Origin of the sequence: Chryseobacterium shigense, assembly GCF_900156575.1 — a bacterium.
Taxonomy (GTDB): Bacteria; Bacteroidota; Bacteroidia; order Flavobacteriales; family Weeksellaceae; genus Chryseobacterium; species Chryseobacterium shigense.
This window is the reverse complement of record NZ_FTNY01000003.1, coordinates 747,191-804,861: the sequence shown is the minus strand read 5'-3', so window position 1 is coordinate 804,861 and position 57,671 is coordinate 747,191. Positions and strand designations below refer to the sequence as shown.

General features: G+C 36.9%; 57 protein-coding genes and 1 pseudogene (2 of these 58 running past the window's edge). 28 read left to right on the top strand and 30 right to left on the bottom strand.

Annotation, left to right across the window (positions count from 1 at the left end; all coding sequences use genetic code 11):
• From lepA to BW964_RS13165, 5 genes are all read right to left on the bottom strand, one after another.
• Positions 1-115 carry the 5' portion of a translation elongation factor 4 gene (lepA, locus tag BW964_RS13185; protein ID WP_076507799.1) on the bottom strand. 1,682 nt of this gene lie to the left of the window's left edge, so the window shows 115 of its 1,797 coding nt (coding positions 1-115); its start codon is at positions 113-115; the stop codon falls past the left edge of the window.
• Positions 116-194: 79 nt separating this feature from the next.
• Positions 195-1,211, bottom strand: coding sequence for a hypothetical protein (locus BW964_RS13180; RefSeq protein WP_123911963.1), 1,017 nt, complete (start codon positions 1,209-1,211; stop codon positions 195-197).
• 99 nt (positions 1,212-1,310) lie between these two features.
• Positions 1,311-1,832: a hypothetical protein gene (locus BW964_RS13175; RefSeq protein WP_076507796.1), complete on the bottom strand. Its 522-nt coding sequence runs from the start codon at positions 1,830-1,832 to the stop codon at positions 1,311-1,313.
• 5 nt (positions 1,833-1,837) lie between these two features.
• Positions 1,838-2,371 carry a hypothetical protein gene (locus BW964_RS13170; protein ID WP_076507794.1) on the bottom strand — a complete coding sequence of 178 codons (534 nt, stop codon included), beginning with the start codon at positions 2,369-2,371 and terminating at the stop codon, positions 1,838-1,840.
• A gap of 18 nt (positions 2,372-2,389) precedes the next feature.
• Positions 2,390-2,941: an RNA polymerase sigma factor gene (locus BW964_RS13165; protein WP_076507792.1), complete on the bottom strand. Its 552-nt coding sequence runs from the start codon at positions 2,939-2,941 to the stop codon at positions 2,390-2,392.
• A 557-nt stretch (positions 2,942-3,498) separates the two neighbouring features.
• Between BW964_RS13165 and BW964_RS13160 the strand changes: the two genes are divergently transcribed.
• The 4 genes from BW964_RS13160 (at position 3,499) to porW (ending at position 7,973) form a co-directional block, all read left to right on the top strand.
• The gene (locus tag BW964_RS13160) at positions 3,499-4,248 is read left to right on the top strand and encodes a Rossmann-like and DUF2520 domain-containing protein (protein WP_076507791.1); all 750 of its coding nucleotides are present in this window, start codon (positions 3,499-3,501) and stop codon (positions 4,246-4,248) included.
• Positions 4,238-4,756, top strand: coding sequence for a KdsC family phosphatase (locus BW964_RS13155; RefSeq protein WP_076507789.1), 519 nt, complete (start codon positions 4,238-4,240; stop codon positions 4,754-4,756). Before BW964_RS13160 ends, BW964_RS13155 begins: the two co-directional genes overlap by 11 nt.
• A 9-nt stretch (positions 4,757-4,765) precedes the next feature.
• Positions 4,766-5,320: a Maf family protein gene (locus BW964_RS13150; RefSeq protein ID WP_076507788.1), complete on the top strand. Its 555-nt coding sequence runs from the start codon at positions 4,766-4,768 to the stop codon at positions 5,318-5,320.
• 85 nt (positions 5,321-5,405) lie between these two features.
• Complete coding sequence (porW, locus tag BW964_RS13145; protein ID WP_084175843.1) at positions 5,406-7,973, top strand: type IX secretion system periplasmic lipoprotein PorW/SprE; 2,568 nt, start codon at positions 5,406-5,408, stop codon at positions 7,971-7,973.
• A 25-nt stretch (positions 7,974-7,998) separates the two neighbouring features.
• On the opposite strand, the gene tsaB is transcribed toward porW, so the two are convergent.
• The 11 genes and pseudogenes from tsaB to rpiB form a co-directional block, all read right to left on the bottom strand.
• A complete protein-coding gene (gene tsaB, locus BW964_RS13140; protein ID WP_076507786.1) occupies positions 7,999-8,679 on the bottom strand; it encodes a tRNA (adenosine(37)-N6)-threonylcarbamoyltransferase complex dimerization subunit type 1 TsaB in 681 nt (226 codons plus the stop codon).
• Between the two features lie 67 nt (positions 8,680-8,746).
• Positions 8,747-9,187 carry a nuclear transport factor 2 family protein gene (locus BW964_RS13135; RefSeq protein WP_076507784.1) on the bottom strand — a complete coding sequence of 147 codons (441 nt, stop codon included), beginning with the start codon at positions 9,185-9,187 and terminating at the stop codon, positions 8,747-8,749.
• Position 9,188: 1 nt separating this feature from the next.
• Complete coding sequence (locus BW964_RS13130) at positions 9,189-9,938, bottom strand: SDR family NAD(P)-dependent oxidoreductase (protein ID WP_076507783.1); 750 nt, start codon at positions 9,936-9,938, stop codon at positions 9,189-9,191.
• Between the two features lie 84 nt (positions 9,939-10,022).
• The gene (locus BW964_RS13125) at positions 10,023-10,850 is read right to left on the bottom strand and encodes a hypothetical protein (RefSeq protein ID WP_076507781.1); all 828 of its coding nucleotides are present in this window, start codon (positions 10,848-10,850) and stop codon (positions 10,023-10,025) included.
• Positions 10,850-11,221, bottom strand: coding sequence for a YraN family protein (locus tag BW964_RS13120; RefSeq protein WP_076507780.1), 372 nt, complete (start codon positions 11,219-11,221; stop codon positions 10,850-10,852). Before BW964_RS13120 ends, BW964_RS13125 begins: the two co-directional genes overlap by 1 nt.
• A complete protein-coding gene (locus tag BW964_RS13115; RefSeq protein ID WP_076507778.1) occupies positions 11,221-11,646 on the bottom strand; it encodes a hypothetical protein in 426 nt (141 codons plus the stop codon). Before BW964_RS13115 ends, BW964_RS13120 begins: the two co-directional genes overlap by 1 nt.
• 14 nt (positions 11,647-11,660) lie before the next feature.
• A complete protein-coding gene (locus tag BW964_RS13110) occupies positions 11,661-12,590 on the bottom strand; it encodes a S66 peptidase family protein (RefSeq protein ID WP_076507777.1) in 930 nt (309 codons plus the stop codon).
• Positions 12,587-13,273: a LysE family translocator gene (locus BW964_RS13105; protein WP_076507775.1), complete on the bottom strand. Its 687-nt coding sequence runs from the start codon at positions 13,271-13,273 to the stop codon at positions 12,587-12,589. Before BW964_RS13105 ends, BW964_RS13110 begins: the two co-directional genes overlap by 4 nt.
• Positions 13,274-13,338: 65 nt before the next feature.
• Complete coding sequence (rnr, locus tag BW964_RS13100) at positions 13,339-15,492, bottom strand: ribonuclease R (RefSeq protein ID WP_076507773.1); 2,154 nt, start codon at positions 15,490-15,492, stop codon at positions 13,339-13,341.
• Between the two features lie 753 nt (positions 15,493-16,245).
• Positions 16,246-16,572: pseudogene (locus BW964_RS22735) on the bottom strand (thrombospondin type 3 repeat-containing protein); the annotation flags it as partial.
• A 373-nt stretch (positions 16,573-16,945) separates the two neighbouring features.
• The gene (rpiB, locus tag BW964_RS13090) at positions 16,946-17,380 is read right to left on the bottom strand and encodes a ribose 5-phosphate isomerase B (RefSeq protein ID WP_076507772.1); all 435 of its coding nucleotides are present in this window, start codon (positions 17,378-17,380) and stop codon (positions 16,946-16,948) included.
• 553 nt (positions 17,381-17,933) lie between these two features.
• Here rpiB and BW964_RS13085 point away from each other — a divergent pair.
• The 4 genes from BW964_RS13085 (at position 17,934) to BW964_RS13070 (ending at position 21,110) form a co-directional block, all read left to right on the top strand.
• Positions 17,934-19,124, top strand: a complete 1,191-nt coding sequence (locus BW964_RS13085; protein WP_076507770.1) for a phosphoglycerate kinase — start codon at positions 17,934-17,936, stop codon at positions 19,122-19,124.
• A 201-nt stretch (positions 19,125-19,325) separates the two neighbouring features.
• Positions 19,326-20,015 (top strand): TIGR04255 family protein, encoded by a 690-nt coding sequence (locus tag BW964_RS13080; RefSeq protein WP_076507768.1) that lies wholly within the window; start codon positions 19,326-19,328, stop codon positions 20,013-20,015.
• A complete protein-coding gene (locus BW964_RS13075) occupies positions 20,015-20,518 on the top strand; it encodes a hypothetical protein (protein WP_076507767.1) in 504 nt (167 codons plus the stop codon). The genes BW964_RS13080 and BW964_RS13075 overlap by 1 nt, the downstream gene beginning before the upstream one ends.
• Positions 20,505-21,110 carry a hypothetical protein gene (locus BW964_RS13070; RefSeq protein ID WP_076507765.1) on the top strand — a complete coding sequence of 202 codons (606 nt, stop codon included), beginning with the start codon at positions 20,505-20,507 and terminating at the stop codon, positions 21,108-21,110. Before BW964_RS13075 ends, BW964_RS13070 begins: the two co-directional genes overlap by 14 nt.
• Positions 21,111-21,402: 292 nt before the next feature.
• Here the strand turns inward: BW964_RS13070 and BW964_RS13065 are convergent, their stop codons facing one another.
• The 6 genes from BW964_RS13065 to BW964_RS13040 form a co-directional block, all read right to left on the bottom strand.
• A complete protein-coding gene (locus tag BW964_RS13065) occupies positions 21,403-22,224 on the bottom strand; it encodes a class I SAM-dependent methyltransferase (protein WP_076507764.1) in 822 nt (273 codons plus the stop codon).
• Between the two features lie 115 nt (positions 22,225-22,339).
• Entirely contained in the window at positions 22,340-24,202 is a 1,863-nt protein-coding gene (mnmG, locus tag BW964_RS13060; protein ID WP_076507762.1) for a tRNA uridine-5-carboxymethylaminomethyl(34) synthesis enzyme MnmG, read from the bottom strand.
• 147 nt (positions 24,203-24,349) lie between these two features.
• Positions 24,350-24,772, bottom strand: a complete 423-nt coding sequence (gene ybeY / locus BW964_RS13055) for an rRNA maturation RNase YbeY (protein ID WP_076507761.1) — start codon at positions 24,770-24,772, stop codon at positions 24,350-24,352.
• 4 nt (positions 24,773-24,776) lie between these two features.
• Entirely contained in the window at positions 24,777-26,933 is a 2,157-nt protein-coding gene (locus BW964_RS13050; protein ID WP_076507759.1) for a patatin-like phospholipase family protein, read from the bottom strand.
• Positions 26,934-26,935: 2 nt separating this feature from the next.
• On the bottom strand, positions 26,936-29,383 hold the full coding sequence (locus BW964_RS13045; RefSeq protein ID WP_076507757.1) for a bifunctional UDP-N-acetylmuramoyl-tripeptide:D-alanyl-D-alanine ligase/alanine racemase: 2,448 nt from the start codon (positions 29,381-29,383) through the stop codon (positions 26,936-26,938).
• A gap of 295 nt (positions 29,384-29,678) precedes the next feature.
• Positions 29,679-30,269 (bottom strand): thymidine kinase, encoded by a 591-nt coding sequence (locus BW964_RS13040; protein ID WP_076507756.1) that lies wholly within the window; start codon positions 30,267-30,269, stop codon positions 29,679-29,681.
• 61 nt (positions 30,270-30,330) lie between these two features.
• On the opposite strand from BW964_RS13040, the gene BW964_RS13035 reads away from it, so the two are divergent.
• The 4 genes from BW964_RS13035 (at position 30,331) to fabG (ending at position 34,938) form a co-directional block, all read left to right on the top strand.
• A complete protein-coding gene (locus BW964_RS13035; RefSeq protein ID WP_076507754.1) occupies positions 30,331-31,830 on the top strand; it encodes a hypothetical protein in 1,500 nt (499 codons plus the stop codon).
• Positions 31,831-31,832: 2 nt separating this feature from the next.
• Positions 31,833-32,507: a 16S rRNA (cytidine(1402)-2'-O)-methyltransferase gene (gene rsmI / locus BW964_RS13030; RefSeq protein WP_076507753.1), complete on the top strand. Its 675-nt coding sequence runs from the start codon at positions 31,833-31,835 to the stop codon at positions 32,505-32,507.
• Between the two features lie 5 nt (positions 32,508-32,512).
• Positions 32,513-34,021, top strand: a complete 1,509-nt coding sequence (locus tag BW964_RS13025; protein WP_123911960.1) for a WG repeat-containing protein — start codon at positions 32,513-32,515, stop codon at positions 34,019-34,021.
• A gap of 173 nt (positions 34,022-34,194) precedes the next feature.
• Positions 34,195-34,938, top strand: coding sequence for a 3-oxoacyl-[acyl-carrier-protein] reductase (gene fabG, locus BW964_RS13020; protein ID WP_034724743.1), 744 nt, complete (start codon positions 34,195-34,197; stop codon positions 34,936-34,938).
• 99 nt (positions 34,939-35,037) lie between these two features.
• On the opposite strand, the gene BW964_RS13015 is transcribed toward fabG, so the two are convergent.
• From BW964_RS13015 to surE, 3 genes are all read right to left on the bottom strand, one after another.
• Positions 35,038-36,078, bottom strand: a complete 1,041-nt coding sequence (locus BW964_RS13015) for a GMP reductase (RefSeq protein WP_076507750.1) — start codon at positions 36,076-36,078, stop codon at positions 35,038-35,040.
• A 228-nt stretch (positions 36,079-36,306) separates the two neighbouring features.
• Entirely contained in the window at positions 36,307-36,972 is a 666-nt protein-coding gene (locus tag BW964_RS13010; protein ID WP_076507749.1) for a GNAT family N-acetyltransferase, read from the bottom strand.
• The gene (surE, locus tag BW964_RS13005) at positions 36,972-37,742 is read right to left on the bottom strand and encodes a 5'/3'-nucleotidase SurE (RefSeq protein ID WP_076507748.1); all 771 of its coding nucleotides are present in this window, start codon (positions 37,740-37,742) and stop codon (positions 36,972-36,974) included. Before surE ends, BW964_RS13010 begins: the two co-directional genes overlap by 1 nt.
• Before the next feature lie 499 nt (positions 37,743-38,241).
• Between surE and BW964_RS13000 the strand changes: the two genes are divergently transcribed.
• From BW964_RS13000 to BW964_RS12990, 3 genes are all read left to right on the top strand, one after another.
• Positions 38,242-40,371 carry a carboxy terminal-processing peptidase gene (locus BW964_RS13000; RefSeq protein ID WP_076507747.1) on the top strand — a complete coding sequence of 710 codons (2,130 nt, stop codon included), beginning with the start codon at positions 38,242-38,244 and terminating at the stop codon, positions 40,369-40,371.
• Between the two features lie 117 nt (positions 40,372-40,488).
• Positions 40,489-40,815, top strand: a complete 327-nt coding sequence (locus BW964_RS12995) for a type II toxin-antitoxin system RelE/ParE family toxin (RefSeq protein ID WP_076507746.1) — start codon at positions 40,489-40,491, stop codon at positions 40,813-40,815.
• Between the two features lie 2 nt (positions 40,816-40,817).
• Entirely contained in the window at positions 40,818-41,150 is a 333-nt protein-coding gene (locus tag BW964_RS12990; protein ID WP_185117119.1) for a helix-turn-helix domain-containing protein, read from the top strand.
• A gap of 71 nt (positions 41,151-41,221) precedes the next feature.
• Here the strand turns inward: BW964_RS12990 and BW964_RS12985 are convergent, their stop codons facing one another.
• Positions 41,222-41,725: a superoxide dismutase family protein gene (locus BW964_RS12985; protein ID WP_076507745.1), complete on the bottom strand. Its 504-nt coding sequence runs from the start codon at positions 41,723-41,725 to the stop codon at positions 41,222-41,224.
• A 152-nt stretch (positions 41,726-41,877) separates the two neighbouring features.
• Between BW964_RS12985 and BW964_RS12980 the strand changes: the two genes are divergently transcribed.
• From BW964_RS12980 to BW964_RS12940, 9 genes are all read left to right on the top strand, one after another.
• Positions 41,878-42,780 (top strand): AraC family transcriptional regulator, encoded by a 903-nt coding sequence (locus tag BW964_RS12980; RefSeq protein ID WP_076507744.1) that lies wholly within the window; start codon positions 41,878-41,880, stop codon positions 42,778-42,780.
• A gap of 92 nt (positions 42,781-42,872) precedes the next feature.
• Positions 42,873-45,116 (top strand): TonB-dependent receptor, encoded by a 2,244-nt coding sequence (locus tag BW964_RS12975; protein WP_076507742.1) that lies wholly within the window; start codon positions 42,873-42,875, stop codon positions 45,114-45,116.
• Positions 45,117-45,192: 76 nt separating this feature from the next.
• A complete protein-coding gene (locus BW964_RS12970) occupies positions 45,193-45,843 on the top strand; it encodes a hypothetical protein (RefSeq protein WP_076507741.1) in 651 nt (216 codons plus the stop codon).
• A 130-nt stretch (positions 45,844-45,973) separates the two neighbouring features.
• Positions 45,974-47,305 carry a 2TM domain-containing protein gene (locus BW964_RS12965; RefSeq protein WP_076507739.1) on the top strand — a complete coding sequence of 444 codons (1,332 nt, stop codon included), beginning with the start codon at positions 45,974-45,976 and terminating at the stop codon, positions 47,303-47,305.
• Positions 47,292-47,594 (top strand): 2TM domain-containing protein, encoded by a 303-nt coding sequence (locus BW964_RS12960; RefSeq protein WP_076507738.1) that lies wholly within the window; start codon positions 47,292-47,294, stop codon positions 47,592-47,594. Before BW964_RS12965 ends, BW964_RS12960 begins: the two co-directional genes overlap by 14 nt.
• Positions 47,595-47,654: 60 nt before the next feature.
• Positions 47,655-48,224 carry a methyltransferase family protein gene (locus tag BW964_RS12955; protein WP_076507736.1) on the top strand — a complete coding sequence of 190 codons (570 nt, stop codon included), beginning with the start codon at positions 47,655-47,657 and terminating at the stop codon, positions 48,222-48,224.
• A gap of 300 nt (positions 48,225-48,524) precedes the next feature.
• A complete protein-coding gene (locus BW964_RS12950; protein WP_076507735.1) occupies positions 48,525-48,821 on the top strand; it encodes a 2TM domain-containing protein in 297 nt (98 codons plus the stop codon).
• Positions 48,822-48,845: 24 nt separating this feature from the next.
• Positions 48,846-49,121 (top strand): 2TM domain-containing protein, encoded by a 276-nt coding sequence (locus BW964_RS12945; RefSeq protein ID WP_076507733.1) that lies wholly within the window; start codon positions 48,846-48,848, stop codon positions 49,119-49,121.
• A gap of 55 nt (positions 49,122-49,176) precedes the next feature.
• The gene (locus BW964_RS12940; RefSeq protein ID WP_084175841.1) at positions 49,177-49,920 is read left to right on the top strand and encodes a LytR/AlgR family response regulator transcription factor; all 744 of its coding nucleotides are present in this window, start codon (positions 49,177-49,179) and stop codon (positions 49,918-49,920) included.
• A 245-nt stretch (positions 49,921-50,165) separates the two neighbouring features.
• Here the strand turns inward: BW964_RS12940 and BW964_RS12935 are convergent, their stop codons facing one another.
• Entirely contained in the window at positions 50,166-51,062 is an 897-nt protein-coding gene (locus tag BW964_RS12935; RefSeq protein ID WP_076507732.1) for a hypothetical protein, read from the bottom strand.
• A 114-nt stretch (positions 51,063-51,176) separates the two neighbouring features.
• On the opposite strand from BW964_RS12935, the gene BW964_RS12930 reads away from it, so the two are divergent.
• On the top strand, positions 51,177-51,905 hold the full coding sequence (locus tag BW964_RS12930; RefSeq protein ID WP_076507730.1) for a glycine-rich domain-containing protein: 729 nt from the start codon (positions 51,177-51,179) through the stop codon (positions 51,903-51,905).
• 11 nt (positions 51,906-51,916) lie between these two features.
• Positions 51,917-52,267: a hypothetical protein gene (locus BW964_RS12925; RefSeq protein WP_076507729.1), complete on the top strand. Its 351-nt coding sequence runs from the start codon at positions 51,917-51,919 to the stop codon at positions 52,265-52,267.
• A gap of 72 nt (positions 52,268-52,339) precedes the next feature.
• Here the strand turns inward: BW964_RS12925 and BW964_RS12920 are convergent, their stop codons facing one another.
• Together BW964_RS12920 and mnmA are read right to left on the bottom strand one after the other, a co-directional pair.
• Entirely contained in the window at positions 52,340-52,546 is a 207-nt protein-coding gene (locus BW964_RS12920; RefSeq protein WP_076507727.1) for a hypothetical protein, read from the bottom strand.
• 79 nt (positions 52,547-52,625) lie between these two features.
• Entirely contained in the window at positions 52,626-53,813 is a 1,188-nt protein-coding gene (mnmA, locus tag BW964_RS12915; protein ID WP_076507725.1) for a tRNA 2-thiouridine(34) synthase MnmA, read from the bottom strand.
• Between the two features lie 361 nt (positions 53,814-54,174).
• Here mnmA and BW964_RS12905 point away from each other — a divergent pair, with 361 nt between their 5' ends.
• On the top strand, positions 54,175-54,774 hold the full coding sequence (locus BW964_RS12905; protein WP_076507722.1) for a hypothetical protein: 600 nt from the start codon (positions 54,175-54,177) through the stop codon (positions 54,772-54,774).
• Between the two features lie 42 nt (positions 54,775-54,816).
• On the top strand, positions 54,817-55,344 hold the full coding sequence (locus BW964_RS12900; protein ID WP_076507720.1) for a hypothetical protein: 528 nt from the start codon (positions 54,817-54,819) through the stop codon (positions 55,342-55,344).
• 183 nt (positions 55,345-55,527) lie between these two features.
• Here the strand turns inward: BW964_RS12900 and BW964_RS12895 are convergent, their stop codons facing one another.
• Positions 55,528-57,671: the 3' portion of an ATP-dependent Clp protease ATP-binding subunit gene (locus BW964_RS12895; protein ID WP_076507719.1), read on the bottom strand. Its footprint extends 385 nt past the window's final position; only the last 2,144 of its 2,529 coding nucleotides appear in the window; its start codon lies off the right edge, out of view — the gene reads right to left on this strand; it ends in the stop codon at positions 55,528-55,530.

Genomic DNA, 57,671 nt, shown 5'->3' with positions numbered 1-57,671 from the left:
GAGACTGCAGTTCTCTCTGAGTAACAGTATTGGTATACTCCAAAAGACGGTCTGCCAGAGTACTTTTACCGTGGTCAATATGGGCAATTATGCAAAAATTTCGTATGTTTTTCATTTAAGAACTTTGTAATTTGCAAAGATAAAAAAAAGCGAGACATTTTATCTCTCTTATATTCATTGTATTAAATAATTTATTATTCCTCAGAAAAGTCATATTCTCCGGTCAATGGGTCAATATAGACTTTCCCGGAATCTTCAGCCTTCATTTTCTTCTGTCGTGCTCCCTGTTCAATGGCTCCGGCAATCCCCCCGATAAGACCAAACATTCCGTACGTACTGTTGGTTTGTACAGGAAAAAGATGGCCACGGTTGGCTATCATATAAAATCCGTTTTCATCTTTATCAAGATCCATAAATCCGGAGAACGTGGATTTATGAGCCTTCCCTTTTTCTACATAAGCAAACATTTTGTAGACAGGAATCTTCGTCTTTTTACCATTTTCATCTTTTACCGCTCTGGTAACCTCTCCTTTCTTATCGATCTCCAAAACATAATCTCCCTTCTCCGGGGTCTGATTAAAGAAAGAAAGATAATCGGTATAAATTCCGTCTTTTAGCTGAGCCTCTTTTAAAGCAGGATAATTGTTTTTTACAAGATTGCTGTAATCCGCCAGATCATTTAGCGAAACTGAATTTCCGGTAGGATTCAATGAATATGATTTTTTGATGAATAGGGAAAAAATAGTCGGAATATTTTTCACCATCAGTTCGGAAACTTCCTTATCGTAGAAAGTAAATACGGTGTCTTTTTTATATAGGAATTGGTATTTATCGCCGGTTTTAGCAAAAGTCTGGGCAGAAAAATCCATCTTTCCTTCGGTCTTCTTACCATCAGATTCTCCTGTTGAAAGCTTCAGCTTTTTTAAAACCAAAACAAAATCAGTTAATTTACCAGGTTGATTGCTTTTCAGATACCACGCACTAAAATCAGCATCCGGTGTCGAAGGAAAAACAACTTCTTTCATTTCCTTTTGGTCCCCGAAAGGAAGTGTACCGATCTGCTTATCCTCTCTCTGATCGATTACTTTGAAAAAAGCATACGGGTTTTCACTGTAATTCACAATGCTCCCCCTGAATTTTATGACTTCTTTTGTCTGTGCAAAAGCGATAATAGCCATAAAAATGAATGCCAGCTGCATTAGTTTACTCATTAGATATTTTTTTTTGCGCAAAAATAGCAATTCATAAACACTAAACGGCTCTCACAAAAAAAATTTGTGAGAGCCGTCCAACATTAAAAAAATAAACTATTATGGGTTCTGTTTGGGCTTTGCCGTAGTATCGTGCCCGTTGTGAGGTTTTCTTTCATTCATTTTATCTCTCATCATTCCCTCAGACTGGAATAGTTTTAATACTTTTTGGCAAGGGATCACCTGCTGCATTTTATCAGCATATCTCTTCCTGTTATCTAACAGCTTCTGCCCTACTTCAAAACTTTGCTGAAGCTTTGCCTTCGCTTCATCATCAGATAAAGTTTCAGGATTGAAATTAGGATTAAACTGGCCTTTTATTTGTTTCTGGTTCTCAAGATACTCATTATACAGTTGGGTAAACTCTGTTTTATCACTGGCGTCTATTTCCAGATTTTCCAGCACCATATTATTTCTGAACTTCTTGAGAAGTTCTTTTCTTTCTTCCGGAGAAAGATTGTTTATTACCTCCTTTCTTTGCTTAGGATCCATCTTTTTCCAGTCATAGTCTGAAGTCTGGGCATTTTGTGCATTCAGACCAAAACCATACATAATAAAAAGCGTAAATAATATCTTTTTCATCTTTCTTAATTATATAAATCTAAATAAACGTCCTGTGTAGAATTGCTTGCTAACTCTGATATTTCAGAATTGGAAAAGGAATCCAGGTATTCATTCATTTTAGTTTCTTCTTTTTTCGTGCCCGCTTGTATTGTTTTTGGTGCGGCCATGTTTTCATTGCCGGTTTTTGAAGGATAAGAAGCTGTTTTACTTTTCTGGTTACTAACTGTTTGATTGTTATTTTCAACAGAAGTTAAATCTGCTTCCAGGGTTTCATAGGCACGCTCACTTTCTGTTTTCGGCTGTTTTTCATTCACCGCATATGTTTTTGAATTCAACCCATCTTTAGAAGAATCGTTATCAGAATTAAAAACATAAGTAACTCCGAACAGTAAAGCCAGTGATGCCGCAGCAGCATACATCCAATTGAGTTTAAAAACCGGTGCTTTCTTATTCGCTTTCACTTCGTTCATTACATGGCTCTGGATATTGGCAAATAAATCATCCGGAACTTTGTAAATATTTTTTCGTTCTAGTTTTTCTATGTCGAACTCTTTCATCTTTGTTTGGTCAAAAAATTATCTCTCGTAATTTTCTTTAATATACTCTTCTATTTTCTGTTTGGCATAATGGTAATTTGTTTTTAAAGTCCCTACAGACATATCTACAATTTTAGATATTTCTTCGTAAGGTAAATCATCATAATACCGCATCATAAATACCAGTTTCTGTTTTTCAGGCAGGCTTTGTATGGCGTTCTGGAGGAGCAGCTGTATTTCTTCTGCATCTCCTTCTGTATTGTCGGCCACCAGATTCTGCATATAATACTCCGGATCTTCATCCGTTTTCTGCATTTTCTTCATCTTATTGACCTGCTGTAGCGCTTCGTTGGTAGCGATCCTGTAAAGCCAGGTATACAGCTGGCTATCATTTTTGAACTGGTGAAAATTCTGATAGGCTTTAATAAAAGTCTCCTGCAGCGTATCCTGAGCAAGGTCTCCATCTACAATAATCCTTCTGATGTGCCAGTACAATCTGCTTTGATAAGCATCCATCAAGGCCCGTACCCCTTTTTCCTGGGTCCGTGGATTTTGCATCAACGAAATAATTTCCGCGTCCTTAATCTTCATAAGATGCTTTCACTGTTTTGGATTACAAAAATAGCCGAAAGTTAAATTACTTATTCAATTTTCAGTCCAAATATTTAAAATAATCTGAGTTTGGGTATGAGGGAGTTATGAGTGGTAAGTTTTGAATTATAAGTTTCAAGGGTAAGATGCACGGAATTTGGGATCACCTTCAAAATTTGAGTAAAAGATAATTTTTTTTTGACGCAAAGGTTTATTTAGGAAGCGTTGAGTTTTAAGGGAGGCAAAGGCTTCGACCAGGTCGCTGGTTAAGCGTATGAATAAAAAACGTTCGCATCATCGAATCAAATAAATTGATTCCTCCTTTGGTCAACTTGTACCCTACAGCATTAAAGTACGACTTTGCGTGAAAAAGCGTATCTGCTTCCCAGGTTTTAAAATTGATCCAGAAATATATGCATATAAAGATAGTTCCTGATTTGACGCTCGAAACCCGCATCCCGAAACGCTCTGAGCATTAGGCAACGGGGAATGCGGAGATTGATGATAAACTTACCATGCCCTGCTTTCATCTTCCTTTAAAATCTTATCTTTGTTAGATGCAAATTGTAATCATAGGTTCCGGAAATGTGGCCTACCATATGGCAAAAGCTTTCAGTCTGAAAAAAATTCCATTGCTGCAGATCTTTGGAAGAAATGGGGAAGAACTGAAGAAAATCTCTGAAGAACTGGATGTCCCATATTCTACGGAACATCTGGAGGATGCAGATGTGTACATTATCTGCGTAAGTGACAATTCCGTGGAAAATGTTTCTAAAATCATCACTAAAAAGGATGCTTTAGTCGCCCATACTTCAGGATCTCTTCCCAAAGAAATTCTGGCGGGGGAGTACAGAAAATCAAGCTTTTATCCTTTACAGACTTTTTCGAAATCAAAAGAACTGGAATATGAAAAGGTCCCGTTTTTTATTGAAACAGAAAATGAAGAGGATAAGCAAATTCTTTTTGACCTTGCTTCGCAGATTTCAGAAAATGTAATGGAAAGCAATCACGAAAAGAGAAAATATATTCATCTTACAGCCGTTTTTGCCTGTAATTTTGTTAATCATCTTTTTGCAAGAGCCAAAGAAGTTTCCGATTCACAGGAAATTCCGTTTGACTATTTTTTACCGCTCATTGATGAAACGGTGAAAAAGATTCATGAAATTGAACCTAAAGCCGCACAAACGGGACCTGCTGTACGAAATGATCTGAGGGTGCTGGAATTACATGAGCAGTTATTAAAAGACGAAAGTCTTGAGATTTACAAGACAATGAATCATTCTATTCAAAAAATGTATGAGTTATAAAGAGAAATTAAAAGATATTAAGGCATTTGTGTTTGATGTAGACGGAGTTTTTACAGACGGAAGCGTTTATCTGATGCCTGGAGGAAATATGTGCCGGGTAATGAATGTCCTGGACGGATATGCTGTAGTAAAAGCATTAAAAAACAAATATTTAATTGGGGTCATTACCGGTGGAAATGATGATATGGTAAAACACAGAATCAATTATCTTGGTATCCATGACTATTATGCAAAATCACACGATAAGATGGCTGATTTTGAAGATTTCAAAAAGAAGTATAATCTTAGAAATGAAGAGATTCTGACGATGGGAGATGATCTTCCCGACATCCACATTATGGAAAGTTCTGCCATTGCAGCATGCCCGGAAAATGCTGTTCCTGAAGTAAAAGGTATATCCGACTACATTTCGTCCAAAAAAGGCGGAAGCGGTGCGGTAAGAGATGTAATCGAGCAGGTTATGAAAGTTCAGGGGAACTGGCATGACGATAATACCCAATCTGTATAAATTCAAGACATGAAATTACTTTTAGCATCCCAGTCACCCAGAAGAAAAGAGCTGCTCACCAGCTTAGGTTTTGATTTTGAAGTGGTGAAAATAGACTGTGAAGAGATTCTTCCTGAAATGATAAGAATAGAAGAAGCTGCCGCCTATCTGTCGGAATTAAAAGCAGAAGCGTTCAGAGAATTAAAAGGTGATGAAGTTTTGCTTACAGCTGATACCGTGGTTGCTGCTGAAGAGCAAATCCTTGGAAAGCCTAAAGATGAAAACGAAGCCAGGCATATGCTCCGTATGTTATCCGGAAAAACGCATCAGGTATATACGGGAATCAGTATCAAAACCGTTGATAAAATATATACGGAAACCGATGTGGCAGAGGTAGAGTTTGATGAGATTACAGATGATGAAATAAACTATTACGTTCAACATTACAAACCTTTCGACAAAGCAGGTAGCTATGGCATCCAGGAATGGTTGGGAATGGCAAAAATCAGGAAAATGAACGGAAGTTTTTATACCATCATGGGACTTCCTACCCACTTGGTTTACAAAATTTTGAATGAAATATAAATATTATTCATTATAAAATTTTATTATTTTTACAAAATCATCAACTGCCTATAATAAAAAGCAGATAAGAGAGTTATATTGAATAATGAAAAAAAATATTATCTTCCTTTTAATCATGTGTCTCGTTGCTTCTTGTGTTACCAAGACCAAAAAGCCGGAGCAGCGATCAAAGTTCATGAAAGGATTTAACACCTATTATAATACCCTTTTTAATGCTAAAGACGCATTGAACAGTGAATTTACGAGCAGAGACAAGGATCATAAAGATAACTTCTATGCTCCCTACATCCCTATTCTTACCTATGAGGATCAGCCTCTTGGAAGTGATCTCGGACAGTCTTCTGCATTTGCCGAAAACTCTATGAGAATGGCGGAGGTAAACAGGCCTTCTGAAGGAAGAGGAGCTCCCGGGATGCCACCGGGGATGCCTGGTTCCAATGGAGAACCCAGCCAGCCGGATGCCCTGCAAAATAAGGGGGCAACCACTTTAGAAATTGCTGAGGCAAAGGCCCAAAAAGCCATCACCAAATACTCCGTTATCAGAAGTGGTGAAGAAAAGAATAAAAAGATCTTCGATGCATATATGATCCTGGTACAGTCCAGAATTTACCAGAATAAAGCGGTACAGGCACTGGATGCATTGAATTATGTTTTCACCCATATGAAGGATGATAAGAGGCTTCCTTTAGCCAGAATATATCAGGGTGTGGCTTATGCACAGATCAAGGATTATCATAAAGCGAACGAAACTTTTGCCAAACTGAAAGGTGAGGATATTAATAAAAGCTATTCTAAACTGCTGAGTATCTACTATTCCGAGTCTCTTTTGGATTCCGGGAAAAAAGAAGAAGCCGCTGCTGAACTTGACAGGGCTTTTGAATTGAACTCAGACAGAAAATTAAAGAGTAGAATATCCTATCTGAAAGGACAGGTATATGAAAATATGGGTAACAATGATAAAGCCAGAGAAAGTTTTACCCAGGCCTATAAGTACGCTAATGATTTTGAATTTGAAGTGAAGTCCCAAATCGCTATTGCGAAGACATTCAATGGAAAAGGAGATTATAACGGGGCTAAAAATTATCTTGAAGGCATCAGTAAAAAAGGAACTTACGGTTCCAGAAAGAACGAATTTTACTACGCTTTAGGATTAATGGCCAATAAAGCCGGGAAGAAAGATGAAGCTCAGGATTTCTTTAAAAAATCTTTATTTGAGAAAGTGTCTGACCCGCAGGTAAGAGGTCTGACGTATTATGAAATAGGGAAAAGTTATCTTGAAAAAAACGACTATATCGGTGCAGGAACCTATTATGATTCAGCACTTACGGTGATGACTTACGAACCTTCCAAGATTCTTTTGAAGGATCAGTCTGAATATATCAAGAAGATCTCCAAAAACTATTATCTGATTAAGAAAAATGATAGTATTCTTTCTTTAGCAAGGATGACTGACCCACAGAAAACGGACTTTTTCACAAAATATATTGCAAAACTGAAAGCTAAAGAGGAGAAAGAAGAGCTGGAAAGAAGACGTGCAGAAAGGAGCAAAGGATTTGATGGCGGAGACTATAATGCTAATTCTATATTTGCGAATAATACCAATTCTTTTGAAGATTTTGGAGTCACCACCAAAGGGTTTTATTTCAGCAATACCGGGACGATAAGCAAAGGAACTTCTTCGTTTAAGCAGATCTGGGGAGAAAGAGCATTAGCGGATAACTGGCGTTATTCCAAGAAGATGGCTTCTATTGAAGATATGAAAAATGAAGCGCTGGGGGTAACTTCAGCCCCGAATCCAAGACGTTTCGAACCTACCTACTATATCGAACAGATCCCAACAGATCAGGAAAAACTGGGCCAGCTGAAAAAAGACAGGGATACTGCTTCGTTAGGTTTGGGAATCATGTATCAGAATTATTTTACCAATACTCCACTGGCCACCAAAACCTTATATGACCTTGTTGACGTAAAACCTGAGGAAAAAGTAATGCTGCAGGCACTTTATGAGATCTTCGCGATGAATTATCTGAAGAACCCTCAGGCCTCGGAAAAAGCGAAGCAGATTCTTTTAACCGACTATCCTTATACCTCTTACGCGGAATTTGCGAGAAACCCTAAGAATGTTTCATTTGTAAAGTCATCTCAGGAGGTTGAAAATGAATATAAAAAGGCCTACGCTCTCTACGAATCTGAAAAGTTTGTAGAAAGTAGAGACGTTATAGATCAGACCATAAAGAATTTTCCAAAAGATGCCCTGATCCCAAAATTTCACCTGCTGAACGCTTTCAACACAGGTAAAACCAGTGGAAAAGAGGTAATGATTCTGCAGCTTGAACAGATTGCTCTCAATTATTCCAAAACGCCTGAAGGGGTAAAAGCCAAGGAAATGCTGAATTATCTGAAAAGTGAACTCTCTTTCCAGGCTACGGATAATAAAGGAAATTCTCTTCCACAGCAACCGGGGATACCTGGACAGCCTGTGCAGAATCAGGACAATAGTATTCCACAGATGCCTACCGAAATGGATAAAAACACCCAGCTTTTGCAGGGGCTTCAAAGTCCGGGTACAATAGAACCTAAGAATCCTAAACAGAGACTGAAAAAGGACAAAGAGAAAACACCTGATAGCAGTATTCCGGCAATGCCTAAATAACCAAATAAATAAAAAAAGCGAAGATCTACTCTTCGCTTTTCTTTTTCTTTACCCCGTGAAAATCTTTGAGATAAAAAGGCTCAAAGTAAGCAATATCTTCCACTTCCTTTTGATCTATCTTTTCCAGAGTCTTTTTGATAAGGTACTGTGCAGAAGGATACACGTCATCTCTAAATTCTGCTTCAGGCAGGTCGAGAATATCTTTTGCTTTCCTGGCACCATCCCCAACAAAAATCACTTTTTTATCTTTAAATTCTCCGAAAGAAGTTTCATCCAGAATTTTAGCTTCGGTCTGCGAGAGCTCCTCCCCTGTCCTACCGTCATAAACGGCTGTATACACCTCCATTCTCCTGGCATCAATCAATGGCACTACAAAATCATAGATACTGCCTAAAAAAGGCTCTATCATGCTTTCTAAAGAATTTACCGCAATAAGCGGAATCTTCAGTCCGTAGCAGAAACCTTTTGCAGAAGCTGCCCCGATTCTTAATCCGGTATAAGAACCAGGTCCTTTACCTAAAGAAACCGCCTCGATGTCCTGCATGGTGAGCCCGGCGCCTTCCAGTGCCCATTCTACATACGTGTGAAGACTTTCAGACTGTTTATAGTTCTCGGAGACTTCTTCACAAAGACACAGGAGCTTTTCGTCCTCCGAAATAGCTACTGAACAATTTTTGGAAGAGGTTTCCAGATATAGAATTTTCATCTCTTTAATTTTTAAGCTAGGTCGCAAAATCGCAAAAAGGGCAAAATTGCTTCAAATTTGCACAAATTTATGGCTTTATTTCCACACTCTGACGACTCCAGAGTTTCCATCCGGTATTCTTTTGTATCCAGATCTCCAGCAAAGCCAGTTTCATTTCAAAATCCTGATTTTTGTACGTTCCCAAAACTTTTATCTTCCTTCTGATACTTGCTGTATTTTTATAGTGTTTGATCTCAGAAAGTTCTGTTTGATGAATAGCTTGATAAATCACTTTTTTTGATGAAAAATCTTTTTTGAAATCTTCAAAGTTCTGTATCCAGCCATTGGAATGACCAAAAGAAACATCCTCATCCAAAATATCTGCGATCTTCTGATCATTATTCCGGAGGTAGCTATCCAGGAGTTTAATGGTTTCAAATAGTTTCCCCTCTTTTTCAGAAGTATCCACACTTTGGCAACTCCAAAATGCCAATGAAAAAAACAGAATAAAAAGTGATCCTTTTTTCACCCTATTTTCTGTAAATCGTTCTTGGCTCACTTTGGGCACTCGGATAAATGGTCATATCTGAAACCATCACATGTTTTGGTGCATTTATGCAATAAGCGATGGCATCAGCAATATCTTCGGCTTTCAGTGCATCATATCCGGCGTATACAGTTGCTGCTCTTTCGCTATCTCCTTTGAATCTTACCAAAGAGAAGTCTGTTTCCACTGCACCGGGCTGAATATTGCTCACTTTGATTCCAAATTCGGTAAGTTCCAGACGCATTCCTTCGGAAATTACGTCAACTGCTTTTTTAGTTGCACAGTATACTGTACCGTTAGCATACGTTTGTCTTGCTGCCACTGAACTAATGTTTACGATATGGCCTGTATTACGGGCTTTCATAGTGGGGATAATCATTTTGGAAACGTATAAAAGGCCTTTAACATTGCCATCGATCATAGAATCCCAATCATCTGTATTTCCGGAAGAAAGAGGCTCCAAACCATGGGCATTCCCCGCATTATTGATTAAAACATCAATATTTTTCCATTCTTCAGGAAGAGAATGAATGGCATTTTCAACTTCTTCAAGATTTCTTACGTCAAACATTAAACTAAATATTTCGGTATATTGAGAAAGTTCGGCTTTTACAGATTCCAGCACTTCATTCCTCCTTCCACAGATGATGATTCTGTTTCCCTGTCTGGCAAGAAGCTCTGCCGTAGATTTTCCTATTCCGGAAGTCGCTCCGGTGATGAGTATTGTTTTCATAAAATATATTTTTAATTTAACAATGTATCAGTCTAGCCATGTAACAATAAAAAAGTAGTCTGCATTTTTTGCATTGATACACTGTTACATTCTTACATTGTTCTTTTTTCTTTTCATTACATATCTGTAGATCCAGAATTCAACTAATGGAATCAGCATGAGCACGATCCAGATGATGAGAATTCCATTGATAATAGTTTTAAACTGTGATTTCAAAACCATCAGAAATAAATTCTGAACATTCTTCACAATAGAAGATTCCACATCTTTTGGATCCAGCATGACGAGCTGATTGGTCAATTGATCAAATTCTTTATAGGAAATACTTTCTGAAATATTCACATGGGGAACTGCATTAAGCATTCCATATAGGACAAGCGTGTGGATCCTGTCACCGTATTTTTCTGCAAACAAAGAGGCCAGCCAGTTTTTCGGGCTGTCTACCACCTGGTATTTTGTGTCGTAGGCTTTGGCAATATCCACAATTCGGATCTTCGTATTCTGATTACTGTTGCTCAGATCTGATACCACAGACTGAAGTTTTCCCACAAATTGTTTTTTGGATTGTTCGTCTTTAAAAGCATAGTAAGTGCCGGCATTGTAGGTTTGCTGCGAAATAGAGTAGCTGTCCTTCTTTAAGGCTTCGTAGGCACCCCAGAACAATCCCAGTTTGAGAGCAAATACAATGTTGATGATAAAAATAGCGGGAATATAAAGTTTTACTGCCCAGTTGTAGTATTTGTGTTCTCTTGAAAAAACTTTATATTTTTTTAAAATCACGCTGTAAATGATACTGATCACTATGCCTATTATAAAGAATAAAGACATATAAAAGAGGATTTTAAGCGGATAGTTCTTCAGAACGTAAACTACAACGGAATAAATACTATCCCAATCTAAATTTTGCATCATCAGTTGGCATCTAAAGCTTCAAAAGCATCGGTAATATGTTCAATGGTCAGGTTCTTTTTTTCGTCAGGAAGAACAGAAATAATATCAAACCTTACTTCATGATTCCTGTAAAATTCTTCGAGATAGTGGTTGGCTGCTGAAACAATAGACCGGATTTTTGTTTTGGTAACCGCTTCCTGAGGAAGGATATAAGCGTCTGTAGAACGGGCTTTTACTTCAATGATGATGATCAGGTTTTCTTTTTCAGCAATGATATCTATTTCAGCTTTTTGAAACCTGAAATTTCTGGTTATAATGGTATAGCCGTTCTTCTGCAGATATTCTGCCGCGAGGTCTTCTGCTATTTTACCGAAATCATTATGAGTTGCCATTATTTAAAAGATAATTTATAGTGTGTAGATATCCAAACTTCTTTGTTTTTGCAGTCCCAGTAAAAGCGTTTTGAGAAAAAGTCAAATGCACTTTTTTCTGAAGGTCTGAAAAGGGTATCATTCAATTTATAAAAATCAATATTTTCAAGCTTATCGATCGTAAAACCCATCTTGTTCTTGAGTTTAAATGTTTTAAGGTCTGGGTCAGTAGCATATTTTCTATTTTCCCAGATCTTTTCTCTTTCATCATATTGAGAAAGGGTGTATTCCGTATTACATGGACAGGTTTCCTTATATTCAATCTTTAAATTCTTGTCAAAGAAAATAAAATACGATAACACAGTAATTAAAAATATAATATAAAGTGAACTTTTTACAAGATCCGGAGTGATTTTTATGGGCTCAATGTTCTCAATAAGCTTCATTTGAAATCATCCTTTTAAAACTCAATCCTAACTTTATCTCCAATCTTCATCGTAACCTTTCCGCCAATAATCAAAGGTCTGTTGTCCTTAATATGTCCATTCGGGAATCCGAAAACAGCAGGGAATTTATACTTTGAAATCCTGTGTGAAATCAGTTGATAGGCAAATTCATCGAAGCTTTCTTCATAGCTTTTATTCTCTTTTTCATCGCCCATATTGGTCATTCCGCCTACGATCAGTCCTTTTATTTTACTGAAAACTCCGGCTAATTCCAGACTCATGATCATTCGGTCCAGGGCATAGAAATTTTCGCCGATATCTTCAATAAATAAAATCTTATCCTTAAAGTTAAAAGAATATTTGGTTCCCAGAAGCGCATAGATTAAGGCTAAATTACCTCCAACAAGCTCTCCTTCAATAGTACCTTTCTTATTAAACTGATGAGATTTTAAAGCATATTTGAGGCTTTTTCCTTTTAAAATATCAAAGATCAGGGCATAGCTTTCATCCGTCACTCCAAAACTTGAAGTTTTGATGGTCTGGCCGTGGATGGAAGCGAAACCTTTGTTTAATAAATAGCTTTGTATGACCGTATTATCTGAATAACCGATATACCATTTCGGATTTTCTGTAAAGTTCTTCAGTTTGAGATGCTGAACAAGATGCTGGCATCCGTAACCGCCTCTGGAAGCCCAGACTGCTGAAATATCTTTATCATTCAAAGCCCAGTTCATATCTTTTAATCTTTCCTGTTCTGTTCCTGCATAATTGTATCCGTTTGAAAACTTCGTATAGAGATTTTTACCCAAAACAGGTTCAAAACCATTGCTTTTGATCATTTCTATACTTTTTTCAAGTTGAGATGGATCTACAGCTCCGGCAGGGGAGATCACAGCTATTTTAGCTCCTTTTTTAAGGGCTTTTGGAAAGATTATTTTTTTCATTGTGTTTTTTGGTATTTGATTTCTTTTTTCTCAGCTTCTTCCAAACGTCTGTCGAACTGATTGAATTTCTTAAAGCTTTGTAAGAATATAAAGAAACTGAAAACAATAAGAATCCCGCCTACAATTCTTCTGATCTTGTTGGCGAGTTTCTGGGTAAGTTTATCGTGAAATTGTTTTGCTAAGAATATTTTGGCCAGATCAATACACAGGTAGGTGCCAATGACAATGCCTACGTAGAGTATAAAACTGCTGGTATCAGGATACTGGTTTCGTACGGAAATCACCGTTACCAGCCAGAAAAGAATCACTCCTACGTTTAAAAGATTGAAGAAAAAACCATTGAAAAACGTTTTAAAATAGTTTTGGCCAATGATCCTTTCTTCACCGGGCATATGCATTTTGGTCCTGGTGACCATCATGACGATCCCGTATACAAATATAAGAATAGAAGTAATCCTGTAAAATCCGGGATGTTTATCTATTAAAGTGACAATGTCTGCACTGGCATAATAAGCCGCAACAATGCATAATATATCTGCCGTGATGACTCCTAGGTCCAGTGCCAGAGCATGTCTTGGTCCTCTGGAAAAACTGGTTTCAATGAGCAGGAAAAAGATAGGTCCTATAAAAACCAGGCTCAGCATAAATCCTAAGACAACGGCAGAAAGTACAAGTTCAAACATTCAATAGTATTTTAAATGAAAAAAAATTTCATCCCTTTGATACAAAGTTATACTTTATGATTTAATTAATCAACAATCTTAAAGTCTAACTGCTTTTGAATAAGGTTGGCTTTTACTACTTTAATCTGAACTTCGTCTCCTAACTGATGCTTTTTACCGGTTCTGTTACCATACACGGCATGGGTCTTCTGATCGTAAGAATAGGAATCATCAACAAGATCTCTCAATTTGATTAACCCTTCAGCACCGTTTTCAGGTATTTCTACCCAGAAACCGAATTCTGCAACACCAGAGATCACTCCGGTAAAGGTTTCTCCAAGATGTTTTTCCATAAATTTCACCTGCATGAACTTAATGGAATCTCTTTCTGCATCAGCAGCCAGTCTTTCCATAGCACTGCAGTGTTTTGCCTTATCTTCAAGTTCCTGTTTGCTCGGAGATTTACCTCCATCAAGATAATGCTGTAAAAGACGATGGGCCAGAAGGTCGGGATAACGTCGGATAGGAGAGGTGAAGTGGCTGTAGTATTCGAAACCTAAACCGTAGTGTCCGATAGGTTCTGTAGAATATACGGCTTTGCTCATACTTCTCATGGCCAGCGTTTCGATCATATTTTCTTCTCCTTTTCCTTTGACGTCAAAAAGAAGCTTGTTCAATGATTCGGCTACTTTCTTAGTGTTGTCAAGGTTCATTTTATATCCGAAAGTAGAGACAAAATCTCTCAATGCTTCCAGTTTTGCAGGATTTGGATCATCATGCACCCTGTAAATAAAGGTATTGTTACTTACTGTTCCTTTACTGGTCAAGGATACAAATTCGGATACTTTTTTATTCGCTAAAAGCATGAATTCTTCGATCAGGTGATTGGAATCCTTGCTTATTTTAAAGTACACGCCAATGGGTGAATTGTTTTCATCCAGATTGAATCTCACTTCGCTTCTGTCGAAAGTAATCGCTCCATTTCTCACACGTTCATCACGCATGATTTTCGCAAGTCTGTCCAAAGTATTGATTTCTTCTGCAAGATCTCCCTGACCAGTTTCTATACGTTCCTGAGCTTCTTCGTACGTAAATCTTCTGTCTGAATGAATGACTGTTCTTCCAAACCATTGTTTCTGAATCTCTGCTTTGTCATTCAGCTGAAAAACTGCTGAAAATGTATATTTATCTTCATTGGGACGAAGGGAACATACATCGTTACTTAAAACTTCCGGAAGCATGGGAACCACACGGTCTACAAGGTATACCGAAGTTGCTCTTTTATAAGCTTCATCATCCAGCATCGTTCCCGGAACTACATAGTGGGAAACGTCTGCGATGTGTACCCCGATTTCCCAGTTTCCGTTTTCTAATTTTCTTATAGAAAGCGCATCATCAAAATCTTTTGCATCTTTAGGGTCAATGGTGAAGGTACAGATATCACGCATATCCCAACGCTTGGCGGCTTCTTCATCGGTGATTCTTCTGTCAATTTTATCAGCATCGAGCTCTACTTCCTGTGGAAATTCATAAGGAAGACCATATTCCGCAAGGATAGAGTGGATCTCTGTTTCATGTTCACCAGGAGCTCCCAACACCTGGGTAATTTCTCCCTGAGGATTTTTGTCACCCGGTCTCCATTCGGTCATCTTTACGACTACTTTATCCCCGTTTTCAGCACCTCCGAATTTTGTTTTCGGAATAAAAATGTCAGTGTTGATGGATTTTTTATCGCAAACTACAAATCCAAAATCTTTGTGAGCAACCAGCTGGAACGTCCCTACAAATTCCGTTCTATTTCTTTCCAGAACTTCCAGTACCGAACCTTCTAGTTTCTTACCTTTAAAATGATAGGTGATGATCAAAACTTTATCTCCCTGAAGGGCGTCTTTCACATTTTTGGAGTGAATAAATACATCATCTTCCACACCTTCTACTTTTACATAAGCATTGCCGGACTGATTAAAATCGATGATCCCGGTTAATGTTCCTGCAATATTCAGATTCACAATAAATTTTCCTTTCTCCACTTCTTTGATTTTCTCAGAGCCCTGAAGTTTATGAAGAGCCTGGATCACCAATTCTCTCTGACGGGGGTTTTTGTATTCTATTCCGTCTGAGATCTGCTTGTAATTATAGATCTTGGACGAATTGGTATTCATGAAACGCAGGATCAATCTTCCGATTTCCATGAGTTTCTGTTCGTTTTTATGGCTTATATATTTACCTTTTCTTGGCATTTTTAATGTTATTTAATTGTTATTTAACTGTAATAATCCGAATGTGATTTATTCTAAATTTACTACATCACTGTCTGGATTATCTGTATTTTTTCTTCATTTCTTAAAAGTATCGATCTCTTAATCTTGAAATACTTTTACTTTTTCTTCCTTTGTTTCTGTAACTTTCCATTCATTGTTAATATACTGATAAGTTACATTAATTTCTTTTTTACTGACCGGTTTCCCAGCCTGTAGATTGGTATATGTGTATTGAACTTTTACCATATTCCCCAATTCATTAGTAAATCTGGTCATCAACATTCCATAGTTGTCTACAGGGTGCTCACCAAGTCTTTTTTGTAAAGTTTCAAGGTGTTTGATTTCCCTTTTGTAAACAAATTTTGAAACATTTTTTAAATTATAATCTGCATTATATTCAATACTTATATCAGGAGAGGAAAAACTCTGATAAGCGGAACTCAATGCAATGTTCTTTTTTAACAGAGCTGAAAGACGTTTTATCGTATCAATGGTCCAAAAGCTTCTGTAATTATAGATGGGTGCGGGATTCTTACCAATACAACTTCCTCCTTCAATTCCCAACATATGATGGGTGAGAATCACGAGATCTTTGTCTTTATAAAAAGTTTTGTCAATATGATCAATGATGCTTGTGGTGAGCTTCTCATAATCAACATTTTTAGTCTCTTTTTTGAAATTTTCTATTCTTTCATCTTCTTCTTTATAAATCTGAGCGCAGTTATCATTCCTGCATCCGTCCACTTTACCGGGTTGGGTAGGGCAGGGATCGTCTTTGTCCAGGATACCATCGCCATCCGTATCCGGCCACGGACAGCCGTTGTTTTCAGCAGGTCCGAATACGTTCGGGCAGGCATCATTCTTATTTATTACTCCGTCACCATCTGTATCCGGCCATGGACACCCGTTATTTTCTAAAGATCCTGCTACTTCATAACACTGATCCTCCTTGTCAGGAACTCCATCGCCATCTGTATCCGGACATCCTTTATATTCTGCTAAGCCCAGAATGTAGGGACAGGCATCAGCATAAAATAAAACACCGTCTTTATCCTTATCAGACAAACAGGTTCTTCGGCTGTTTTCCTTTCTGCATTTTTCAAAAGCATCCTTATCCTTTATTTCCTGAGCATGGAAACAACTTATTATGAAAAATAATACGGCAGATACTTTGATCTTCATTCTGTTTTATAGGGTTCTTATTACTTCAACTGCATCAATTTTCCTTCCAATTTACTTATAATGGAAACTTTAGTTTGTATAAAAATACTACAAATATGGAGAAGAGGGGAGAAAAACCTTTGATTACTCTATTTTAAACAGATCAGGTTTTGTATGGAAATAATAGACTGGTAATTTCTATTAGCTGATGCAAATGTACAAAATAAAAAATAAATAAGGCCTGCAATTTGATTTACAGGCCTTTATATATCTAGCAAACAGCAATTTTATCAACTCTGTTCTGGTGTCTTCCTCCTTCAAAGTCTGTAGAAAGAAATTTTTCTGCTATTTCTATGGCTACTTCTTTAGATATAAATCTCGCAGGCATAGAGATCATATTCGCATCGTTATGCTGTCTTGCGAGCACTGCAATCTCCGGCATCCAGCAAAGTGCGCATCTTATCTTCTGATGTTTGTTCGCTGTGATTTGTACTCCATTTCCGCTTCCACAGATCAAAATTCCCAATTCATTTTCGCTGTTTTCAACAGAGGTTGCAGCAGGGTGTACAAAGTCCGGATAATCCACACTGTTTGTGGAGAACGTTCCAAAATCCTGAACATCAAACTTTTCTGACAGATAGTTCTTAACAATCTCCTTATATTCATAGCCTGCATGGTCTGCAGCAATCGCTATTTTTCTTTTCATAATACTTGTATTAAGTCTTTTTAGATTTTATTTCATGACAAAGGTAAGAATAATAACAAAGTCTGTTAGTTGTTCGGGGGTAATTTGTGAAAAGGTATGTGAATAACTGTGGAAAACTTTTTCCAACTTTCTATTTTTAAAGAAGAATTTATTTCGTAATGGGAAATGTATTTGGAAATTTTAGTCACAACTTTCCAATTGTTTTCTTCACTTAATCCGAACTTTTTCCATAATTAAATTACTAAGAATGGTTTTGTGAGGAAGTTATTCACATCTGTTGATAAGTCTGTGAAAAGACAGATTTACAAGAGATTACAATGTGAATTAAATATGAATTGAATAAAAATTATTTGTTACCAATTATTTTGATAAAACTTATCCCCTAAACTAACAATACTCAACAACAACTACATTATTCTTTTCTTTAAAGAGAAAAAATTGTTGATTAGTGGGTGATTGGGTTGGGGGAAAGTTTCGGAAAAGTTTTAATTCGGGGGATCTGTTGAAAAAGTTTAAAAGCTTACATTTGTGAAACGAAAATTCAACGATATTTATGAAAACAATCAATGATTTCAATTTTAAAGACAAGAAGGCTCTGGTAAGAGTGGATTTTAATGTTCCGCAGGATGACCAGCTGAAAGTGACAGATAATACGAGAATCACGGCTGTGAAGCCCACAGTTGAAAAAATTCTTAACGACGGAGGTTCCGTGATCTTAATGACGCATCTTGGAAGACCAAAGGGTGAAGTGAAGGATGAATTCTCTCTTAAGCATATCGTAGATGAAGTTTCCAGCGTTCTTGGACAGGAAGTGAAGTTTGTGGATGAATGTATCGGAGAAAAGGCTGAAAAGGCCGCTGCTGATCTTCAGCCAGGGGAGATCCTGTTGTTGGAAAACCTTCGTTTTCACCATGAGGAAGAAAAAGGGGATGCAGGTTTTGCTGAGCAACTTTCAAAACTGGGGGATGCTTTCGTAAATGATGCATTCGGAACTGCGCACAGAGCACATGCTTCCACTGCAGTAATCGCTCAATATTTTGAATCAACTAAATTTTTCGGTTTACTGATGGCTAAAGAGCTTCAGGCTATCGATAAAGTACTGAGAAAAGGAGAGCGACCAGTAACTGCAATTTTAGGTGGTTCTAAGGTTTCAACTAAAATTACCATTATAGAAAATATACTTCCGGCAATTGATAATTTAATCATTGGTGGAGGGATGGCCTTTACCTTTATTAAAGCTTTGGGAGGTAAAATCGGAAACTCATTGGTGGAAGAGGAAAAGCTTCCTTTAGCCCTTGAGATTTTAGGAAAAGCAAAAGAAAATCAGGTGAAGGTTTATCTTCCTTCGGATGTAATTATTGCTGAAGCTTTCAACAATGATGCTGAAAGAAAAGAGGCTGACATTTATGCTATACCTGAAGGATGGATGGGTCTGGATGCAGGTCCAAAATCGAGAGATCAGTTCAATGATGTATTGTTAAATTCAAGAACAATTCTTTGGAATGGGCCGATCGGCGTTTTTGAAATGTCAAACTTTGCGGCAGGAACCATTGCGCTTGGTGACAGTATTGCAGAGTCTACAAAATTGGGAGCATTTTCTCTTGTAGGTGGAGGTGACAGCGTTGCTTTTGTGAAGCAGTTTGGTTACGGAGAAAAAGTGAGTTATGTTTCCACCGGTGGGGGAGCCATGCTTGAAAGTCTTGAAGGTTTAGAACTTCCGGGCGTTGCTGCGATCAACAAATAATATTTTATTTTACTATAGAGAAGACTGTATCAATTGAAGGTGCAGTCTTTTTTTGTTTTAATACGTCAAGTTTTGTCGTCTTGGTATTTGATATTTGTAAATAATAAAAATGTAACTGTTTTTAATTAAATTTAAGTTAAAAGCAGCTTAATATTCTTTGTATAACACTTATTTTATATAATTTTGAAAAAAACTTATTTAATGCAAATTCCTGAACGTATTGATGATAGAATTCAAGATGCACATGTAGTGATTAAATTGAGTTATGAAATGCCTTTTCAGATATTGTTTGGAAATTTTTATGATAATGTAATAAAAAGTGGTAGTTATGATTCAATAGCTACTCCTGATGAAAATAATAATACCTCTGCTACAGGCAATAGAATTATGTTTTATGATGATGAAATAAAATTTATCTTAACAGATGAAATCTTATTTATTAATATTAGAGATAATTATATAGGATGGAACATTTATTTAGTTAAAATATTAGAAGTTATCTCTTTTATTTCGAGTAATAAATCTATTCTAATAAGCAGAATAGGATTACGTTATATTAATGTATATGAACATTATAATCTTAAAGATATTACGAAATTTTCATTTTCTTTTGCTCAACCTGATATTAAATCAAAGCGATTTAATTTTTCGACTGAGTTTGAATATGAGAATACAAATGTTATCCTTAACTTGGTGAATGATTATAAAAATGAGGATTCTAATTTTTTATCATTGATGGATATAGATTGTTACGCAAATAAAAATGATTTTTTTATATCTAATAATGATTTGGTTAAACAGGAATTAAGTAATATTCATAAAATTCAAGAAAGTATTTTTTTTAGTCTTTTAAAAGAAGAATTTTTAGAAACTTTAAACCCAATATACTAATGGCAACAACTACAATTGATTACAAAGCAATCAACACACAAATTGCAAGTGTTAGGACGTATTCTAAGAAATGTACATTTTCTGTTGGAAGTGTAATCTTGAACAGTAATATTCAGGAGAGTACTATGTTTATTAGTAATCAAAGATTTATGGATCTTTCTATGAAATTAAAAACAAGTTTAGTTAGTAGTATTTCTTTGATAGATGGTGGAATCATTGGATTTAGTAAGTTAAAGTATACCGCTTTATTTGATAAGACAATTTCTGGTATTCTAAAGATTCAAGCTGATAAATACTCAGTTGAATGTACTGATGAAGGAATTTTGTTTAGCTTAAAAAGAGGAATTAAAGCTGTCTATATTGATTTATCATTTGATGATAATAATGTTTTATATTCTTTATTTATTAAATCTGCATCTGAAATTAATAATTTTACAGATACAATGGATAATGCTATCATAAGTATAAATAATTATTTAGGAACTAATAATGAATTATCCTGATTGTCTTTTACCTCAATCAAATTATAAATCGATAATAACTGATATCACGCCTTATTTTTTAATAAGGCATTTTGTTATTAAAAATGGCTTAAATGATGTATTAGATGATAATGGAGAGTTAAAAGCTCAAATAATAGGACAAGAAAATCAATTACCTGATTTATCAACTTCTTTGTATGGTATATATAAAGAGGAACATATAAAATATGTGATAATAAATTCATTTTATCTTGATAATTGGAAAGGAGATGAAACAATTCCAAATGAACTTATTAATAATGATGATTTTTTTATTAAAGAAGAGAGGTCATTTTGGTCAACTGCAATTCTACTACTACATAATATTGATGTTAAAATTAATGGTGAAGCTATCGCAAGATGCGAAGTAAATCATTCGCCCATTAATGGTAATTATTGGCACTTTTCTCTAAATTGGTATATGTATAAGGAGCGAAAATATTGGCATAAAGATTACGATAATATTTCTATTACAAAAATTCTAAAAAAATCAATTCGCGATTTTATAAAGATCAATTCTAATATATCTACACCTTTAAATACTGTGATTGAAGAAAGTATTTATAAGATTTAATAATTTCTGTTTTTTTTTGCAATTTAGGTAATTAATATAAGTTTTGTATTTAGCAAATAATATTTCAAGATTAAAACTTTTAAATTACTAAAGAATTTTGTTATTATAGGCTATAATTTATATGAAAAGTGGAAGTAGAAAATAATGATAACTTACTTTAATATTTTCAACATTTCAATTTATTAATCTTTAAAAATCTAAAAAAAGAAACCCGGAAAATTCTCCGGGTTTTTGTTTTTTAGATCGAAATTCGCGAAAATTGGCCTTCAGAAATGCCTCAAAAATCGATTCTCTATCTTTTTTCGATAATGTATATCAAACTTGAAAATTCGTTCGAAAAAAGCGCCTTTACGTTAGAAATCGTTCCGTAGAGAACTGCTTTTAGCCAAAAAAGAGGTGATTTTTTATATTTTTCGCTCAACATAGAGATGTAAAAAGAATCCAGAACCAAAGGTTTAATTTTTCTCATTTTCCAGTCCGGCTTCTTGGAAATTAAATTTTCCATACCATTTTTGGAGAAATGATAAATATGTCTCGGTACATCGTAGGCTGCCCAATATTCTTTGTAATGTTTTGCATCATAAGAAGTAGGGTTGGGGACTGCAATGATGAGAAGTCCTTTATCTTTTAATTTCCCGTGAAATAAATTTAGCATCTCATCCTGATTTTCGATGTGTTCGAAAACATGCCATAAGGTGATTGCATCTAAACTCTGTTCAGGAATTTTTTGAATGGTGTCCAATATCGTTGCTTTGGATATTTTATTCATTGCCGCTTTTCTGGCATCAGAATCAGGTTCGAAACCGAATGTTTCAAAATCTTCTTCTATGTATTTAACAAATTCTCCAGCTCCGCATCCGTAATCAAGAACTTTTGATCCTTTCTTTATTCTGTCTGCAATGATATTTTTTTTGTATTGCAGATTAAAAGACTGAAGGAATTTGTACAGCTTTTCTTTGAAGCTTCCAGAATCCTGGTGGTGGGAAATATAATCTTCGCTTTCGTAATATTTGGAAATATTGGATGGAATAGGGGAGGTCTTGAAGACCCCTTTTGTTTCTGTTTCTTTTATTTCAAATATTTCCTGTGAAAGAAAATGATCCTTTATTCTCATTGAATTGATATCTTGATAGTTTAAAATTAAAGTATTTATGGGTTAGGTATAACGCACATAAATACCTTAATTTTTGCTTTTAATTTACAAATGTTTCACGTGAAACATTTTTGATTTAACGTCCTAAATACACCAGCAAAACGTTTATATCGGCCGGAGAAACACCACTGATCCTGCCTGCCTGTGCAATCGTTTTAGGTCTTACATTGGACATTTTCTGTTTTGCTTCCAAAGAAAGGCTGGAAATGCTTTTATAATCGAAATCTTCGGGAATTTTTATGTTTTCCAGACGATTCAGCTTAGCTACATTTTCTTTTTCCTTTTCAATATATCCTTTATACTTAATATTAATTTCAGCTTGCTCTCTTACTTCTTCATCATATTGAGAAGAGAATTCTCTGATAGAATCTATTGCATCAAGCTTGTCTAAAGTAATGTTAGGTCTTGTAAGGAATTGTGAAGCTCTGTAAGCCTGATCTACAGGGTTGCTTTCAATAGTTTCCAGAATAGGATTGATAATACCAGGCTTTAAAGATGTTTCTCGTAAAAAGCTCTCAAGTTCCTGACTATTAGATACTTTGGTTTCTACTTTTCTTAATCTATCTTCTTTTGCAAGTCCTAAATGATATGCCTTCTCTGTTAATCGGATGTCTGCGTTATCTTGTCTGAGTAATAATCTGTATTCTGCACGCGAAGTAAACATTCTGTAAGGCTCCTCTGTTCCTTTTGTAATCAGGTCGTCAATCAATACACCGATATAGGCTTCATCTCTGTTAAGGATAAAATCTTCTTTGTCGTGTACTTTGTTGTGGGCATTGATTCCAGCCATTAAGCCTTGTCCTGCTGCTTCTTCATAGCCTGTGGTTCCATTGATCTGTCCTGCAAAATATAAATTGTCGATCAGTTTTGTTTCTAAGGTGTGCTTTAATTGGGTAGGAGGGAAGTAGTCGTACTCAATAGCATATCCGGGACGGAAGACTTTTACATTTTCAAAACCTGGAATATGTTTCATGGCTTTGATCTGTACATCTTCGGGAAGTGAAGAACTAAATCCGTTGACATAGATCTCAACTGTTCTCCATCCTTCAGGTTCTACGAAAAGCTGATGTCTTGTTCTTTCTGCAAAACGGTTGATCTTATCTTCAATACTCGGGCAATACCTTGGTCCTAAACTTTGAATCGTTCCATTGAACATTGGGCTTCTGTCGAAACCTTCTCGTAAAATATCGTGTACTGTTTCGTTGGTATATACAATATGGCAGCTTAATTGTTTCGTTAATTTAGGGGTATCCGTATAGCTGAACTTCTGAGGTTTCTCATCTCCTTTCTGTTCTTCCATTTTTGAATAATCAAGACTTCTTCCGTCTACCCGGGGAGGAGTTCCTGTTTTCATTCTTCCGGCTTCAAAACCTAAACTTACCAATTGTTCGGTAATTCCGAATGCTCTTGGTTCGCCCATTCTTCCTCCGCCTAATTGTTTATCGCCAACATGAATTAATCCGTTAAGAAAAGTTCCGTTGGTTAAAACAACCGATTTACTTTTTATCTCAATTCCCAAAGAAGTAATAACTCCGGTCACTTTATTATTTTCTACAATAAGCTGTTTCACCATGTCCTGAAAGAAATCAAGATTGGGTGTATTTTCTAATGCTAATCTCCACTCTTCAGCGAAAAGCATTCTGTCATTTTGTGTTCTTGGAGACCACATCGCGGGGCCCTTGGAAAGGTTCAGCATTTTGAACTGAATCGCGGATTTATCTGCTATAATTCCGGAGTATCCTCCCATAGCATCAATCTCTCTTACGATCTGTCCTTTTGCGATTCCTCCCATGGCCGGGTTGCAGCTCATCTGTCCGATGGTCTGCATATTCATTGTAACAAGTAGGGTCTTTGAACCCAGGTTGGCGGCCGCTGCTGCAGCTTCGCAACCCGCGTGTCCGGCACCTACTACGATTACGTCATATGTATCTGAAATCATTTTTATATTGCTTATTTAAAGCTTTTAATTTTAATATTTTCTATGAATGTTTCACGTGAAACATTTTTAGAGAATGCACTCTAAGTGAGTTATAATGGTGTCTAGTTTTTAGCACTTTACGGATCATCCTTTAAGTGATTCTTTAATTTATTCAGGATTTAAATCTCTGAATTTAGCCAGGTAAAGATCTTCCATTCTCCGCATTTCTTTCTCTTCTTCCTCTGTCTTATCCTTGTATCCTGCGAGGTGAAGAATGCCATGGGCCAAGACCCTTTTTAGTTCTTCTTCATAATCTCTGGATAGAGTGGAAGCGTTGTCCGAAATCCGTTGCAAAGATACAAAAATCTCTCCGCTTATGGTTTTGCCTTTTACATAATCGAAAGTGATGATATCGGTATAATAATCATGCTGCAGATAATCCTGATTGATCTTAAGCAGATATTCGTCATCGCAGAAAATATAATTGATTTCGCCTATTTTTTTTCCTTCTGAAAGTATAATATCTTCCAGCCATTTTTGATAATCTGTACTGACAGACTCCTGTAAGTTTTCGTAAAAGAATTGTATCATTGTATTAAAACCAGTGTCCTAAAATAACACTGAATATGCCTTTTTGATTGTTTTTAAGTGAGTGGCTAAAATTGATCTTAATCTGCCCGAAAGGAGATTTATAGCCTGCGGTAAGTCCTATAGAACTAAAATTTACTTTAACTGTATCCTCGAAATTGATGTCATCCGAAAGATTGGCAAAGCTAAAATTTCCGCTTAAGAAATAGTTTTTATTAAATTTAAACTGAAGGTCGTTGGAGATAAGAACAACATTATTAGAGTTTAGCTGGGCAAAGTAGAAGCCTCCAAAGCTTTTAAAATTGATCAGATTCTGTTCAAAAATGCCCCCCAGTCTGTATTGGTAGAATTCCGGAAGATTATCACCAATTGTAATTCCTCCGTAAAGATTAAGACGGTAGGAGAACTGTTTGGAGAGTGGAATATTAATCCTGATATCTGCTTTCACCTGGATGATTCTTTTATCTACCTCAGACTTTAAAAGATCGATTACTTTACCTTCTGCACCGATATAGATGCCTCTGGAAGGGAAATCCTTGTCATTCTGAGTATCACTTTTCAAGAATACATAAGGATTTAGAAAACGCATATACCGTTCATGTTCGCCGTTTATTTCAGCGCCAAAATAGTCGTGGCTGATACCACCTCCTACAGCAAATTTATCTCTCCATACGGACTGTATATAGGCCTCATTCCTGAACCACTCCCATTTATCTACTACATTGTTGTCTACATTTTTCAAATCAAAACTCATTCCGGAAGAGTAAATACCGAATCCTGGGATATATCCGTTGTCTATAAAATAATTCAGATAATATCTGGGTTGATCTCCCACGATAACATCCAGCGAAAGATTTGAGTTTTTAAATAAAAGACGTTTTCCCGAATAGTTCAGAAGAAGTCCTGTCTTAAAAACTTCATCGTAATGCAGTCCGACTTTTAAAAAATGGCGGGCCTCGTCTTCTGTAACGTAGAGTTTAAGATAATTAGCATCATTTTCAGGGATGATATCATAGTTGATAAATCTGTAATTATTGGTGGCAACAAGTTTGTCTATTTTCTTATTAATACTTCCATAGGTCTGCATAGAAGGTAAACGGAGACCCATTTTACCCAAAACATAGTTTTTACCGTATATTTTGCCGCCATCTAAGGAAATACTGTCAATCTTATATACATTGGAATATATTGGATTTACGCGCTCTCTAAGGCGGTCAAATGATCGTTTCGGAAGCTGATCCAGGATATCAGTATATTTCATGCCCTCTACGTAGCCGCTGTCAAGAATTTTCTTCTTATCATCGTAGCTGGTAGCGGTCATTCCTTTAAGATTCGGCTTGATATTGATGTCTGTATACTTATACTGTTTTCTGGTATCCCTTTTAATTCCGAAATCAATAACCTGATTGAGAATGGATATAATGTTGCTTAAATCCTCTCTTGTCGATAAATCCTGGTTAAGGTCAACACCGATCACGATATCGATTCCTTTGTCCTTTAATGGCTTTGAAGGGTAATTGACTGTCATGGCTCCGTCTATATAGATACTGTCGCCTATTTTTACAGGATCCATAAGAGAAGGGAAGGCCGAGCTTGCCATAATGGATTGTACGAGATCGCCCTTTTCAAAGATCTCCATATTACCGCTTTCCAGATTGGTGGCGACGCACATAAAAGGAATAGGTAGTTTGGAGAAATCATCAATATTGGAAACGTTTTTGAAAAGTTCTTTGAGAAGGTAGACATTTCTTTGTCCGGAACTTATAGAGGAGGGAAGAGATATTTTGCCGTTTTTTAATGGAATGGATAAAAGATATTTATCAACGGATTTATTAAAGAAAGAAGATTCCTGTCTGGATTTCGGATCCATAATTAAGGAATAGAAATCCGTATCCAATATGATCTTCTCTATCTCTTTTCCGGAATATCCTGAAGCGTACAAACCGCCTACGATAGCACCCATACTGGTTCCGGAAATATAATCTACTTTTACTCCCAGTGAGTCCAATACTTTCAGCACTCCTACATGTGAAAAACCTTTGGCTCCGCCACCGGCTAGGGAAAGTCCTATTTTTGGGTTTTTTGGAATAACCAGATCCTTTTTCACTTGTGAATGGATCATCAGGAGTTGGAATACGAAGAGAAGGATCAGGAGTTTTCTCATAACTAGTCTTTTATATAAATCCTTTTCACCCGGGGCGATATGGACGTTAACACTTCATAGGTTATTGTTTTGCAGTAGCCTGCGAATTCTTTTAAACTTGGTTTTGCATTAAAAATGGTGACCGTATCACCTTCCTTTACATTGGGGATTTGATCTACGTTGATCATCATCATATCCATGCAGATATTTCCTACAATCGGAGTAAGGGTTTTACTGACTCCTACATTTCCGACCTGGTTGCCAATCAGTCTTGGGATTCCATCTGCATAACCCACAGGAATAGTTGCAATCCTGGCGGCATGATCTGCTTTATATTTTCGGCTGTATCCTACAGATTCTCCCGTATCAACGGTTGATATCTGTGAAATTACGGTTTTAAAACTTACTACAGACTGAAGTTGCTTCTGTATTTCACTACATGGTGATTCACCGATCATTCCGATCCCTATTCTTACCATGTCATACTGATGGTCTGTATAACTTGTGATTCCAGAAGAATTAAGGATATGCCGGAGAGGAGTATAGCCCAGCTTCTCGATCAGATAACTGGAATTCTTTTCAAAAACTTCGAACTGTCTTAATGTAAATTCCCTTTCTTCAGGCATGTCAGAAGATGATAAATGGCTGAACATACTTTGAACCGTTACATTTTTATGGCTTAAAGTCTCGCTTAACTGATCCAATTCAAAATCTTTAAAACCAAGACGATGCATTCCCGTTTCAAGCTTGATATGAATAGGATATTTTTTGTCGTAGCCGGATTTCTGTACAGCATCGTAAAACAATTCAAGAACCCTGAAACTGTAAATCTCAGGTTCCAGGTTATACTCAATGATAGCTTCGTAGCTGTGCTGTTCGGGATTCATCACGATAATAGGAGTGGTAATTCCTTTTTTACGGAGTTCTATTCCTTCATCGGCATAAGCAACACCCAGATAATCAATATGATGGTGCTGCAAAAATTCGGAAATTTCATAGCTGCCCAATCCGTAAGCATTTGCCTTTACCATCGCCATCATTTTTGTTCCAGGCTTCAGCAGGGATTTATGATAGTTGATATTATGAAGAATGGCGTTCAGATTGATCTCAAGAACAGTATCATGTTTTCTGAGTTCAAGGATATCTTTAAGTTTCTCTATCTCAAACTTTCTTGCTCCTTTTAAGAGGATGATTTGGTTTTCAATTTCTGTAAGATGTTTACTGTCAATTAATTCCATGGTATCTACGAAAGTGAAAGTTTTAGATTTAAATAAATCGCTGAACTTCGATATTTCATCACCAATAAGAAAGACAGAATCGAATTTCTGATCATTCACAAGCTCTGAAACTTCTTCATAAAGTTCTTGAGAATTGGAATTGACTCCTACGATATCTGTTAAAACCAGAGATTTTTTAGATTTGTTATATTCATTCAAAAACTGAAGTGCTGTTTTTAGCGAGTCCAGATCCAGATTAAAAGAATCATTGATAATGATATTATTTTTAATTCCTTCAATAGCTTCCAGTCGCATTTCGACAGCCTTTAAAGAATTGAGTTTTTCGACGATCTTTTGATTATCAATATTGACTTCCTTTAAAACAGTGATCAAAGCCAATGCATTCGTCAACGTAGCTTCATCTCTCTGATGAACAGGGAAGGAGATTTCTTCGTCAAAATAGACCACTGTGATTTTTTCATCCTTCAAAATACTTTCTTTGATGAAAACCTGGTTGTTCTTTTTGAATCCATAAGAAATTAATTTTTTATCTGAATATAATTCGTTTATCTTTTTAAACACCAATTCGTTGTCGCCATTGTAGATAATGACTTCCGAACCTTTAAAAAGCATGATCTTTTCATCAATAAGTTCCTCTTCAGATGTAAAATTGGCCGCATGGGCATTTCCGATATGGGTCAGCAGCCCGATTTGAGGGTGGAAAATATTTTCCAGTTTTTCCATTTCGTGCGGCTTTGAAATTCCTACTTCAAAAATTCCGAGTTGATGAGAACGGTTAATTTGAAGCAAAGAAAGAGGAAGGCCAATCTGGGAATTAAAGCTCTTCGGACTTTTTACGGTCGGAAATTCATTCCACAGACATTGATAAAGCCATTCTTTTAAAATGGTTTTCCCATTACTTCCGGTAATGCCTATCGATTGAATAGGGGCATTTTCGAAATGGTATTTGGCCAGTTTCTGAAGAAAATCTACAGAATTGTCAACGATGATCCAGGTAATATTTTCAAACTGCGGATACTGATGCTCAGAAATGATCACGCCAATACCCCGGTCAACTGCAGATTCAATGAACTTTTCACCGGAATTTTTATGCGTATTGATCGCTATAAATGCCGTATTTTTCGTTGAATAAATAATTCTGCTGTCAAACGCTATAGTTCTGACCATTAAATCCTGGTCTCCAATGATCTGTGCATTGGTGATCTCTGCAATCTGTTTTACTGTATAGTTCATCGGTACCCCTTCTGCTTTATTTTGATAAACTTTAAAAAAAATAAATAGGATGTATTTTAACCTTATTGATTTTTAAAGTTTTGTCATTTACCTTTACAAGTTAATTTATTTTTTCGGACAATCGCAAAGGCAGAAAATAATTAATAACAGATACCTTCTTAAGGCGTGCGGATCTTATCGAAGATAAAATATAGTCCTGCCTGCGGAAAATGATTGATTTTCTGGGGTCTTAAAAGGGTCGTATATTAGAAATAACTCTGCGCCTTTGTGATGCAAACGCTTTTCAGCGGTTTTATTATTTTTTCTTTTTTAAAAGTACTTCGTCAATAAAAACTCGTCGGCTTACTGCTTCGTAACTTTCTGTTTCACCTAGCTCTACGAGGTCATTTCCCTGGGAAGTTCTCAGAGAGTAGTTCGCGAGATTACCCGTTCTCTTGCAAATAGCATGCACTTTCGTTACATATTCTGCGGTAGCCATTAAGTTAGGCATCGGACCGAAGGGACGTCCCAGGAAATCCATATCAAGTCCCGCCACAACTACTCTCGTACCGCTGTTGGCAAGCTGGTTGGCGATTTCTACAATGCTTTCATCAAAGAATTGTGCTTCATCTATTCCCACCACATCACAGTTAGAAGCCAGCAAAAGAATTTCATTGGGATTATCTACTGCTGTACTTCGTATTTTATTCTGATTATGAGAAACAACGTCCTCGTCAGAATATCGTGTATCCAGTCTCGGTTTGAAAATTTCCACGTTCTGTCCCGCCATTTCAGCTCTTCGCAATCGTCGGATCAGCTCTTCGGTTTTTCCCGAAAACATAGAGCCACAAATAACTTCCATCCAACCGCTTTGTTTGGAATGATTAATTGTATTTTCTAAAAACATTTGTTAAATTAGCCGTATATTTTTAAGATCAAAAGTAAGCAATTTTAATAAGATTCTTATTATGCAGAACATCCAAGATTTAAAGGAAAAAATTTTTTTTGAATCCAAGAATATCATTGATATTCTGGATAAAATCAACAACGTAGACGAATTACTTTCCAAGCAGGATCTTGTAGATGAGCTTGCGAACAGGATATCTTTTTTAAGATTGCTTGAAAAAAATATGGAATACTTCATTACGGATCATTCTCAGCAATATGCACAAAATCAATATGTTTCGTTGAATTTGGATGAAGGTCATGAGTCTAACCATGAGGTGACAGAGGAAGAGGCGATCTTCAATAATGAGTTTAATGAGATTGATGAAAATGAAGGTGAAAATTATACTAATTCGTCATCTGATGAAGAGGAAATATTTAACCATCAGCTTGATGACATCGTAGAAAATGAATTCCACGAGAATATTGTCAGCTTTGCAGAAGAAAACTACGGACAAAGCTCAATGGCAGAGATTCAGGAAAAAGTTTCTCACAATGCTGTTGACGGGGAAGAAGATGTTTTCAATAGCCAGCTGAATGAGATCGAAGAAAATGAATCTTTCAATGGGAACGAAAAAGTATTGAGTTTCGTAGATGAAGAAAGGATCCTTGCTGATGCAAAACCGGACAATGATGAAGATCTGAATGAAGATTTATTCACCACAGAAACGACAGAAGAGGAGGTGATTTTTAATCATCAGCTTAATGAAATGGAGGAAGATGAAGAAAAGGTTTCACATGAAACAAATGATGCAAATGATTTTGAAAAGGAAGAATTGAATTCCCAAAAGGGTTCAGATCAGGCAAAAGAACCGACAGAAAGAATTCCAAGTATTTTTGATACTGAAATGCTGGAAGACGAAATACTGATCGAGGAAAATGAAGAGCAGTTTGTGGCATCCAATGTCATGATGGAACAGGGAGAAATGCTTACAGAAACTTCCAATGTAGGAAATATCCTGAGCGAGATAAAAAATGACTTTCCTTTAGAAGAAAAAGAGGAAACCATTCTTGCGGAAGTATATGACAGAAGAAAAATTGTAGAGATAGACAAACCTTTCCACGAAACAGAAAAACATGCTTCTGATGAAAGCTTCGAAGATCTCGATGCTTATCAGCAGGAGAAAAAAATAAAACTGGCCAATATCAAAGGATTAAAAGCAGTTCAGACTCTTTTTGATGACGATCCTCTGGAAAGAGAAACGCCAAAGCAAAAACCAGTGCCTGAAGTAAAAGAAGAGCAGGGAGGCATTTTGAAAACCAATATTCCTACCAACTTCATGGAGGCAGATAAGGTAAAACCTGAATTCAGACTGGATCTGAATGACAGAATTGCTTTTTCAAAAATGCTTTTCAACGGAAGTCAGTCGGATCTGAACGAAACCGTGTCTCATCTGAACGGATTCAGGAATCTGGAAGAAGCCAAAGAGTATCTCAGCGATCTTTATTACGAGAGAAAGTGGAGTAAAGTAGATGAATATGCCCAGAGACTCTGGATATTGGTAGAAAATAAATTCTTATAATTTTGAGCGGAATCTTATATTTTGTTCCCACACCCGTTGGGAACCTCGAAGATATGACCTTCAGGGCTATAAAAGTCCTTAAAGAAGTTGATTATATTTTATGTGAAGACACAAGAACATCAGGAATACTTTTAAAGCATTACGAAATTTCCAAACCTTTAAAATCGTATCACCTTCATAACGAACACCAGGCTACCGAAAAGGTAATTGGTGATCTTCAAAGCGGGCAAAATATTGCCATCATTACCGATGCAGGCACCCCTGGAATTTCAGATCCGGGTTATTTGCTAGCCAGAGCAGGATCAGACCATGATATCGAAATGATATGCCTTCCCGGTGCTACCGCATTAATTCCGGCACTGGTAGTGTCCGGATTGCCGAATAATGAGTTTCTGTTTGCGGGATTTCTGCCTCAGAAAAAAGGAAGACAGACAAAGCTTAAGCAGCTTGCAGAAGAGAAAAAAACCATTGTTTTATACGAAAGTCCACACAAGATCAATACGACTTTGGAGCAGATCAAAGAATTCTTCGGAGAAGAAACAAAAGCCAGTCTGAGCCGTGAGATTTCTAAAAAGTTTGAAGAGACCAAAAGAGGAACAATCAATGAATTAATTGAATTTTCCAAAAGCAAAACTTTAAAAGGAGAGATCGTTCTTATTGTCAACAATTCTATCTAAATTCATTGAAAAACTTAGTTTTCGCACTGTGTTCGTCAGTGTGTATGGCCCAGACCAATCAGTATACCAAGATCCTTTTATCAAAAAAGACAGGAATGGAAGTTTATTCCTATTTCGAAGGATATGGGAAGGTTTATGATTCAAAAAATAAGAAAGAAAGCATTGTAGATTCGTTGGGAAATATAACCTTTGAATCTCCTCACAGGATCTCTCACATCTTTAAAAATAGATTTATTCTTACAGTCAGAGAATCTGATAATAAAACCAAATCCACCATCATAGATGAAAAAGGAAATCAAATCCTGCCTTTAGATGACCAGAGTTTTAATACGCCCTGGCTCAGCAAAAAACGCATTATTTCATCAAAAGATGGGAAAGAAGCAGTCTATGATTATGATGGAAAAGAAATCATTCCTTATTCAGATAGGGTCCGTTTTGTTGCGGAAGACCGTTTTTTTGTTCTGAAGGATACCGCCTGGTTTTTATTTGATTTGGATGGAAAAAAGATCTGCAACCGTGAGTTTAAAGAAGATTATCACTTCGAAAATGGCAAAGCCCTGATCATCAACGAAGATCATCAGAGCGAAATCATTGGAAAAGACGGACAGAAATTACATCAATTTTCAGCCCAGATCTACAGTCTGACTTCCTATCCTTATCTGATCACTAAAAACAGGACGACAGGAAAATATGGTTTGGTTGATGCCGAAGAAAACAAACTGGCAGAAGAGATTTTTGATGATGCTGAACCTGAATATTTTGGAACAAAAGAATATGTTTATCTGAGAAAGAAGGGAAAAGCAACTGTTTTTAAAAAGAAGGACAGAAAACTCTATCCGAACAATTTCAAATATTTAACCCCTTTATTTAATGATCTTTTCACCGTTTACAGTGATAAGCTAAAGAAAAGCGGAGTGGTCAATCTAAATGGGGAAACCATTGTTCCTCAGGAATACGATTTTATACAGAGCTTCAGTATTTCAGGAAAAGACTTTATCTATCTCAAGAAGGGAAAGGAAGAAAAGTTTCTGGATAAAGATTTAAACAACATTCTCGAAGAAAATACACAGATCATTGCTTTCTATCCTGACCGGCTTATCATTAAAAAGCAGGAAGCGTACTATACATTCTCTGTGACCGATCAATCTGTTGCTCCGATGAAAGACATTGTTTCCATAAAAGAGCAGGAGACGAATTTTTTCAATATTCTCAATCTTTATTCAAAACCTGTCGTGTGCAGAAACAGCAGCAACCTGTATGGAATTATAGATGAAAAAGGGAAGGAGATCGTTCCTTTTATCTATGATGATATCATTGCATTTGAAAACTCTGAGAACGAAATTGTCGTAAAGAAACAAGATAAATACGGGGTGGTGAATTTTCAGAATGAGCCTCTGAAGGATATCATTTATGATAAATATTACTGGCAAAAAGAGGCTCTCAAGCTGGATAAAGACAAAAAATCGGATGTTCTTTATTTTACAAGATTTAAAAATAGCGGCAGCCGCCTTTAAAATATGATAAAAAACAGCGAAAAATTTTCAGTAATTTGATGATTTGGAATGCATTGAATAACAATTTATAATATCTTTGCGGACTGTTTAATTTGTATAAAATTAAATGTGCTAAATTGCCGTTTTTTTAAAGACGGAAGTATTTACTAAGAATATAATTATCAAGAGATATGATGAAACTATTAGAAGGAAAGGTAGCACTAATCACCGGAGCTACAAGAGGAATCGGAAAGAAAATTGCTGAAATGTACGCTGAACAGGGCGCACAGGTAGCATTTACCTATGCCGGCTCTGTAGATAAAGCTCAAGCATTAGAGGCAGCTTTAAGTTCTGTAACCAAGATCAAAGGATATCAGTCTGACGCGTCAGATTATGATGCAGCTCAAAAGCTCATCGATGATGTGATGGAGGAGTTTGGAAAGATCGATATTCTGATCAACAATGCAGGAATTACAAGAGATAACCTGTTGTTGAGAATGTCCAAAGATGACTGGGATCAGGTAATGAGAATTAATTTGGATTCTGTATTTAACCTTACAAAAGCGGTGATCAAGCCGATGATGAAAGCTAAATCAGGGTCTATTATCAATATGACCTCTGTAGTAGGAATCAGCGGAAATCCTGGACAATCCAACTATGCAGCTTCTAAGGCCGGAGTAATAGGATTTACAAAATCTATTGCGTTGGAATTAGGATCAAGAAGTATCCGATGTAATGCTGTAGCTCCTGGATTCACAGAAACTGAAATGACGGCAGATCTGGATGAAAAAACCCTTCAGGCCTGGAGAGACAGAATTCCGATGAAGAGAGCCGGACAAACCAAAGATGTAGCCAATGCCTGTATCTTCCTGGGAAGCGAAATGTCTTCTTACATTACAGGACAAACGCTAAACGTAGACGGCGGAATGCTGACTTAATGATAAAATAAAACAGGCTGTACATCAATTGTACAGCCTGTTTTTTATCAATAAAGATTAAAACTCAGCTCAATTTTTTTAGAGCTTCTTTTTTCTCTCCTAATCTTTAAACACCTGGTTTTCCTGTTCCTGAACCCTTATAAAAGTGGTTCTCTTAGACAATTCTTTAAGTTGGGAAGCCCCCACATAAGTACAGGTAGAACGTACACCGCCCAAAATATCTTTCACCGTTTCCGAAACCGGACCTTTATATACCGCTTTTACCGTTTTTCCTTCTGAAGCACGGTATTCTGCTACACCTCCGGAATGCTTATCCATGGCTGTCTTGGAACTCATTCCATAAAAAAGACGGAATTTCTTCCCGTTCTCTTCAATGATTTCACCGCCACTTTCATCATGTCCGGCGAACATTCCACCCAGCATTACGAAATCTGCGCCTCCTCCGAAAGCTTTAGCCACATCTCCCGGAACTTTGCAGCCTCCGTCGGCAATGATATGTCCTCCAAGACCGTGGGCGGCGTCAGAACACTCAATAATCGCTGAGAGTTGCGGATATCCTACACCCGTTTTTACTCTCGTGGTGCATACCGATCCGGGTCCGATACCTACTTTAATGATATCTGCCCCTACCAAGAGAAGTTCTTCCACCATTTCCCCGGTCACAACATTTCCTGCCATGATGATCTTATCAGGAAAATTAGCCCTTGCTTTCTTCACAAATCCAACGAAATGCTCAGAATAACCATTCGCTACATCAATGCATAGAAACTCGATTTTTGGGTGCTTTTCGAGGATCACTCTCAGCTTCTCTTCATCAGCTTTTCCGGTACCTGTACTTAATGCAATATATTGATGGATGCTTTCCGGCTGGCTGTTGAGAAATTCACTCCATTCCTCAGGAGTATAATGTTTATGGACTGCTGTAATAATCTTGTCTTTAGCCAGTTCTACGGCCATTTCAAAAGTTCCTACCGTATCCATATTCGCTGCGATCAGGGGAACACCTCTCCATTTCTTTTTTGTATGCTTGAAGGTAAACTCTCTTTCGAGATTCACTTCTGATCGGGATTTTAATGTAGAACGTTTGGGACGGAACATTACATCCTTGAATCCAAGCTTTATATCATATTCTATTCTCATAATCTGGAAAAAATTAATAAGAATAAATGTAGGGAAAACTTTCAAGGGAAAATGGAAAAGAGAGGGTTTTATAGATTTTTTAACCTGGTTTTGACGAAGTAAGGAAGCTTAAAGCCGGGATAATGATGTTTCAGAGTAAGCAGACTGATTTGAGCCTGAAATTATGGATTGATACAATACAATGAAGGGCGAATTCATGAAATAAAAAAAAAATAAAGGGCAGAAAAATTAGCTTTTCACGCCCCATAAGTTGATAGTTCCCCGATACATAAAACCTAACTTTTCATACAGTTTTTTTGCTCCTGTATTAGTTTCTGCAACATGCAGAAAAGGCGTTTTGCCATCTTCAAAAATCTTTCCGGAAACAAAAGCCACCAATTGCCTGGCTAAACCTTTTCCCAGATGATCCGTATCGGTAATCACGGCGCTTACTTCCGTCATATCATTCATCTGCATTCTTTCGCCGGTAACCGCAACAAGTTGATGATCTTTAAAAATACCGAAATAACGTCCTAATTCAGGAGTTCTTGATTTAAAGTAGTAAGGATAAAACTTCATAATGAAAGCCATAAGTTCCTTATGATTGTCTTGTTTCAGTTCAATAATTTCCTCAGTGAAATCCATCTGAATGGGATTCTCCAAAACATACTGATCACAGACAAACTGAGACAATTCAGTCTTTAAATTTCCCAGGTCAGGTTTCGCTCCGAAAATCAGAAAATCATCACAGATTTTTGCATAGTCTGTGATGTCTTTTTCTCTTGAAATCTTGGCTGCTCCTCCAAAAGAGGCTACTTCAGGATTATAAAATTTCGTTTCTCCAAAATTGAAGCAGAACTTTTCATGATATTCATTAAGGGAATGATAAACAGGATGGTCTAGCTTCTCGTACATCAGTCAAATTTCATTACTTCTTCCAGCGTCTTCATATATTCATAAGCGGTAAGATCGAACTTTACGGGAACGATTGAAATATATCCGTTGGCCAATGCTGTTTCGTCAGCATCTTCAGACTCGTCCATATTGTTGAAATATCCTGTCAGCCAGTAGTATTTCTTTCCATGAGGATTCACCCTTTCGTCAAAGCTTTCTTCCCATTTTGCATTCGCCTGCTTGCAGACTTTCACACCCTTGATTTCCCCAGCGGTCAGTTTCGGAATATTTACATTGAGAACAATTCCTTTAGGCATTGGGTTTTCAAGCGTTCTTTTTACAATAGTCTGGATATAATCTTTGGCTTGCGAAAAATCAGCTTCCCAGCTAAAATCGATGAGTGAAAATCCGATCGCAGGAATTCCTTCTACACCAGCTTCAACAGCGGCAGACATTGTTCCTGAATAGATCACATTAATGGAAGAATTCGCACCATGATTAATCCCTGAAACCACGATATCCGGTCTTCTCGTCAGGATCTTGTCAAGAGCCATCTTTACGCAGTCTACAGGGGTTCCGCTGCATGAAAAATCAGTTTGCGGCCCATCAAGCGTCACTTCTTCGTAGCTTAAGGTAGAATTGATTGTAATAGCGTGGCCTTTTCCACTTTGGGGAGAGTTAGGGGCAACGACAATAACATCTCCGATTTCGTTCATAAATTGTATAAGGTTTCTGATACCAGGTGCGGTAATTCCATCATCATTAGTAACCAGAATAAGCGGTCTTTCCATAAAATAAGTTTAGTTTTAGCATCAATTGCTCAGATAAGGACCTTTCTTTTGTCTTTTTTGACAGAAAAGAAAAATTCCCACCCTTCAAATTTAATTAAAAAGTTTTGAAGATAAATGCAATTTCATAAATATAAGTTTTGTCCCGGCCAGGGGAAATCAACAGGAAATAATAGTGAAAACCTTATTTTGAAAAGGGGATTACAGTATATTGAACCTATCTTTATATAGCGGACGTAGATTATTGTGATACATTATTGTCAACAGATTTGAAAATCAGAAGGAAGTAATGGGTTTGGACTTAATTGCCTGATTATAAGCCGTGTAATTTAATGGATTCCATATAACCGTTTTTGCACCGACTGGCTTTTAATAAAAAACATTTAAAACTATCCAATAATTGTAAATAAGGTATTAAATTTGATAGTTTGTAACAGCGAATTAATTGCTGCTACTAATTGTAGTATATATTTTTAAAAAAATCAATAAATAAAGACAGTTTATGTGGAAAAATTTCAAACTGAATAAATTTTTACTCCTAATTCCATTGACAAGTCTAATGTTTTGTTTCAACTCGCCAAAGAATGACGATGAAAAGATGCAGACAATCATGGTGAGCGTAAAGAATACACTTTCTTATTTACATTACAGCCCGAAACCCATCAATGATGCCTATTCCAAGGACGTTTATAAACATTATTTTGAGCTGGTAGATCCCGCAAAAAGATATTTTCTCCAGTCGGATATGGATGAATTCGGCAAGCACGAAACAAAGCTTGACGACTACATCAGCCAGGGAGACCTGATATTCTATAAACTTACCATCGACAGATTGTATCAAAGGGTAGATGAAATAGATAAGATTACTCAGGATATTTTCAGCAAGCCAATCAATCTTCAGGAAGAAGAATCCTTGACTCTTGAACCGAAGCTTAAAAAAGTACCTGCCAACAAGCAGGAACAGTATAATGAGTGGAGAAAATATATTAAATATAATATTCTTCAGGAGGTTGAGTCGATGAACAGCAAAGAAGAAGCTCAGAAAGAGAAGAAAGATTCTGTTCAGAAATACAAGTTGAAAGATACCATCAAATATCAGCCGCTTACCCAGGATCAGAAGATCAAAAAGGCAACGGACGAAGTGAAAGACCTTGTAAAAGACACCTTCACAAGATTCAAAAAGAGAAAGAAAATGGATTGGTTTACCGTGTATATGAATGCCTATACGGAAGTTTTCGATCCGCACACAAACTATTATTCTCCAAAAGATAAAGAAGATTTTGATACCCAATTCACTGGAAAAGTAATTGGTATAGGAGCTATTATTCAGGAGAAAAAAGGAAATCTGTATCTCGGAGCTTTAACGATTGGTGCACCAGCCTGGAAATCTAAACAGCTTTCAGAAGGGGACAAGATCTTAAAAGTAAAATCGAAACCAAAAGATGACGCCGTAAATGTTGTAGGAATGCTTTCTGATGAAGCAGTAAGACTGATCAGAGGAGAAAAAGGAACACCGGTTACCCTTACTGTTCAGAAAAAAGACGGAACAACAAAAGACGTTACCATGATCCGTGAGGAGGTAGCAATTGAAGATACCTTCGCAAGAAGTATTGTAGTGAACTCTCCAAACGGTAAGAAATACGGATTTATCAATTTACCAAGCTTTAATGCTGATTTTGAGGATGCTAAAGGAAGAAATGCTTCGGACGACATCAAAAATGAAATCATTAAATTAAAAGGACAGAATATTGAAGGAATTGTTCTTGACCTTAGAAATAACGGAGGAGGATCATTAACTGAAGTAGGAGATATCATGGGACTTTTCATGGATGCAGGACCTTATGTTCAGGTAAAAGACGGTAACGGAAAGATCCAGACTTTAAAAAATAAAAATGAAACGCCTATCTGGACCGGACCATTAGTGATCATGCAGAATGAGCTTTCTGCTTCAGCTTCTGAGATCCTGGCAGGAGTAATGCAGGATTACGGCAGAGCAATGATCATTGGTTCACCACAATCATTCGGAAAAGGAACCGTACAGACTTTTGTGGACCTGAACAGATTTCTGAATACGGAAGATGATTTCGGATCTTTAAAACTGACGATTCAGAAGTTCTACAGAATCACAGGAGAATCTACTCAGAGAAAAGGAATTGTTTCTGATATCCAGATGAAAGATTTCTTTACTTATGCAGAAGTAGGAGAGCGATATGATGATTATGCGTTAGCGTGGGATAAAATTCCTGGGACTGCATTCAAAAAACTGAATTACTTTAATATTCAGGCTTTAGAAAAAGCAAGTGCCGACAGAATGGCTAAAAATAACAACTATCAGCTTCTTCTTGAATCTGCCCAGTGGAGAGAAAAGCTTGATAAAGAAGAAAACATCACTCTTAATATCAATAAGTTCAATGAACTGATGAAACAGAGAAAGGCTCAGATCGAGAAATTCAAAGCTTTAACCAAGTTTGAAAACGGTCTTAAGTTTACGATGTTCCCTGGAGAAATCGAAAGGGAGAAAAAAGACGAAGCTTTCAAGAAAAAATCTGAAATGTGGATCAAAAATCTGAAAAAAGATCCATACCTGCAGGAAGCAATGAATATCGTTTCCGATATGGGAACCAAATCATAAAAACAAAAAAACCGCTGATGAAAATCAGCGGTTTTTTTGGGTTTTTACTACAAAATGTAAAGTAATAATAAGTTTCCATATTTGGAAACTTATTTGTATATTTGATTAAAAACACAAATGAGATATTTTAACACGCTATTTTTAGAAGATACCGTTGTTTTTTTATCAGGTCTGGATCAAAAATCAGCCGCCAAAATAATTTATAATATCGATCTGGCTGAACAGACAAATGATCCAAGACTCTTTAAAAAGTTAAGCGGAGAAATATGGGAATTTAGAATAAGATATTTAGGGAAACAATACAGATTATTGGCATTCTGGGATAAAAGAGATAAGGAAACAACCCTGGTAATTGCTACTCATGGATTTATTAAAAAAGATAACAAAGTCCCTAAAAAAGAGATTAAGAAAGCAGAAAAAATCAGAGAAAACTATTTAAAATAATTATGGCAAAGAGAGAAATAAAAAAGTATACTCTTGCAGATATAAAAGATCGTTACATCGGCAAAGAGGGTAGTGAAGAAAGGCATCTATACGAGTATGAATTAAGAATGGATGTATTAGGACATCTTATTAAAGCAGCCCGTAAAGAAAGGAAGCTTACCCAATTAGAGCTGGGAAAATTAGTTGGTGTGCAGAAAGCACAAATTTCCAAGATCGAAAATAATATAAACAACTCCACAATAGCCACTGTTCTTAAGGTTTTTGAGGCACTTGATGCTGATGTGAGATTTAATGTGAGGCTAGAAGGTAAAAACCTGGAGGCGGAGCATATTTAATTTGAATTTAAATAAAAATAGGAGAACTAAATTAAGATCTCCTTTTTTTTATTAAGTATTGCAGTTACGTATCATTTAATTTCTACACATCCCACTCTTCCCCCCGCATTCCCTGTAGGTTGGGTATGGAAATCATCTGCCGCAGCATGGATGATAAGGCCTTTTCCGATGATGTTTTTAGATTCATCCGTACATCCAAGACACCATTTATTCGTTTTGAAAGTAAGGACTGCTTTTCCACTCTGGTCAGCCGTTAAATTTCCTATGTCTCCCATGTGAAAATGCTCAGCACCCCACTTTCCGTGGTCGTCTTTAGCTGGATTCCAGTGTCCTCCTGTAGAAGTTCCATCGGCTGCAGAACAGTCGCCTTTTTCATGAATATGTACGGCATGAATACCTGGGGTAAGACTTGTTACTTCAAGTTTCATGACCACCTCTTCTCCTTTTTGGGTAAACTTAGCGGTTCCGCCAGTCTGTGTTCCGCTCTTAGCGTTGACATTGTATGTTTTTGTCGTGCAGCATGAAGCCGCCAAAAACGCACAACCCGCCAATAGTCCTAAAGTTTGTACTTTCATTTTTAAATGATTTTTAAAGTGATTATACCGTTAAATTTATAAAAGATTTTCCGAAACACTTTATGATTTCAGTCCTTTTTTCAAAAACAGCAATATAGGACAAGTAAAATTCTGTGTATCTTGATACCTTTATCCATCAATACTTTTTTGAAATGGAAGAACATAAAAAAAGAATCATAAAAGCGATCCGATATATTGATAATCACCTGGAAGATGATCTTTCTTTGGAAAAAATTGCCGAAATCGGGATGTATTCTTCCTTCCATTTCCATAGGATATTTAAGCTCACTACCGGAGAGACACTCCAGAACTATATCATCAGAAAGAAAATAGAAAAAAGCGCCTTTTACTTAGCAGTAAAGAAGCATATAGAAATGAAAGAGATCTATCTTGATCTTGGATTTTCTAATCACTCTGTATTCAGTAAAACTTTTAAAAAATACTACGGAATGCCTCCCTCTGCATTCCGGAACTCTGCTCCCGAAACATTTCACAAGATTTCACAGATACCTGGCAAGAACGGACACGTTGATACGGTTTTCAGTCAGTACATTTGCCAGGTCGAGAATCTATTAAAATGGACAAAAATGAATTTAAAAATTGAAGTAAAAGAACTGCCGGAAATGAATCTGGCATCAGTAATGAGCTTAGGAGTTGCTCATGTGGAGCCTTCGTTCAATGGGCTTGTAGAATGGGCGAAAAAGAAACAATTGTTTCCGCGGGAGAATATTAAAATGATCTCCGTGTACCATGACAGTTTCAAAGTGACTCCCGCCGACAAGGTAAGAATCCATGCTTGTATGCTTTTAGATGAAAAGCTGGAGGAGCAAAGCGGAGTGGTTTTCTCTGAAACCATTGAGGCCGGAAAGTATATGGTAGGAAGCGGAGAATTCACACTTGATGACTTTGAGCAATGCTGGGTTTCCTTGTTTCTATGGATGAACGAGCATCACTATTCCATGAGAAAATCGTTCCCTTTTGAAGTCTATCATTCCAACTTCAAAGAGCATCCCGAAGGCAAAATGCAGGTGGATTTTTGTATCCCGATTCACTAATTTACCGTTCAGCAGTCAAAGTATGCCTTTCAGTAAAATTTATTGTAAAGAAAGGCATTCCGCATCCTATTTTTGATCCGAAAATTAAATCCATGAAAACACAGGGAAATAAACTTTTACTTCTGATGGCCTTTCTATCCTTTATTGCAGGATACTCGCAGATTAAGATCTCGGGAAAGGTCACTTTCAAAAATAAAGGAGTCAATGAAATCAATGTCACCCTAAAAAATACCTATGATGGGGCTACTACTGATGCACAGGGAAACTTTTCCTTTGAGACCTCAGAAAAAGGAGATCTTATGCTGACCTTTACTCATCCGAAGTACCAGGATGTAGAAAAATCAATAACAATTGATCATCAGGATATTTCAGTCAATGCAGAACTTAAAGAACAGATCAGCGAAATCGATGCAGTAGTCGTTTCTGCAGGTTCAATAGAAGCCAGCGATAAGAAAAGAGCCACGGCATTGCTTACTCCAATTGATATCTACACGACGGCGGGAGCAGATGGCCAGATTTCTTCAGCTTTAAATTACCTTCCGGGGGTTCAGAAAGTGGGCGAAACAGAAGGACTTTTTATCAGAGGAGGAACAGGAACAGAGTCCAAAATTTTTATGGATGGGAGTCTGATCAACAATTATTTCTCGAACTCAGTTCCGGGAATTGCGGGAAGAGACCGTTTCAATACCTCTCTTTTTAAAGGAAATATCTTTTCAAGTGGTGGATATTCTGCATTATACGGTCAGGCACTTTCAGGGGCACTGATGTTGGAAAGTGTAGATCTTCCTGACCAGAGCTCCTATAATTTTGGAATTTCACCCATTTTCTTGAACGCAGGATTTCAGAAGCTGAGTCATGATAAAAGCCATTCTTTTGGAGCGACTTTAGGCTATTCATTGTTAAGCGTTATGCAAAAGGTTTTTAATTTTAATACGAATTTTATTGATGCTCCACAGGGTTTAAACGGAGATTTTAATTTCAGAATAAAAACAAAATCCGGGGGATTCTTCAAATATTATGGAATGTATGACTCTGATAAACTGGGCGTGAAAACAGAGAGCCTGGAACCTGGATATGACTTTGCCCTTGTCAGACTGAAAGGAAAAAATACCTATCATAACCTCTCCTTTAAACAGAAATTCGGGAAGTATCTTTTGAATGCAGGGACTTCTTATTCCTACAACAAATCGGATCTTAATTTCTCTACGGAAACGAATGATACCGAGTCGGACAGAACGAAACTATTAACAGATGGAAATTATATTAACTTTAAAGCTGTTCTCGAGAGAAGAATTAATAAAATCAGTGCGTTAAGAGCAGGCTTTGAACTGAATAATACAGATGAAAAGCTGAACTTTGGACAAGTACAGAAACACTATAAAGATCTGATATCCGCTGCTTTTGTAGAAACAGATCTTGGATTCAGCAATGCATTGTCTGCAAAAATAGGACTGAGGGCTGAAAACTCTTCGTTTCTGGAAAAAAGCAATATTGCTCCACGTTTCGCAATGGCGTATCGCCTGGCTAAAGATTGGACGACTTCCTTCGCCTATGGATTGTTTTATCAGAATCCTGAAAGCAAATACATCAACGGATCGGCAGATCTTGAGTTTCAGAAATCACAGCATTATATTTTTCAGATTCAAAGATCATCAGAGGGAAGAAACCTTCGCTTTGAAGCTTTTTATAAAAAATACGATCAGCTGATCAAGACCTTCAACATTACTCCGGACAAAGAGCAAAATCAGAGGATACAAACTGCCTTAAACAATAATGGTTACGGATATGCCAAAGGACTTGAGCTATTCTGGAGAGATAAAAAGACTTTTGAAAACATTGATTACTGGATCAGTTATTCCTTCCTTGATTCCAAAAGAGATTTTATGAATTATCCGGTGAGCTTAAAACCAAATTTTGCTTCTGCACATACACTTTCTGCGGTGGCCAAAAGATTTATCCCGGAATGGAAATTAGGAGTCAATTTATCATATACCTATTCTAAAGGTCGCCCATACTATGATATTGCAACGAAAACGGAAAACAGCAATAGCATCAATTACATCAGGAATGAAGGAAAATTGAAAGACTACAATGCCCTTAATATCAGCTTTAATTATCTGCCCAACCTGGGGAAAAAAGATTCGAAAGCTTTTACCGTTCTTGTATTGAGTATTTCCAATGTTTTAGGATCAAAGAATATTTATGGGTATAATTTTTCTCTTGATGGAGCCAGAAGCTCATCCGTGGTTCCACCAGTCAATACCTTTGTATTTGTAGGCGCTTTCATCAGTCTTGGCGTAGACAGGACCCAAGACGCGATCAATAATAATTTATAAAAAAAGAACAGATTTACAATCGTTGCCAAATACATACCTTCGGATTACAATTAATAAACTTAAAATAATTAATATAATGAAAAAACACCTATTAAGTTTTGCTTTAGCTTTTATGAGTTTAACTGCTTTTGCACAGACAGATTATGAAAAAGTAATGACAGAAAAGATAGCGAAAACAGAAACCTGTAAAACCGCAGAAGAATTTCAGACATTAGCGAACGATTTTCAAAGGATTGGCAGCAAAGAAAGCTCCCAATGGCTTCCTGCTTACTATGCAGCATTCTCCCAGATCCAGAAAGGAAGACTCATGATGAGAAATGGAAATATGCAGGGACTCGATGAAACCGCTGAGCAGGCGGATAAGTATCTGGCAAGTGCTCAGAATCTGGCCGGAGCAGACAATGCCGAGATCCATCTATTGAAAAAAATGGCAGCTTCTTTACGAATGATGGTCAATCCTCCTCAGCGTTATATGACCGATGGAGCGAAGGCCACAGAAGAACTTGGTATTGCAGAGAAATTGGATCCTTCGAACCCAAGGATTGCTCTTATCAAAGCAGAAGACACCTATTTTACACCTGAACAGTACGGGGGCAGCAAAACGAAAGGGATGGAAATGTTCAAAGAAGCATTGGCTAAATTTAATGCCTATAAGCCCAAAACAGCTTTAGATCCGAACTGGGGAAAAGCAGAAACCGAATATTTTCTGAGTATGCAGGGAAAATAATAACGAAATTCAGGCCTTCCTTACACGGAAGGCTTTTTTTATTCCATTCAGAATAGAAAATCGCCCCTTCGGTAAATAATAATTTTTGATACCTTTATTAAAGACTAATTTTGAACCAAGAAAACGGATAATGAAACGTAAAGGATTTATAATCTTACTTTGGGTGTCGTTGGGAACATCGCTATTTTTCTTCCTATTTTTTACAAAAGAGAAGAATTTCCACAATTTTTTGATCACGCTGTCGATCTCTGCCATGTATTCCTTTGTTCTGGGATGCGGAAATGCTTTTATTAATGATTTTCTTAATAAAAGGTTTCCCTGGTCAGAAACCACCGGAATAAGAACTGCCTTAAGTGTGGTTTCCATCGTTGCAGGCAATTTTATTCTGGTCTACGTATGCAACTATATCAATTATGTTGAGATTCAGAAAGTAGCCACAACAGAAGCTTTCTTTTCTAAGGAATATGCTACCACCAATTGGTTCATGATCAATATTGCTCTGCTGATCTCTGCATTTCTCCACGCAAAGGGATTCATGGAGGAGCTTAAGAAAACATCCAGAAAGGAAGTGGTAGAACAAAAGCTGATTGCAAAATCGGCTAATGCACAATTTGAAAGTCTGAAAAATCAGCTCGATCCGCACTTTCTTTTTAATTCTTTAAATGTTCTGAGTTCGCTGATCGACGAGAATCCCAATCAGGCACAAAAGTTTACGGCTTCCATGTCAAAGATTTACCGGTATGTGCTTGAGCAGAAAGATAAAGAGCTGGTAACCGTAGAAGACGAAATCGAATTTGCAAAAACCTATTGTGATCTCCTGAAAACCAGATTTGAGGACAGTGTAGATTTTATTTTTGATGTTAAAAAAGAAGAATACAGAAGATATGTAGTGCCATTGTCCCTTCAGCTGTTGCTGGAAAACTGTATCAAACATAATTTTGCCACGTCCTCAAAACCTTTAGTCATTAAAATATTTTCAGATCATGATACGCTTTGCATTGAAAATAACCTTCAGGCAAGAGAGCAGATGAAGGAAAGTGCCGGAATAGGATTGTCCAATATCGTACAACGCTATGCTCTTATGACTAAAAAGAATGTTTTCATTGAAAAATCGGCCGATTATTTTAAAGTAAAAGTTCCGATATTGTCCAGTAAACCTAATACAATCAGGGTAGAAACTGAAGATGACAATGGATCCTACGAAAAAGCTAAAAAACGAGTAAAAGAGTTAAAAGGTTTTTATGGCAATCTCATTTCCTACTGTACCATCATTCCTTTTTTGATTATTTTAAACCTGATTACTTCTCCTAAAAACCTTTGGTTTTATTTTCCGATGCTGGGATGGGGGATTGGAGTGGCTTCCCATGCATTTCAGGTTTTTGGGGTGGGCGATTCCTGGAAGGAAAAGAAGATCAGGGAAATAATGAACAAACAAAAAAATAGAAATAATGGAGATTTCTGATGAAAACAATATCCGTTACGAACAGGCCAGAAGGCAGGTGGAGCGGTTAAGAGGGTTTTACGGACACTTATTTGCCTATGTTGCCGTGAATGCGATGATCGTGGTCTACAACATCAAGCATCTGGGACCGGGAGAAAGCTATTTCCAGTTCAAAAATTTCTTTACAGCGACATTTTGGGGAATAGGGCTCGTCGCTCATGCGATAGCGGTTTATTTACCCAATATTAACTTTATAAGAAACTGGGAAGAAAAGAAAATCAGGAAACTGATGGAAAAAAAGAAGAAGTGAATGGTTCCGGGGTGATGAAGTTCAGAAATCAATTGATTTTTTAATCTTAAATAAAAAAATATGCATTCATTACAAATCCTGTTCTACATCTCAATGGCTGTATGGTTTCTTACAGAAATCCTGTATAAGAACATGCTAAAATCCGGGAAAGAAGATAAGAAAGACAAAGATAAATCTACTTTGAATATTTTGTGGCTGGCGATTCCTTTCTCCATTGCAGCTTCTGTATCAATAGCTTATATGACGAGATTTCCAATCGCTGAAAAGGTCTGGATCTTCTATCTTGGCGAAGCGTTCATCCTCCTGGGAATTGTCTTTAGATTGATTATTATCAGATCTTTAGGTAAGTATTTTACAGTCGATGTAACGATAAAAAACGATCATCAGATCAAAAAAGAAGGTTTTTACAAATACCTGAGACATCCTTCCTATGCATTTTCACTCCTGACTTCTTTGGGATTAGGTCTGTATCTGAATAACTGGTTTTCTCTGCTTCTGGCCTTTCTGCCACCATTTTTTGCTTTCACGTACCGGATCAAAGTCGAAGAACAGGCTCTGGTTGAAAAATTTGGAGATGAGTATTTAGAATATAGAAAAAAGACGAAAAAACTTATTCCTTTCATTTACTGATCCCATTTTCAAAAACCAATTATTCCAGCGCAATGATCTGTGTAATCCGCAAAATCTGTGGGAGATTAAAATGAATGTGGTGTATGTTGGCTAAGCATTAAAGACTCAAGGATTTTATCCTCGATACAATTTAGAAAAGAAAGAATACATCTTTCTTTATGCCAATAACTGCTGAATCCAACTTTTTACCATTCAGAAAGCATATTCTACGGCTCAGTTATATAAAGTTGAATGATGGCCCATTTCTGATCTACCTTTGATTCAACAAAAAGACCAACTAACCTTTTTAAATTAAAAATTATGGAAACAATAGGATACACAAAAGAAACACAAGCTTACAAAAGAGCAGCCAGAAGAGTAAAAGAGCTGAAAGGATTCTACGGAAATCTTACCTCATATTGTCTTGTAATTCCGTTTTTAATCGCATTGAATTTACTTACATCTCCAAGTCATTTATGGTTCTACTGGCCCATGTTAGGATGGGGAATAGGAATTGTTGCTCATGCTGTGAACGTATTCGGGATAGGAAAAGATTGGGAACAAAAGAAAATTAAAGAATTAATGGGTCAGGACTCCGAAAGCACAAAAACCTTATAACAGATAGCAAAAACATTAACAATCATGGATTACAATAGCGCCTACGAAAGAGTCTCTCAGCTGAAAAAATTTTACAAGAACCTTCTTTGGTTTGGAATAGTAGCCGGAATTATCTTTTTTGATAACCTTTTTGAAAATGGATCGATTAATTTCTCCTTATTTGATGGTTATTTTATTTTGGTCATTTGGGGAAGTTTTCTCACGATAAAGGCGGTAAAGCTATTTCTGCTGGACGCAGAATGGGAAAGAAATATCATAGAAAAGGAGATGAGAAAAGGTAAAAAGAACATTGATTTTTAAGCTGTTTATTTTTTATCTACTTTTATTCCCAATTTAAACTAAAAACTGTAACTCAATGATCAAGACTGTCATTATCGAAGATGAAAAACCGGCCTCAAGGAAATTGAAAAGAATGTTGAGTAATTTCCCTGAAATAGAGGTGGTTGCCAAAATAGAGTCGGTAGAAGAAGGGATCGCCTGGTTCTCTGAAAATGAGCACCCGCAACTGATTTTTTCTGACATCGTTCTGGGAGATGGCCTTTCTTTCGATATTTTTGAAAAAGTACCCACTAAAGGGTTTATTATTTATACGACTGCTTTTGATCAGTATACTCTGAAAGCATTTAAACTGAACAGCATTGACTACCTTCTTAAACCAATTCTGGAGGAAGATCTTTCCGGGGCTGTAGAGAAGTTTAAGTCTTTCATTCCATCCAATAATACAGCTGGTTCTGAAGATATTAAGCAGTTGATCAGAAAAGAAAAATCTACCCTTTCCAGAGTTCTGGTAAAGATCGGATATAACCTGAAAATTGTTCAGACACAGGAAATTAGCTGTTTTTTCAGTGAAAATAAGATTGTGTATCTCCAGACAGATGAAAGAGTTTATCCGTCAGATTTCACACTCGATGAGCTGGAAGACATTCTTGAAGAAAAGAAGTTTTTCCGTGTTAACAGACAGTTTATCATCAATTCAGATTATATAAAAAACATCCATACTTCTCCTTATTACAAAGTCGATATGGAATTTCAGCCACAGGAAGAAATAACCGTGAGCAGGGACAGGGTAAAGGATTTTAAGGAATGGCTGGTGGGGTAGAGGAAGATCGTAGATATCAGACATAAGAAACAAGACATCAGACATTGACGTTAAGGCTTAGATTGATGAACGTTAATGGTGAATTTGCTTTGCAAGTCAATGGTGAGTTTTTAAGTAGATTTAGATTGAGGAGCGTCAATGGGCAGTTTTACCACACAATTGAAATGTGAAAGGTACCAATTCCAAACCCTGCACCAAATAACTCATCATTTATAACTTATCACTTTCCAAAAACTCGAATTCATCTACCTGTAATCTATTCTGTTAGACTCAGTGTCCTCAAGTTGTTTTAAAATAGAGGGAGGAATTTCATCACTGTCAATCGGGAAGCTGATCGAGTCAGAAATAAAAGTCTTTCGGTCTGCCTTCTGAAATATTTCAAACAGGGCTATCGGCTCCTGATTAAAACTAATACATGTACTTATAAAATGAACTTCATGGAGCTTATATTCTGGATTTTTGAGTTTTTCCTTGATATCTTTTATCCTTGAGATAAAATGTCGCTGGCGAATAAACGTATTGCTGTTCATGATGATGAACACATAATCTGAGTACGCCGTTACCTTTCCGAAATATTTATGATGATCGCCACCACTTCTTTCGATGAAATACTCACCGGTGGTTTCAGACTTATAGATCTCCATCGCAGACCTCCAGATGCGTTCTTCTCTTGCCGTTAAAGGGTTCTCCGGAAGATTTCTGTTGTAGGAATACCAGCAGCCCACCAGGCGGTCTAGAAGGGCTGTATTCTGATTCACATTATTCATGTCGATCCTCAGATCATTGAAATTGAATGCGTCTGTGTTAGAATTAATGAAATCAATGTAATTGGAATACCCTAAAACTTTTACAATCAGACTTAATTTAGCAAGATTCGGCCTGCTCAGGACAGCATTTTCATGCTGTTTGTATTTCTTTAATTTGTTGATGATCAGGTGTTCATAGAGGTAGTTGGACCCCAGGAGATCCGGCTCTTTTTTGATGCCTTTTTCCGAATGATCATTAATAATCAGATCGTTGAGTTCTGCGCTGATGTACGACCATTCCGTCTTGGTCACTCCTTCCCAATGATTTTTCTTTAAAAAATGCTGACCTAAAAAGTTCATCAGTTTCTCAAGATGCTGAATATCTTCCTTTTTCATTCTTCTGTTTTATAAGACTAATATAAGATTTTTATGCGTCCAGATAAGACAAATGAAAGACTTTTATATTTTGAAATCAAATGATATTTGAATAGAAAAATAAAAGTTAACACAATGGAAACAACAATCTTATTAAAAGATGAAACCCTTTGGAACCGGATTCAAAGCTTTTCACTCGATGCTTCGGATGCTGATTTTCCTTTTTCGAAAAAACTGGCAAAAGAAGAACGCTGGACATTAGATTTTGCCCAGAAAGCCATTCAGGAGTATAAAAAATTTGTGTACCTCTGCTGCATCCTTCCCAATGGAGCCTCTCCAAGCGAAACCGTTGATAAAGTATGGCATATGCACCTGATTTACACCCAGAATTACTGGGAAGAATTCTGTCCCAAAGTCCTTAAAAGATCCCTTCACCATCATCCTTCGAAAGGTGGTTCTAAAGAAAAAAACAAACATCAGAGCTGGTTTTCAGATACTTTGAAAAATTATCATAACGTTTTTCGGCACGAAGCCCCCGAAGAGATCTGGCACCCAAAACAAAAAAAAGGAATCATGACAATTTGGCTGAAAAGACGGAGGGTCATCCCGTTATTGATCGTGCCTTTCATGTTGTCGTCTTGTCTGGGGGAAGTTTTAGGATCATTAACACTATTGGCATTACCCATCATAGGCTTTCTCATTTTCTTTCATGTTGTTGGTGCATTTCAGGGAGACATCGAAAATAATACCAGTAAAAAGAAAGATGATGGCAGTATTGGCGGAAGCAGTGATGGAGGAAGTTCCGGCTGCAGTAGTGGATGCGGCGGCGGTTGCGGGGGTTGCGGCGGCGGATGTGGAGGTTAAAATTGAAAGCTATGAAAAAGATAATCATTCATTCTGTACCTATCGGGGTAAGTTTTACAGGACTGGAAATATTCTGCCATACGCTCAACCCCATTATGGTAAGAGGACCGGAATTTCTGAAGTTTTATTTAATGATGCTCTTAGGGTTCTACATCTCTGTTTTCTGTTTAAAACCCTTCAGAGAAAATGATTCAGCTACTTCTTTGTACTTCATGTTGTTCATTTTCATGATGGGGGTTGTAAAATTAATCAGAGGAATAAGTATAGACCGGCCAGTAGGGATTTTATTCAGTATTCTGGTTGCAGAGATTATTGTATTTGTGATTTTTATGTCAACTGATTTCAAGCATAAGATCAAATAGTAAAATACATATTGATCAAAAGAAACCCGAAACATGAATGCTTCGGGATTTATAGAGATCAATGAGGTTCATTTATTTTTTATATTCTTCTTTTACAGGCTTGTAGCCATATTTGCGGACCATCACAGATGTGATCACTACAAGAATAAGGGTCGCTGCAATATTGGATTTTTCCGGATGTACCATCATCTGGTAGAAATTATAGCCAAAAACAGCACTTACAAGCGGGATTAAAAAGAGATTGACAGATGCATAATCGTTTTTTGAAGTCGTTTTCATAGGAGTATTTTTTATTGTTATTTACAGAGTAAGTCTAACAACTCAAAATTCGTTACAGAAAATTTTCAAAAACTTTTTATCAGGCAATAACGCCGCTTCCAATCAACTCCTCATCAAGATACCAGGCTGCAAACTGACCTTCTGCTATGGCTGACTGAGGTTCTTCAAATTCAATATAAGATGCATTTTCAAAATGATACAGAACCGCTTTTTGCAGAGCCTGTCTGTATCTGAATCTTGCCATGACTTCCATAGAACCACCATTGTCCAGCTTCATATCCTCACGAACCCAGTGCAATTCTGAATTGTCAATTTTTAATGCTTTTTTGTGCAGACCGGGAGAACTGTGACCTTCACCTACAAATATAATGTTGTTTTCCATGTCTCTGGAGATGATAAAACAGCTTTCCTTGTGTCCGCCTATACCAAGTCCCTTACTTTGTCCGATCGTGAAAAATTGAGCCCCCTGATGCTTTCCGATGACTTTACCGTCCGTTCTTTTATAATTGATTTTCCGGGTTAAAAACTCAAGCTCTTCCTCTTTTGAAGAAAACTCAGGTTTTTCTACTGAAAACAAAGGAGAGTCCTTGAATATTTCTACAATTTCCCCTTCTTTGGGAACCAACTGCTGCTGTAAAAACTGAGGCAGACTTACCTTTCCGATAAAACATAATCCCTGAGAATCTTTTTTATCTGCAGTGACAAGTCCTATCTCTTTAGCGATTTCCCTTACCTGCGGTTTTGTAAGTTCTCCAATAGGAAACAAAGCTTTCGATAACTGGTCCTGACTCAGCTGACATAGAAAATACGACTGGTCTTTATTGTTGTCTTTTCCGGCTAAAAGATGAAAAATTTCCTTTCCGTTCTCGTCAAAAGTGGAATTAACCTGTGCATAATGTCCTGTAGCTACTTTATCAGCTCCTAAAGACATCGCAGTTTTCATGAAAACATCAAATTTTACTTCTCTGTTGCACAAAACATCAGGATTCGGAGTTCTTCCTTTCTGATATTCATCAAACATATAATCTACGATACGCTCTTTGTAAAGCTCGCTCATATCAATCACCTGAAAAGGAATTCCCAGCTTCTGGGCTACCATCAGGGCATCATTACTGTCTTCAATCCATGGGCATTCATCCTCCAGCGTTACCGAAGCATCATTCCAGTTTCTCATAAACAAAGCAACCACTTCATGGCCTTGCTGTTGCAACAAATACGCTGTAACACTGGAATCCACACCTCCAGATAAACCTACTACTACTTTCATTTTATTTCAATTTTACGAAACTCTTAACGGGAGTTCTTAGTTTGACCCGGCAAAAATACGATTAAAAAAATTCGTAAAAAAACCATAATTTTAACCATCGATAAAAACGATAGTTGATCAAATATTCCGTGAAAAACTTATGTATTGTCATCCTAAGTCTGATTTCCGGGTGGTTTTCTGCTCAAAAGACTCCTATAGAAATCGCAAAGTTGATATTATCAAATCGGAACCAGAAAGAAAAATACCAGAAGTATCTTTTTGAAAACCGGGATATTGAATTGGAATATGAAAGAGATATAATACAGATTATGGATTAGGTTACAGAGAATTTAATGCTGGTGAAAATTATAAAGTCGTCGATGTGACTGCAACGGACAAAAACAGGAAGCAATATGATTTTTATCTGTATTTCAGGAAAGTTAAAAATGACTGGAAAATCTTTGATGCGCAAAAACTTCCGGACATCACCTTTGCTTATGTAGCTTTTGCAAGAGATCTTACCGAAAAGCAGGTGGAAGCTGTATTGAAAAGTAAGGATGAGCAGAAACTTTTTACCTCCGGAAAACAATTTAATTATATAAAAAGCATAGATGAGCTTGGAAACCGGTCTGACGATGAACTTATAGACCATTTTGTCAAACTGAAACCACAATTCAATGCTTTAAAAGAAGAATTTATAAAATTTAGAAATTTAAATAAAGATGATACTGATCCACAAAAGAATCAGAGGTTTATGAACGGTTATTATCAACTGACCATTTCTGATATTAGTGAATACCTTCCTTTTACAAGAGATACATTGGCATTTGTAATCTGCAGTATGGAAAATAATGCGGTAGGGTATTTTTATACTGAAAAGAAGAATGAAATCACGGTCATGGATCCCGGCGGAATGCTTTTTATCCGGGAAATAGGAGAGGGATGGTATTTATTTAAAATGAAAAATAAAAAGAAAAACTGATTACTTAAATTTTAGTAATTTGTAACACCAAATCATATCGTTATGAAAAAAACATTTCTTGCATTATCTATTTTCTGTTCCCTATCTTTATTTTCCCAGGTTTCAGTAGGAACACCAACATCAGAAGTCAATCGCTGGACGTTCGGTGGTGGAATTGGATTGGGTTTCGGAAGCAACAGTGCTTTTTATCTTCAGGCTTCTCCAAGAGTGGGATACAGACTTACTGATGATCTTGAGGCAGGGGTTATAGGCAGCGTTTCCTGGCAGACTTCCAATTACTATAAATCAACAATGTTTGGGGTAGGACCATTCGCCAATTATTATTTTGCCAGATCATTTTATGTAGGGGCCAATCTTCAGCAGTATTTTATCAATTATAAAGACAAATTTTACGATTATAAAGTGAACGAGCAGGAAACAGCTCTGTATCTTGGCGGCGAATATATGCAAAGAATAGGAGGGAATTCCTTTATGCAGTTAGGGGTGATGTATAATGTACTCTGGAAAGAAAATTCAAGTGTATTCTCAAGCGGACTGGTTCCGAACATAGGTTTTGTAGTAGGATTGTAGATTCAGCGCCTTTCGATAAAAAATCTGTGAAAATGAATCGCAGAACTTACATAGTAATGAAACGGGCTTCAGTCCGTTTTATTTTTGTGCACCGGGCAATCCAAAATTGGTTTAGTCCAAACATAAAAAAGCACCGGAAAAATTCCGGTGCTTTTTACTATTGTTATATTATTTGTTTACAATCTAAGAAGACTTTTCAGCTGTTTTTTTAGGCTTTGACGTTTTTCCGGTCAAGCCGTCTTTGGCTTCATTTACTTCAAGAACCACGGTTTCTCCTTCATTTAATTGTTTGTTTACCAGCATTTCTGCCAATAAGTCTTCAATATATTTCTGAATCGCACGTTTTAACGGTCTTGCGCCAAAGTCTTTATCCCATCCTTTTTCAGAAATAAAGTCTTTTGCCTCTTCAGTCAATTCAACTTTGTAGCCTAATTTTTCCAATCTGCCGTAAAGCTTGTTCAGTTCGATATCGATAATTTTCTTGATATCATCCTGTACCAGAGAGTTGAAGATCACAATATCATCAATTCTGTTTAAGAATTCCGGTGCAAATGCTTTTTTAAGGGCATTTTCAATGGTACTTCTTGCTCTTGTATCAGTTCCTGTCTTTTTAGCCGAAGTTCCGAATCCTACACCGTCTCCGAAATCTTTAAGATCTCTTGTTCCAATGTTGGAGGTCAGGATGATAATCGTATTTCTAAAGTCGATTTTTCTTCCTAAACTATCCGTAACATGACCTTCATCCAGGATCTGCAACAGAATATTGAATACATCAGGGTGAGCTTTTTCAATCTCATCCAGAAGAACCACAGCATAAGGTTTTCTTCTTACCGCTTCAGTTAGCTGTCCACCTTCCTCGTATCCAACGTATCCCGGAGGCGCACCCACCAATCTTGAAACTGCAAACTTCTCCATGTATTCACTCATGTCAATCCGGATCAGAGATTCATCAGATTCAAAAAGCTCTCTAGCCATTACTTTGGCCAACTCAGTTTTACCAACCCCGGTGGTTCCAAGGAAAATAAATGTACCAATCGGACGGTTCGGATCTTTAAGACCGGCTCTGTTTCTCTGAATTGCTTTCACAACCTTCTTCACAGCATCTTCCTGACCGATCACTTTTCCGTTTAGTTTTTCATCCATCTGAGCTAACTTATCAAGCTCATTCTTGCCAACTTTCGTTACCGGAACACCACTCATCATAGAAACCACTTCCGCTACATTTTCTTCCGTTACGGTTTCTTTTTTCTCTTTTACATCTTTGTCCCATTTATCCTGAGCAGAATTGAGTTCCATCTGAAGACGTTCCTCTTCATCTTTAAGCTTTCTGGCCTCAAGATAATCCTGAGCTTTGACAGCTTTCTGCTTCATTTCTTTGATATCCTCAATTTTTTTCTCAAAATCAATGATCTCGGTAGGAACCTTCATGTTTTTGATGTAAACACGGGATCCCGCTTCGTCCATGGCATCAATAGCTTTGTCCGGTAAGAAACGGTCTGTAATATATCTTGATGTCAGGTTGACACAAGCCAGAATTGCTTCAGGCGTATACACTACATTATGATGTTCTTCATATTTATCTTTAATCTGATTCAGGATCTGAATGGTTTCCTCAATATTGGTAGGTTCTACCATTACTTTCTGGAATCTTCTTTCCAAAGCACCGTCTTTCTCAATATACTGACGGTATTCATCCAGAGTCGTTGCCCCGATGCATTGAATTTCCCCTCTTGCCAGGGCAGGTTTGAACATATTCGATGCATCCAGACTTCCAGTAGAACTTCCGGCACCTACAATAGTGTGAAGCTCATCGATGAATAAGATGACATCTCTGTTTTTTTCCAGCTCCGTCATGATGGCTTTCATTCTTTCTTCAAACTGACCACGGTATTTTGTTCCTGCAACTAAACTCGCAAGATCCAAAGTAATGACACGCTTTCCGTAAAGAACTCTTGAAACCTTCTTCTGCTGAATTCTTAAAGCCAGTCCTTCTGCAATCGCAGATTTACCAACTCCGGGTTCACCGATAAGAAGAGGATTGTTTTTCTTTCTTCGTGATAAGATCTGAGAAACTCTCTCAATTTCTTTCTCACGACCAATAACAGGGTCCAATTTTCCGTCTCTGGCCAAAGAAGTTAAGTCTCTACCAAAGTTATCCAATGTAGGCGTTTTACTTTTAGCAGAACCTAAATTACCTGTAGGCTTTCTCATCTGCTCAAATTCCTCTCGGTCATCATCATCGTCATAAGCACTCATTTGGGGAGCCTGACCGGAGTTTTTAAGCATGGTCTGATATTCTTTTGAAACTCCTTCATAATCAATATCGT

Bases quoted from the DNA above. Each gene is read 5' to 3' on its own strand.
- BW964_RS13180 (WP_123911963.1), bottom strand. From the start codon at position 1,211: ATGAGTAAACTAATGCAGCTGGCATTCATTTTTATGGCTATTATCGCT.
- BW964_RS13175 (WP_076507796.1), bottom strand. From the start codon at position 1,832: ATGAAAAAGATATTATTTACGCTTTTTATTATGTATGGTTTTGGTCTG.
- BW964_RS13170 (WP_076507794.1), bottom strand. From the start codon at position 2,371: ATGAAAGAGTTCGACATAGAAAAACTAGAACGAAAAAATATTTACAAA.
- BW964_RS13165 (WP_076507792.1), bottom strand. From the start codon at position 2,941: ATGAAGATTAAGGACGCGGAAATTATTTCGTTGATGCAAAATCCACGG.
- BW964_RS13160 (WP_076507791.1), top strand. From the start codon at position 3,499: ATGCAAATTGTAATCATAGGTTCCGGAAATGTGGCCTACCATATGGCA.
- BW964_RS13155 (WP_076507789.1), top strand. From the start codon at position 4,238: ATGAGTTATAAAGAGAAATTAAAAGATATTAAGGCATTTGTGTTTGAT.
- BW964_RS13150 (WP_076507788.1), top strand. From the start codon at position 4,766: ATGAAATTACTTTTAGCATCCCAGTCACCCAGAAGAAAAGAGCTGCTC.
- porW (WP_084175843.1), top strand. From the start codon at position 5,406: ATGAAAAAAAATATTATCTTCCTTTTAATCATGTGTCTCGTTGCTTCT.
- tsaB (WP_076507786.1), bottom strand. From the start codon at position 8,679: ATGAAAATTCTATATCTGGAAACCTCTTCCAAAAATTGTTCAGTAGCT.
- BW964_RS13130 (WP_076507783.1), bottom strand. From the start codon at position 9,938: ATGAAAACAATACTCATCACCGGAGCGACTTCCGGAATAGGAAAATCT.
- BW964_RS13125 (WP_076507781.1), bottom strand. From the start codon at position 10,850: ATGATGCAAAATTTAGATTGGGATAGTATTTATTCCGTTGTAGTTTAC.
- BW964_RS13120 (WP_076507780.1), bottom strand. From the start codon at position 11,221: ATGGCAACTCATAATGATTTCGGTAAAATAGCAGAAGACCTCGCGGCA.
- BW964_RS13115 (WP_076507778.1), bottom strand. From the start codon at position 11,646: ATGAAGCTTATTGAGAACATTGAGCCCATAAAAATCACTCCGGATCTT.
- BW964_RS13110 (WP_076507777.1), bottom strand. From the start codon at position 12,590: ATGAAAAAAATAATCTTTCCAAAAGCCCTTAAAAAAGGAGCTAAAATA.
- BW964_RS13105 (WP_076507775.1), bottom strand. From the start codon at position 13,273: ATGTTTGAACTTGTACTTTCTGCCGTTGTCTTAGGATTTATGCTGAGC.
- rnr (WP_076507773.1), bottom strand. From the start codon at position 15,492: ATGCCAAGAAAAGGTAAATATATAAGCCATAAAAACGAACAGAAACTC.
- rpiB (WP_076507772.1), bottom strand. From the start codon at position 17,380: ATGAAAAGAAAAATAGCGATTGCTGCAGACCATGCAGGCTATGAATAT.
- BW964_RS13085 (WP_076507770.1), top strand. From the start codon at position 17,934: ATGAAAACAATCAATGATTTCAATTTTAAAGACAAGAAGGCTCTGGTA.
- BW964_RS13080 (WP_076507768.1), top strand. From the start codon at position 19,326: ATGCAAATTCCTGAACGTATTGATGATAGAATTCAAGATGCACATGTA.
- BW964_RS13075 (WP_076507767.1), top strand. From the start codon at position 20,015: ATGGCAACAACTACAATTGATTACAAAGCAATCAACACACAAATTGCA.
- BW964_RS13070 (WP_076507765.1), top strand. From the start codon at position 20,505: ATGAATTATCCTGATTGTCTTTTACCTCAATCAAATTATAAATCGATA.
- BW964_RS13065 (WP_076507764.1), bottom strand. From the start codon at position 22,224: ATGAGAATAAAGGATCATTTTCTTTCACAGGAAATATTTGAAATAAAA.
- mnmG (WP_076507762.1), bottom strand. From the start codon at position 24,202: ATGATTTCAGATACATATGACGTAATCGTAGTAGGTGCCGGACACGCG.
- ybeY (WP_076507761.1), bottom strand. From the start codon at position 24,772: ATGATACAATTCTTTTACGAAAACTTACAGGAGTCTGTCAGTACAGAT.
- BW964_RS13050 (WP_076507759.1), bottom strand. From the start codon at position 26,933: ATGAGAAAACTCCTGATCCTTCTCTTCGTATTCCAACTCCTGATGATC.
- BW964_RS13045 (WP_076507757.1), bottom strand. From the start codon at position 29,383: ATGAACTATACAGTAAAACAGATTGCAGAGATCACCAATGCACAGATC.
- BW964_RS13040 (WP_076507756.1), bottom strand. From the start codon at position 30,269: ATGTTTTTAGAAAATACAATTAATCATTCCAAACAAAGCGGTTGGATG.
- BW964_RS13035 (WP_076507754.1), top strand. From the start codon at position 30,331: ATGCAGAACATCCAAGATTTAAAGGAAAAAATTTTTTTTGAATCCAAG.
- fabG (WP_034724743.1), top strand. From the start codon at position 34,195: ATGAAACTATTAGAAGGAAAGGTAGCACTAATCACCGGAGCTACAAGA.
- BW964_RS13015 (WP_076507750.1), bottom strand. From the start codon at position 36,078: ATGAGAATAGAATATGATATAAAGCTTGGATTCAAGGATGTAATGTTC.
- BW964_RS13010 (WP_076507749.1), bottom strand. From the start codon at position 36,972: ATGTACGAGAAGCTAGACCATCCTGTTTATCATTCCCTTAATGAATAT.
- surE (WP_076507748.1), bottom strand. From the start codon at position 37,742: ATGGAAAGACCGCTTATTCTGGTTACTAATGATGATGGAATTACCGCA.
- BW964_RS13000 (WP_076507747.1), top strand. From the start codon at position 38,242: ATGTGGAAAAATTTCAAACTGAATAAATTTTTACTCCTAATTCCATTG.
- BW964_RS12995 (WP_076507746.1), top strand. From the start codon at position 40,489: ATGAGATATTTTAACACGCTATTTTTAGAAGATACCGTTGTTTTTTTA.
- BW964_RS12990 (WP_185117119.1), top strand. From the start codon at position 40,818: ATGGCAAAGAGAGAAATAAAAAAGTATACTCTTGCAGATATAAAAGAT.
- BW964_RS12985 (WP_076507745.1), bottom strand. From the start codon at position 41,725: ATGAAAGTACAAACTTTAGGACTATTGGCGGGTTGTGCGTTTTTGGCG.
- BW964_RS12980 (WP_076507744.1), top strand. From the start codon at position 41,878: ATGGAAGAACATAAAAAAAGAATCATAAAAGCGATCCGATATATTGAT.
- BW964_RS12975 (WP_076507742.1), top strand. From the start codon at position 42,873: ATGAAAACACAGGGAAATAAACTTTTACTTCTGATGGCCTTTCTATCC.
- BW964_RS12970 (WP_076507741.1), top strand. From the start codon at position 45,193: ATGAAAAAACACCTATTAAGTTTTGCTTTAGCTTTTATGAGTTTAACT.
- BW964_RS12965 (WP_076507739.1), top strand. From the start codon at position 45,974: ATGAAACGTAAAGGATTTATAATCTTACTTTGGGTGTCGTTGGGAACA.
- BW964_RS12960 (WP_076507738.1), top strand. From the start codon at position 47,292: ATGGAGATTTCTGATGAAAACAATATCCGTTACGAACAGGCCAGAAGG.
- BW964_RS12955 (WP_076507736.1), top strand. From the start codon at position 47,655: ATGCATTCATTACAAATCCTGTTCTACATCTCAATGGCTGTATGGTTT.
- BW964_RS12950 (WP_076507735.1), top strand. From the start codon at position 48,525: ATGGAAACAATAGGATACACAAAAGAAACACAAGCTTACAAAAGAGCA.
- BW964_RS12945 (WP_076507733.1), top strand. From the start codon at position 48,846: ATGGATTACAATAGCGCCTACGAAAGAGTCTCTCAGCTGAAAAAATTT.
- BW964_RS12940 (WP_084175841.1), top strand. From the start codon at position 49,177: ATGATCAAGACTGTCATTATCGAAGATGAAAAACCGGCCTCAAGGAAA.
- BW964_RS12935 (WP_076507732.1), bottom strand. From the start codon at position 51,062: ATGAAAAAGGAAGATATTCAGCATCTTGAGAAACTGATGAACTTTTTA.
- BW964_RS12930 (WP_076507730.1), top strand. From the start codon at position 51,177: ATGGAAACAACAATCTTATTAAAAGATGAAACCCTTTGGAACCGGATT.
- BW964_RS12925 (WP_076507729.1), top strand. From the start codon at position 51,917: ATGAAAAAGATAATCATTCATTCTGTACCTATCGGGGTAAGTTTTACA.
- BW964_RS12920 (WP_076507727.1), bottom strand. From the start codon at position 52,546: ATGAAAACGACTTCAAAAAACGATTATGCATCTGTCAATCTCTTTTTA.
- mnmA (WP_076507725.1), bottom strand. From the start codon at position 53,813: ATGAAAGTAGTAGTAGGTTTATCTGGAGGTGTGGATTCCAGTGTTACA.
- BW964_RS12900 (WP_076507720.1), top strand. From the start codon at position 54,817: ATGAAAAAAACATTTCTTGCATTATCTATTTTCTGTTCCCTATCTTTA.